The organism is Paenibacillus lactis (assembly GCF_017873605.1).
GTDB lineage: Bacteria > Bacillota > Bacilli > Paenibacillales > Paenibacillaceae > Paenibacillus_AQ > Paenibacillus_AQ lactis.
In genome coordinates, this window is the sequence record NZ_JAGGKI010000011.1 from 173,015 (window position 1) to 222,926 (window position 49,912).

At 52.0% G+C, this 49,912-nt stretch carries 39 protein-coding genes (1 of these 39 only partly in view); 13 read left to right on the top strand and 26 right to left on the bottom strand.

All coding sequences use genetic code 11. The annotated features are described in order from the left end of the window. The 5 genes from J2Z18_RS20070 to pxpB form a co-directional block, all read right to left on the bottom strand. Positions 1 to 76, bottom strand: partial view of an NIPSNAP family protein gene (locus J2Z18_RS20070; RefSeq protein WP_007130270.1) — the beginning only. 287 nt of this gene lie to the left of the window's left edge; 76 of the gene's 363 nt are visible here — the first part of the coding sequence; its start codon is at positions 74 to 76; its stop codon lies off the left edge, out of view. A 106-nt stretch (positions 77 to 182) separates the two neighbouring features. Beyond that, the gene (pcp, locus tag J2Z18_RS20075) at positions 183 to 815 is read right to left on the bottom strand and encodes a pyroglutamyl-peptidase I (RefSeq protein ID WP_028407148.1); all 633 of its coding nucleotides are present in this window, start codon (positions 813 to 815) and stop codon (positions 183 to 185) included. Positions 816 to 922: 107 nt separating this feature from the next. Further along, complete coding sequence (locus J2Z18_RS20080; protein ID WP_007130272.1) at positions 923 to 1,681, bottom strand: LamB/YcsF family protein; 759 nt, start codon at positions 1,679 to 1,681, stop codon at positions 923 to 925. Continuing rightward, entirely contained in the window at positions 1,678 to 2,682 is a 1,005-nt protein-coding gene (locus tag J2Z18_RS20085) for a 5-oxoprolinase subunit C family protein (protein ID WP_210095204.1), read from the bottom strand. Before J2Z18_RS20085 ends, J2Z18_RS20080 begins: the two co-directional genes overlap by 4 nt. Positions 2,683 to 2,695: 13 nt before the next feature. Then, complete coding sequence (gene pxpB / locus J2Z18_RS20090; RefSeq protein ID WP_210095205.1) at positions 2,696 to 3,400, bottom strand: 5-oxoprolinase subunit PxpB; 705 nt, start codon at positions 3,398 to 3,400, stop codon at positions 2,696 to 2,698. Between the two features lie 318 nt (positions 3,401 to 3,718). On the opposite strand from pxpB, the gene J2Z18_RS20095 reads away from it, so the two are divergent. After that, positions 3,719 to 3,898, top strand: a complete 180-nt coding sequence (locus J2Z18_RS20095) for a hypothetical protein (protein WP_007130275.1) — start codon at positions 3,719 to 3,721, stop codon at positions 3,896 to 3,898. 89 nt (positions 3,899 to 3,987) lie between these two features. Here the strand turns inward: J2Z18_RS20095 and J2Z18_RS20100 are convergent, their stop codons facing one another. After that, positions 3,988 to 4,719 (bottom strand): metallophosphoesterase family protein, encoded by a 732-nt coding sequence (locus J2Z18_RS20100; protein ID WP_007130276.1) that lies wholly within the window; start codon positions 4,717 to 4,719, stop codon positions 3,988 to 3,990. A gap of 380 nt (positions 4,720 to 5,099) precedes the next feature. On the opposite strand from J2Z18_RS20100, the gene J2Z18_RS20105 reads away from it, so the two are divergent. The 3 genes from J2Z18_RS20105 to J2Z18_RS20115 all read left to right on the top strand — a co-directional run bounded on the left by J2Z18_RS20105 (position 5,100) and on the right by J2Z18_RS20115 (position 8,237). After that, positions 5,100 to 6,356, top strand: a complete 1,257-nt coding sequence (locus J2Z18_RS20105; RefSeq protein WP_210095206.1) for an ABC transporter substrate-binding protein — start codon at positions 5,100 to 5,102, stop codon at positions 6,354 to 6,356. A gap of 79 nt (positions 6,357 to 6,435) precedes the next feature. Next, entirely contained in the window at positions 6,436 to 7,398 is a 963-nt protein-coding gene (locus tag J2Z18_RS20110) for a carbohydrate ABC transporter permease (protein WP_007130278.1), read from the top strand. A 17-nt stretch (positions 7,399 to 7,415) separates the two neighbouring features. Beyond that, complete coding sequence (locus J2Z18_RS20115; RefSeq protein WP_210095207.1) at positions 7,416 to 8,237, top strand: carbohydrate ABC transporter permease; 822 nt, start codon at positions 7,416 to 7,418, stop codon at positions 8,235 to 8,237. Between the two features lie 145 nt (positions 8,238 to 8,382). Here the strand turns inward: J2Z18_RS20115 and J2Z18_RS20120 are convergent, their stop codons facing one another. After that, positions 8,383 to 9,984 carry an MDR family MFS transporter gene (locus J2Z18_RS20120; protein ID WP_210095208.1) on the bottom strand — a complete coding sequence of 534 codons (1,602 nt, stop codon included), beginning with the start codon at positions 9,982 to 9,984 and terminating at the stop codon, positions 8,383 to 8,385. Between the two features lie 180 nt (positions 9,985 to 10,164). Between J2Z18_RS20120 and J2Z18_RS20125 the strand changes: the two genes are divergently transcribed. After that, positions 10,165 to 11,394, top strand: coding sequence for an aminopeptidase (locus tag J2Z18_RS20125; protein WP_210095209.1), 1,230 nt, complete (start codon positions 10,165 to 10,167; stop codon positions 11,392 to 11,394). Positions 11,395 to 11,695: 301 nt separating this feature from the next. Here J2Z18_RS20125 and J2Z18_RS20130 read toward each other — a convergent pair whose 3' ends face one another. The 16 genes from J2Z18_RS20130 to J2Z18_RS20205 all read right to left on the bottom strand — a co-directional run bounded on the left by J2Z18_RS20130 (position 11,696) and on the right by J2Z18_RS20205 (position 38,721). Next, a complete protein-coding gene (locus tag J2Z18_RS20130; RefSeq protein WP_210095210.1) occupies positions 11,696 to 15,595 on the bottom strand; it encodes a lamin tail domain-containing metallophosphoesterase family protein in 3,900 nt (1,299 codons plus the stop codon). A gap of 1,214 nt (positions 15,596 to 16,809) precedes the next feature. Beyond that, positions 16,810 to 17,370, bottom strand: coding sequence for a DUF1697 domain-containing protein (locus tag J2Z18_RS20135; protein ID WP_007128378.1), 561 nt, complete (start codon positions 17,368 to 17,370; stop codon positions 16,810 to 16,812). A gap of 343 nt (positions 17,371 to 17,713) precedes the next feature. Beyond that, the gene (locus tag J2Z18_RS20140; RefSeq protein WP_210095211.1) at positions 17,714 to 19,114 is read right to left on the bottom strand and encodes a protoporphyrinogen oxidase; all 1,401 of its coding nucleotides are present in this window, start codon (positions 19,112 to 19,114) and stop codon (positions 17,714 to 17,716) included. Between the two features lie 471 nt (positions 19,115 to 19,585). Further along, positions 19,586 to 21,025 (bottom strand): extracellular solute-binding protein, encoded by a 1,440-nt coding sequence (locus J2Z18_RS20145; protein WP_210095212.1) that lies wholly within the window; start codon positions 21,023 to 21,025, stop codon positions 19,586 to 19,588. Positions 21,026 to 21,115: 90 nt separating this feature from the next. Next, positions 21,116 to 22,171, bottom strand: a complete 1,056-nt coding sequence (locus tag J2Z18_RS20150; RefSeq protein ID WP_210095213.1) for an alpha/beta hydrolase family protein — start codon at positions 22,169 to 22,171, stop codon at positions 21,116 to 21,118. Between the two features lie 6 nt (positions 22,172 to 22,177). Continuing rightward, positions 22,178 to 24,079 (bottom strand): NHL repeat-containing protein, encoded by a 1,902-nt coding sequence (locus tag J2Z18_RS20155; RefSeq protein WP_210095214.1) that lies wholly within the window; start codon positions 24,077 to 24,079, stop codon positions 22,178 to 22,180. Then, positions 24,066 to 25,328, bottom strand: a complete 1,263-nt coding sequence (locus J2Z18_RS20160) for a DegT/DnrJ/EryC1/StrS family aminotransferase (RefSeq protein WP_210095215.1) — start codon at positions 25,326 to 25,328, stop codon at positions 24,066 to 24,068. Before J2Z18_RS20160 ends, J2Z18_RS20155 begins: the two co-directional genes overlap by 14 nt. 17 nt (positions 25,329 to 25,345) lie before the next feature. Beyond that, complete coding sequence (locus J2Z18_RS20165) at positions 25,346 to 27,064, bottom strand: polysaccharide deacetylase family protein (RefSeq protein ID WP_210095222.1); 1,719 nt, start codon at positions 27,062 to 27,064, stop codon at positions 25,346 to 25,348. Positions 27,065 to 27,188: 124 nt separating this feature from the next. Continuing rightward, positions 27,189 to 28,790 (bottom strand): extracellular solute-binding protein, encoded by a 1,602-nt coding sequence (locus tag J2Z18_RS20170; RefSeq protein WP_210095216.1) that lies wholly within the window; start codon positions 28,788 to 28,790, stop codon positions 27,189 to 27,191. Positions 28,791 to 28,884: 94 nt separating this feature from the next. Beyond that, positions 28,885 to 29,760 carry a carbohydrate ABC transporter permease gene (locus J2Z18_RS20175; RefSeq protein WP_007128386.1) on the bottom strand — a complete coding sequence of 292 codons (876 nt, stop codon included), beginning with the start codon at positions 29,758 to 29,760 and terminating at the stop codon, positions 28,885 to 28,887. A 35-nt stretch (positions 29,761 to 29,795) separates the two neighbouring features. Beyond that, positions 29,796 to 30,767: an ABC transporter permease gene (locus J2Z18_RS20180; protein ID WP_028407164.1), complete on the bottom strand. Its 972-nt coding sequence runs from the start codon at positions 30,765 to 30,767 to the stop codon at positions 29,796 to 29,798. Then, positions 30,715 to 33,348: a heparinase II/III domain-containing protein gene (locus J2Z18_RS20185; protein WP_210095217.1), complete on the bottom strand. Its 2,634-nt coding sequence runs from the start codon at positions 33,346 to 33,348 to the stop codon at positions 30,715 to 30,717. The genes J2Z18_RS20180 and J2Z18_RS20185 overlap by 53 nt, the downstream gene beginning before the upstream one ends. Before the next feature lie 298 nt (positions 33,349 to 33,646). Continuing rightward, on the bottom strand, positions 33,647 to 34,783 hold the full coding sequence (locus J2Z18_RS20190) for an NAD(P)/FAD-dependent oxidoreductase (protein WP_210095218.1): 1,137 nt from the start codon (positions 34,781 to 34,783) through the stop codon (positions 33,647 to 33,649). Between the two features lie 96 nt (positions 34,784 to 34,879). Beyond that, positions 34,880 to 35,629 carry a GTP pyrophosphokinase gene (locus J2Z18_RS20195; RefSeq protein WP_007128391.1) on the bottom strand — a complete coding sequence of 250 codons (750 nt, stop codon included), beginning with the start codon at positions 35,627 to 35,629 and terminating at the stop codon, positions 34,880 to 34,882. Between the two features lie 267 nt (positions 35,630 to 35,896). Then, positions 35,897 to 36,805, bottom strand: a complete 909-nt coding sequence (locus tag J2Z18_RS20200) for an EamA family transporter (protein WP_210095219.1) — start codon at positions 36,803 to 36,805, stop codon at positions 35,897 to 35,899. A 170-nt stretch (positions 36,806 to 36,975) separates the two neighbouring features. Then, positions 36,976 to 38,721 (bottom strand): RNA polymerase sigma factor, encoded by a 1,746-nt coding sequence (locus tag J2Z18_RS20205; protein WP_210095220.1) that lies wholly within the window; start codon positions 38,719 to 38,721, stop codon positions 36,976 to 36,978. Positions 38,722 to 39,079: 358 nt separating this feature from the next. Between J2Z18_RS20205 and J2Z18_RS20210 the strand changes: the two genes are divergently transcribed. The 6 genes from J2Z18_RS20210 (at position 39,080) to J2Z18_RS20235 (ending at position 44,719) form a co-directional block, all read left to right on the top strand. Next, on the top strand, positions 39,080 to 41,203 hold the full coding sequence (locus J2Z18_RS20210; protein ID WP_007128394.1) for an MMPL family transporter: 2,124 nt from the start codon (positions 39,080 to 39,082) through the stop codon (positions 41,201 to 41,203). A gap of 22 nt (positions 41,204 to 41,225) precedes the next feature. Next, positions 41,226 to 41,897 carry a response regulator transcription factor gene (locus tag J2Z18_RS20215; RefSeq protein WP_007128395.1) on the top strand — a complete coding sequence of 224 codons (672 nt, stop codon included), beginning with the start codon at positions 41,226 to 41,228 and terminating at the stop codon, positions 41,895 to 41,897. Beyond that, positions 41,894 to 43,282, top strand: a complete 1,389-nt coding sequence (locus tag J2Z18_RS20220) for a sensor histidine kinase (protein ID WP_007128396.1) — start codon at positions 41,894 to 41,896, stop codon at positions 43,280 to 43,282. Before J2Z18_RS20215 ends, J2Z18_RS20220 begins: the two co-directional genes overlap by 4 nt. Before the next feature lie 4 nt (positions 43,283 to 43,286). Continuing rightward, on the top strand, positions 43,287 to 43,682 hold the full coding sequence (locus J2Z18_RS20225) for a hypothetical protein (protein ID WP_007128397.1): 396 nt from the start codon (positions 43,287 to 43,289) through the stop codon (positions 43,680 to 43,682). A gap of 175 nt (positions 43,683 to 43,857) precedes the next feature. Continuing rightward, on the top strand, positions 43,858 to 44,436 hold the full coding sequence (locus J2Z18_RS20230; RefSeq protein ID WP_007128398.1) for a thymidine kinase: 579 nt from the start codon (positions 43,858 to 43,860) through the stop codon (positions 44,434 to 44,436). Positions 44,437 to 44,506: 70 nt separating this feature from the next. Then, positions 44,507 to 44,719 carry a hypothetical protein gene (locus J2Z18_RS20235; protein ID WP_007128399.1) on the top strand — a complete coding sequence of 71 codons (213 nt, stop codon included), beginning with the start codon at positions 44,507 to 44,509 and terminating at the stop codon, positions 44,717 to 44,719. Positions 44,720 to 44,786: 67 nt separating this feature from the next. Here the strand turns inward: J2Z18_RS20235 and J2Z18_RS20240 are convergent, their stop codons facing one another. Continuing rightward, positions 44,787 to 45,653: a YitT family protein gene (locus J2Z18_RS20240; protein ID WP_007128400.1), complete on the bottom strand. Its 867-nt coding sequence runs from the start codon at positions 45,651 to 45,653 to the stop codon at positions 44,787 to 44,789. Between the two features lie 357 nt (positions 45,654 to 46,010). Between J2Z18_RS20240 and J2Z18_RS20245 the strand changes: the two genes are divergently transcribed. Further along, the gene (locus J2Z18_RS20245; protein WP_007128401.1) at positions 46,011 to 46,988 is read left to right on the top strand and encodes a CPBP family intramembrane glutamic endopeptidase; all 978 of its coding nucleotides are present in this window, start codon (positions 46,011 to 46,013) and stop codon (positions 46,986 to 46,988) included. A gap of 335 nt (positions 46,989 to 47,323) precedes the next feature. Beyond that, a complete protein-coding gene (locus J2Z18_RS20250) occupies positions 47,324 to 47,941 on the top strand; it encodes a TVP38/TMEM64 family protein (RefSeq protein WP_007128402.1) in 618 nt (205 codons plus the stop codon). Between the two features lie 203 nt (positions 47,942 to 48,144). Here J2Z18_RS20250 and J2Z18_RS20255 read toward each other — a convergent pair whose 3' ends face one another. Together J2Z18_RS20255 and J2Z18_RS20260 are read right to left on the bottom strand one after the other, a co-directional pair. Beyond that, positions 48,145 to 48,672, bottom strand: a complete 528-nt coding sequence (locus J2Z18_RS20255; protein ID WP_007128403.1) for a ribonuclease FAU-1 family protein — start codon at positions 48,670 to 48,672, stop codon at positions 48,145 to 48,147. Between the two features lie 7 nt (positions 48,673 to 48,679). Continuing rightward, the gene (locus J2Z18_RS20260; RefSeq protein ID WP_007128404.1) at positions 48,680 to 49,639 is read right to left on the bottom strand and encodes a GNAT family N-acetyltransferase; all 960 of its coding nucleotides are present in this window, start codon (positions 49,637 to 49,639) and stop codon (positions 48,680 to 48,682) included. Between the last annotated feature and the right edge of the window lie 273 nt (positions 49,640 to 49,912).

The window sequence follows — 49,912 nt, forward strand, 5'->3', positions numbered from 1 at the left end:
GAGTGCTGTTAAAATGCTCATTAAACGCCACTGCGATACTTGCGTCAACCATGTACTTTTTTCTTCGGTAAATCATAAGTTTATAGCCTCCGCTTTAATTAATTTTACACACCAGGCAAATTTAATGCATCCATTTCCATCCCCCAAGACAACAACCCAAGCCGGTTCAGAAAAGCTTACGGTTATTCCGTCAGCTCATCGATCGTCGTTCGAACAATGACTTTAAGCGCTCGAAGCATCGTATCATGGGACAGCGTCGGCAGCCCCGGCTTCTCCAAGGCCATCTCCGTCGATGCCGGAAAATGAACGAAGCCGGCGAGGATTGGCAGCTGCCGCTTCCGGATCTCGTTCAGCACCGCATACATGGTGTTATTACAAATATAAGTGCCTGCCGTATTGGATACGGCTGCCGGAATTCCAGCTTCCTTCATCCGATTCACCATTGCACGGATCGGAAGGGTCGCGAACAGACCGTCCGGGCCCTCCGGATCGATCGGCTCATCCTGCGGCCTCGCCCCCCGGTTGTCCGCGATCACGGATTCGGGCGGCACATCCTTGGTATTTATCGCGATCCGTTCAGGGGTAACCGCGGTTCTTCCTCCCGCCACCCCGCAAGCGATAACTGCGTCCGGTTCAAATGTACGGACCTCCTTCAGCAGGAGCTCGGCGCACTCGTCATAATGAACCGGCAGCAGGACCGTTCGGATTTCCGCATCCGCGAAACTTTCGTTTTTGATATCGTTAATCAATCTTTCCGTCGGGTTAATGGCGCTTCCGCCAAAGGGCTCGAAGCCTGAAATCAGTATTTTTTTCATTGGTCATATACTCCTGTAATCCATAATGTATATTATCTCACGAGTTCTTCATGATTGAATGGCGTATGATCTACGGTATACCTGTATTGAGGTGTTGGAAGCCTTATTTAAAGGATCGACTGCACTCGCACCCCTTCCGATTCAAGCCGGGTACGCAGGGTACGTGCGAATACCGGCGCATGCGGACTGTCGCCGTGAATGCATATCGTATCGGCGACGATCGGAATGATCTTGCCGGACTGCGACATGACCACGCCCTCCTTGACCATCCGGAGGACTTGCCGGACCGATTGCTCCTCATCCGTAATGAGGGCGCCGGGAAGGCTCCGCGGCGTCAATGTTCCGTCATCCTGATAGGTGCGGTCGGCAAATACTTCGCTTGCCGTTCGAAGCCCCGTCCGCTTGCCGGCATCCACCAGCTCGCTGCCGGCGAGCCCGTATAGGATTAGCCCCGGATCGATTCGATGGACGGCGCAAGCTATAGCCTCGGCCAGGGGGCGTGAAACAGCCGCCATATTATACAAGGCACCATGGGGCTTCACATGATGAAGCTTTCCACCCTCTTGAAGCGTGATAGCCATCAAGGCCCCCATCTGATACGAAACCATATCGTATGCCTCATCCGGCGTAATGTCCATTCTTCTTCTTCCGAAGCCGACCAGATCTGGCAGGCCCGGATGCGCACCGATCGACGTTCCGTGCGCGATCGCTTGGCGTACGGTAAGACGCATGACCGAAGGATCGCCGGCATGAAATCCGCAGGCGATATTGGCCGAGGTGATGCATTTCAGCAGCTCGCTATCCGATCCAAGCCGGTAGGTGCCGAAGCTTTCTCCCATATCGCAGTTAAGATCCACTTGGATCATGGAACCACTCCCTCTATTTTTCGCTTGATCATCTCACGGACGATGGCTAGCTCGCGCTCCCGTTCGTCCCGGAGACGTTCTGCCTCACGGAGCGTAATCTCCCTGAAGCGCAAGGTTCCTCCTGGCTGGAGCTGCGCGACCAGCGGGATATCGACCGAAGCGATCTGCGCGATTTTCGGATAGCCTCCGAGCGTCTGCCGGTCCGCCATGAGGATAATCGGCTGGCCGTCTGCAGGCACCTGAATCGTGCCCAAAGCAACGGCTTCCGACACATATTCCTTAGCCTTAGTCAGCCGCAGATCGGGGCCTTTCAATCGGTACCCCATCCGGTCGGATTCGGGACGGATCCGGAACGGTTGATGGAAGAAGCCATGCCGGCTGACTTCGTCAAAATCCTCATATTGGCGCCCCGGCATGGCCCGGACAGTTACCTCCTGCCCGGTTGCCGGAATCTTCCCCGGCAGCGCAAACCATCGCGGCGCATAGAATGCGCCTGTTATTGTAGAACGGTCAACCGATCGGTTCGAAAGCCGTGACGGGTATGTGGACAAACGGTCGCCTGCATGAAGCGGTCGTCCCTCCCATCCGCCGATGCCGGCCCGCAAATAGGTGCTGCGGCTGTCCATAACCTTCGGGACGTTAAGCCCTCCCGACACGGCGAGATATGCGCGGCATCCGAAACGGACTTGTTGAAACGTGAGGACACTATCCCTCCGGACATAAACCGGTCGCCACATCGGTACAGGCGTATCCTCGATCCGCGGCGACAAATCCCCGCCCGTAACGGCAATCCATCCGTCCTCCTCCATCCGCAGCGAGAATCCGGACCACGTGATTTCGAGCGCAGCCGCTTCGTCCGGATTGCCTACGAGCCAGTTGGCGACACGATGGGACTCCTTGTCCATAGCACCGGACGTAATGACTCCGTACTTGCCATAGCCAAACCTTCCAAGATCTTGAACGGTAACCAGCAGCCCCGGCTTCAAGACGGTTAATCGCATAGCATCACTTCCCTTAGTCGATCATATTCCGCCGGTCAATCGGCCGAAAACGAATGTACTGCCCGCACTGCAGCAAAGTCGGAGGCTGCCGGTCTGGTCTGAACAGGGCGAGCGGGGTACGGCCGATAATTTGCCAGCCTCCCGGCGTTTCGATCGGGTAAATGCCCGTTTGCGTGCCCGCGATCCCAACAGAGCCAGCCGGGATACGCGGTCTGGGCGTCTGTTTTCGGGGAGCGGCAATACGCTCTGGAACACCGCCGATATAAGGAAAACCGGGCGCGAACCCGATCACATAAACCAAGTAATCCTGCCCCGAATGCAGACGGATGACCTCATCGGCCGTTATTCCGTTATGCTCCGCCACGATCTCCAGATCCGGTCCATAATCACCGCCATAACAGACTGGAATATCCACTACCTCCTGGATGGAACGTTGCTTCCCATTTTCTTCATCCGCTTTAAATCGTTCTTGCAGCAAGGAGCACACATAGTCGAATGTGGAACTCGAATCATCCGGTTTCTGAACCGTCAAGGGGTCGTAATAAATGCTTAAGGTGGTAAAGGAAGGCACGCACTCTATAAACCCCCGAAAAGGATTCCGTTCCACCCGCTGCGTAAAGTCAACGACCCGCTGATGGACCGCATCGGTGATCCCATCGCCTAACTGGACAAGAACGGCAGCATCCCCGAGCGGGTGCATCGAGTAGGACTTGCTCATCTTCTCATTACTCCATTCCATATGTACTGCCTTACGTACGCCTGCAAAAGCTAAGAATACTCCTATGATAGCAGATAAACCGCTGCCCGTTGAGCTTGAATTCTGCATCCAATATGAAATTACGAATGTTCTTCGCTACTTACGAAAAGAACAGCGCCTGAAATGATGATCAAAGCGGTTTCAACCTACCCCAAGTACATTTTTCGTTAATGTCCCCGGGTCGTGATTCGGTAAGGGTAAGAAACATGTGGTAATTTTGGTATAATTTCATCCCAGCATTGGAATCCTACATTTGTCCACGATAAAGGAGGTGCCACAATGAGCGAAACAAACCACAATGGCAATCAGCCGACTAAAGCCGAAGTACAGCGTACGGAGCTGAACAAAATGCCGGTTCCGGGTGATTTTGAAACCGGGATTTCCGAAGAGGAAGTTACCGAAGCATTCAATCAGCAGCAACAGCCAAGCGCCGGTCAGCAATCCGACAATCAATCATAATAGAAAAGCCTGAAACAGCCCCGCACCGGATTTTTGCATCATCGCGAAAATCGGTGCGGGGCTGCTTGTATTTTTTCGATTCGCTCGCCTTAAGATTTGCGGCCCTGATAACGACCGGTTCGAAGCTCAATAATATACCCTTCCGGGGAAGGCATGCCCGATTGCAGCGCATCCTGCACTGCCTGTTCTATATCATACGGAACACGTATGAACTGAATGTTTAACGGAGCACGGTCTTCGCTCCCAAGCTCTCCTTCCATAATACAATAGGAGGCTTCGCATAGCTCAAGTGGGTTGCCGACGCTGCCGGTATTAAACAGGATCTTCCCATCCAGGTGGTGAATAAACGCGTTGTGGATGTCACCATAACCGGCGACGTCGGACTCTTCCCGGGTTTCACACAAATCCGAGGCCTCAAACATCGATAACTGCTTCCCCTTATCGTCCCAGGGTTGTATCCGCTCATATACACTTCGAGGGGAGGCATGAAACAGCCGGATCCGTTTGCCGCTCATTTTGAATTCAATGGTGCACGCAAGTCTGCTTAAGTACTCGAGCCGCTCGGCCCCCAGCTTGTTCTGATGCCATTGCAGCACCGGATTGTCCGTTTCATTCCCGATAAAGTCGTCCCAGTTGCCCTTAATCACCCGATCGCAACGGCTCCGTATCAGATCGACCGCTATATCCCCGTCCGGGCCTTTGCCGACGAGGTCGCCGAGACAGAAGATCCGGTCCACTCCCCGCCGGTCCATATCGTTCAGAACGGCCCGAAGTGCAGGAATGTTGCCATGAATGTCGGATATAACCGCAATAGTCGCCATAGTTCTAGCCCCCTAGAAAAAGTAACTCGAAACACACAACCAGCAATCGCTCATGCGCTGTTGCTCTATGTAGAAGGAATATAACAAACTTGCCAAGCAGGAGCAATAGAAATGCAGTCTAATGAACCTTCGCCGCAGCAGCTCACCCTATAATCAAACGTTTAAGGGTTGCTGCGTCTTGCGGATTAGCATAACGTTTCACCTGCTTCATGGACTCCTTTATCTTCTCTAAATCAATTCGATTTATGTCTCCATATGGAATGTTTCAAGGGTTCGTCTACTATTTATATAAGTAATAACCTTACTTTTGCTCACATGAGCGAGGTAGCTGAATACTATTTAATCATCAACGACTTCACCGCGTTAGGAGGCCGACGATCGTGAACATTCGCAGGACGGTATGCTTAGGACTACTCATGCTGATCATGGTGATCAGCGGTTGCGCCGGTACGACACCGACGGAGAAAACGAAAACGCTTACGCTCTGGTACTGGAACCGAAGCCTGGACGACGACCTGATCAAAGCAGCAGAGCAGCAATTTCCCGGCATCCGAATCGATGCCCAAAAAATCGGAGGCGATTTCAAATCCAAGCTCAAAACAACGCTCGCTGCCGGTTCGGGAGGACCGGATATTGTCGCCTTTAATGACTGGGTTGCCGAGCTGTTTACAAGCTCCGACCGCTTCTATGACTTGTATGATCTGGGAGCGCAGCAAATCGAGCAGGACTTCCTGGAATGGAAGTGGAGGCTCGGCGTAACTCCAGGAGGAGAAATGATAGCGCTTCCGATTGACACGGGGCCGACAGCGCTATTCTATCGTGCGGATCTGTTCGAGGAGGCAGGCCTTCCATCCGATCCGGATGAGGTCCATGAGCAGCTGGCGACCTGGGATCAGTATTTCGAGGCCGGGCAGAAGCTGCAGGAGCATTTTGATAATAAAGTAAAAATGCTGGATAACATCAATAACATCTATAACCAAGTAAACGCCCAGTCGGACCGGATCTATTTTAATCCTGATGATACGTTTATCGGGGATACAGCCGATTCCTCCATGAAAACGGCATGGGATTTGGCGGTGAAAGCGGCTGAGATGAAGCTGAGCGCCAATGCCAGCACCCAGTCCTCCGAATGGAATGCCGCGATGAATAACGGGCGGATCGCTTCCTTTGTCGGGGCGGTATGGATGAAAGAAATCCTGATGCAGGCTGCTCCGGATACGTCGGGCAAATGGAGAGTTGCCCGGGGGCCGGGCGGCGACGGCAACAACGGGGGCTCCTTCCTGGCGATCATGAAGACGAGCAAATATCCGCAGGAAGCGTTTGATGTCATCCGCTGGATTCAAAATCCGGAGAACCAGATTCAATCCTTCGATAAGATGAATCTGTTCCCTTCCGCTACGAAGGCGCTGGACGCCCCTGTGATGAGCAAGCCGGAGGCGTTTTTCGGGAACCAGGCGACGGGTGAAATCTTCTCCGCCTCGGCGATGAACGTCAAGCCAGCCTATTTCGGCGGTAAACACGGCAATCTGAACGGCATTGTCAGCCGGGAGCTTTCCTCCGTCGCCTTGGAAGGCAAGAACCCGGATAAAGCCTGGAACGACGCGCTCGCGCGGGTCAAGAAGGAGCTTCTGCGCTGATGGCTCCGATACGTAAAGAATCGCCACGGCTGCACCGCGGACACGCATATCCCATCGGATTACGGGAGGTAAACACAAGATGAAGAATTCCATGCTGAATCACCCTGCTCCTCCGGAACAAAAAGCTGTTCCTAGTCATCCCCGGCCCAAGCATCGGTTGACGTCTGAGATATGGAAGCATCGTAAGGAGTACTTGGCCATCTCGCCCTTTTTCATCGTATTTGCCATCTTCGGTCTGTTCCCGATCGCCTTCTCGATGTTCCTGTCGTTTCAGAAATGGGACGGCATCGGAGAAATGACCTTTAACGGCCTGAATAACTATCAATTCATGCTGACCGATCCCGAGTTCTGGAAAGCAGTCGGAAACACCCTGCTGATCTGGGTCTACTCGACGATCCCGATGCTGTTCTTCGCGCTGATCATCGCTTTCCTGCTGAACGCAGCGTTTGTGCGCTTTCGGACTTTTTTTCGAATCGGCTATTTTCTTCCCAATGTCACCTCGCTCGTTGCCGTCGCCATCGTCTTCGGAACGCTGTTCTCCAACAATTATGGTCTGCTTAACTACGTGCTATCCCTGTTTGGCATTCCTTCCGTCGAGTGGCTGAACAAAACATGGGGCATCCAGCTTGCCGTCTCCGTTATGGTGATCTGGAGATGGGTAGGCTACAACGCCATCATCTATTTGGCAGGGCTGCAGAGCATCCCGTCCGTGCTGTATGAAGCCGCCAAAATCGACGGCGCTTCGGGAATCCAGGCCTTCTTCAAAATTACCATCCCGAACCTCAGGCCGATCATTCTGTTTACGGTTATCACTTCGACGATCGGCGGCATGCAGGTCTTTACCGAACCGCAGGTGCTTGTAGGCAATGACGGCGGTGTCAGCGGCGGCGGGCTCACCATCGTCCTGTATTTGTACCGGGAGGCATTCGTGCACAACTACTTCGGATATGGCGCTGCTGTCGGCTGGGGAATGTTCGTGCTGATTGCGCTCTTCTCGATCCTGAACTGGCGAATGGTTCAAGGCAAGCCTTCCAATGACTGATGATAGGGGTGAATCTCATGCTGAAATGGAAATCCATATTGCTGCATCTCGGGTTAATCGCCGGTTTGATCATGTCGATCTTCCCCTTCTATTGGCTTCTCGTCATGGCGACACGCACCACTTCGGAAATCTACAGCTTTCCGCCGAAACTGTGGTTCGGCCCTCATCTTTTCGATAATATCGCGAGAGTTCTGAGCAGCATCGACTTTTTCGGAGCCTTCTGGAATACCTTGTTCGTCGCTTCCGCTTGCACGCTGCTGGTGCTGTTCTTTGATTCACTCGCCGGCTTTACCTTCGCAAAATTTAATTTTCCCGGCAAAAAATGGCTGTTCGTCCTGCTCCTCGCAACCATGATGGTTCCGGCTCAGCTGTCGCTCGTGCCGTCCTTTGTCATCATGGCGGAATTCGGCTGGGTGGGAACTTATAAAGCGCTGATCATCCCGGGCATGGTCAATGCGTTCGGGATTTTCTGGATTCGCCAGTATGCCCAGGAGTCCGTGCCGTCCGAGCTGCTGGACGCCGGAAAAATCGACGGCTGCGGCTTTTTCCGCCTCTACTGGAATATTTCGCTCCCGATATTAAGGCCGGCATTGTCATTCTTGGCTGCCTTTACGTTCATCGGGGTTTGGAACGACTATCTGTGGCCGCTCATCATCCTGAACGATGAGAACAAGTTCACGCTTCAGGTGGCGCTCTCTTCCTTGAACGGCATCTATACCACCGACTATTCCATGGTGATCGCCGGTACGCTGCTCGCGGTCATCCCGCTCATCGTGATGTTCCTGTTCATCAGCAAGCAGTTTATATCCGATATTGCCGCCGGGGCAATTAAGAGCTGACCCTATATTAAAAAAAGACTGCCCGGCAGGATCACAGATCCGGCGGGCAGTCTTCGTTATAACTGAAAGACGTTTACATTCAGCTGTATTCGTTAAATATATAAGTTGAACAAATGGATGGATGTCAACTCATATCTTTGTTCCGTTAATGTGTGGCTTCAGGCACTGGGCCTCCTAACATTCGATCGGAATCCTCGGCAGCCCCCTTCTCCTTTCCAGGGTAAACCTCCGTCTCATCTTTAACCTCGGCTGTTGCATCCAGCTTCTTCGGTCCCATCAGCATCGCTGCAGTCAGCGCCAGCACGGCAGGAATGATCGCCCAGGCGAATGTGGCGGCGATGGAGGAAGCGAGCTGTTCCGAAATGGGCTTCAGCAGATCCGTCGGGATGAGGGTGCGGGTATCCGGCGAAAGGAGGACATGCGGGTCCGAGAGCGATAACCCTTCCTTCAGCAGATCCTTGGTTCCTTCCCCGGTTGTCAGCGACTGCTGAAACGTCCTGCTCTGGATCAGGCCAAATACCGTAATGCCAATCGTCATTCCGACGGAGCGCGTAAAATTAAAGGTTGAGCTTGCCATCCCGCGCTTGGTATAAGACAAACCGTGCATCACGGCCGTACTAAGCACCGAGAATGAGCCGCCGATGCCAAGACCGATCAGGATCATATACAAGGTAACGATGAATCTGTCGGATTCCGCCGTCAACGTGGAAGCCAGCACCATCCCGCCCGCAAACAACACAAGGGTCGGAATCATAATGTTGCGATAGGATACCTTGGTCATCAGAAAACCGCTAACGGTCGCGGTAATGACGGAGCCGAGCATCATCGGAAGCAGAACGAGTCCGGAGCTCGTGGCGCTTCCGCCGAGCACGCCTTGCACAAATATCGGGATATAAACCGATGCCACGATAAATGAGCCCCCGCTGAACAATCCGCATAGTACGCTGGTCGAATACAGTTTATTTTTGAACAAGCCGAATGAAATGATCGGTTCCTTCGCCCTTCTCTCCGCCAATATGAAGAGCACGAGCATTACCGCCGCTGCCGCAAACAAGCCTAGCAGCATCCACGAATCCCACGCCAGCTGCTTGCCTCCCAGCTCCAGCGCAAGCATGAAACAAATGACACCCGTCAGCAGGGTAACAGCGCCAGCCCAATCAATCGGCTGCTTGGAACGGGCATGCGATTCCCGGTAGAACCCGGTGACCATGAGGAACGCAAGAACGCCCAGGGGCAGATTAATATAAAAGACCCACTGCCAAGCGATGTGATCCGTGATATAAGCGCCTGCAAGCGGTCCGGAAATGCTGGATAAACCAAACACCGTACCGAACAGCCCCATCAGCTTGCCCCGCTTCTCAAGCGGAACCGTATCATACATGATCGCGAACGTAATCGGCACTAGCGCACCGCCGCCAATGCCTTGAACGGCCCGGTAAATCGCCAGCTCCGTGATCGAACCCGCCGTGCCGCAAAGGACCGAGCCCAGCATGAACACGATCATCCCGAAGATAAAAAACCTTTTGCGTCCATACATATCCGACAGCTTGCCGAAGATCGGCATGCCGGCCAGTTCTGCCACCATGTAAGCCGAGGTGACCCATACAAAATGATCCAGCCCGCCCAGCTCACCGACGATATTGCCCATCGCTGTAGCCACTATCGTATTGTCCATCGACGCCATCAAAATACTGAGGAGAAGACCGGCAAGCACCACGGATAGCCGGCTGGTTTGTTCTTTTTTCACTTCTCATACACTCCTTCTCGAATAAGCTTCAACTTTTACTAAGTACAGTGTACAGGGGGATATATGACAGGTGAGTGTCACACTTTATCAAGATGATTATAAGTTGCGATGTGAACGGTGCTAGCGTTCGCCGCATCGTGGTAGAATAAGAGTGCACATCAGAAATGGAGGCTTCTACATATGGACATTTTCGAGAAAAATTTGGAGAAGTACGCGGAACTGGTCGTGAAGGTCGGCGTTAACATACAGCCCGGCCAGGTTCTGATCGTCAACGCACCGATTGAAACGGCAGACTTGACCCGGCTTATCGTTGCCAAAGCCTATGATGCCGGCGCCAAGTACGTGCAGGTCGACTGGGACGACGAGAGGGTCACCCGAATCCGGTACGAGCATGCACCGGCCGATTCCTTCGGGTACTATCCGCAGTGGCAGGCTGACGCGATGGAGCAGCTCGCAGCAGGCGGCGGCGCGATTCTTCGCATCAAGGTGCCGGATCCTGAGCTGTTCCGGGGCATCGACTCCGTCAAAGTATCCACTGCCGTCAAAGCCGCAGCGGTGGCGAACGAGAAATACCAGGCCTACGTCCGGAATAACAAAATCAGCTGGTCCCTGATTAAAGCGCCGACCCGCGCCTGGGCCGATAAGGTATATGCCGATCTGCCGGAGGAAGAGCGCATCCCGGCGATGTGGGATGCCGTATTCCGGATGAACCGGGTATACAGCGACAATCCGGTTGCCGCATGGCGCGAGCATATCGCCCAGCTGAAGGAGAAGCAGAACCACATGAATGCCAAGCGCTATAAGAGCTTCCACTACCGCGCTCCGGGCACGGATCTTCATATCGATATGCCGGAAGGCTATCGCTGGCTCGGCGGCGGCGACGAGAATGAGTCCGGCGTCTATTTCGTTGCCAACATGCCGACCGAAGAGATCTATACGATGCCCCATCGCACCGGGGTCAATGGAACGGTCACCAGCACCATGCCGCTCAATCTGAACGGCCGTCTGGTGGAAGGCTTGAAGCTGACCTTCAAGGACGGCAAAGTGGTCGAGTATGATGCTGAAGCCGGCCGCGAACATCTGACCACCTTGCTCGAAACGGATGACGGGGCCTCCTATTTAGGCGAAATGGCGCTCGTCCCGCATGATTCTCCGATCTCTAAGCTGAACCGCGTGTTCTACAACACCGGAATCGATGAGAATGCTTCCTGCCACTTTGCGCTGGGCAGCGCCTATCCGGTTAACATCGAAGGCGGAACCAAGCTGAGCAAGGAGGAGCTTGTTGCGCACGGAGCCAATGTCAGCCTAACCCATGTGGACTTCATGGTCGGATCCGCGGAGCTCGATATTGACGGCGTGCTCGAAGACGGCACGATTGAGCCGGTCTTCCGCGGCGGCCGCTGGGTGTAAACTGCAATAACCAGAAATCGACAACATGTTTGAAGCGAATCTCAGTACTTCGCACAGTAAGCATTATGTGTTATGAATTCGTTCGATTGCATGAACAAAAATAAGGCCCTGTAATTTTAATATTACAGGGCCTTGATTTATGCCACGTTTTACAATCCGCCACCGGATTATCGGATATTAGGGGTTCCGGCGCTATGCTGTGCCGAACAGCGCATGAATCGCATTTAGTGCTGTACGATCCCTAGAATCGGTTGCACCTGCCGGGGAAGACATCTTTTTATTAAATAGACGAACTTCCTTCTCAAACAGCTGCTCCCTCTTCCAAGTGAGTTTCGGTTCCCTCCTCAAGCCCGGTTTCTGCTTCCGCTTCCGTTCCCTCTTCAGCCTCGGCTCCTGCCCCCGCTTCAGCTCCCTTTTCAGCCTCGGCACCTGCTTCAGCTGCTGTCTTAACGGTTAACGGCTCACTCGGCTGTGATTCGATATCCTCGGCATTCACTGCCGTGACGGTAAACTTATACGCCGTTTCCGGAGCAAGTCCGGTTATCTCATATACGCTGTCGGTAACAGTAGCCTTTCGTTCGCCGTCCATGTATACATGATATCGGATGGTCTCATCTTCCGCGCCTTTTACCGGCTCCCATTCAAGCTGAACCGAGGAAGTGGTCACCTTCTGCGCTTTAAGCTTGGATGGAGCGGCAAGCTTGGACGACTCACCGGTAGTTGTAAACGTCCAGACGTCGGAAACGGCTCTGCCGCCAAACTCGTCTTCGGCCACGACATACCAAGAGTACGTTCCATTCGCTTCAAGCCCTTCCCAGCTCTGTGCGACTTCCGCACCGCTTGCAGCCTTTTGAGGCGTGCCGATCGCAGTCCCCTTCAAATGATTCACTTGAATGGAGTCCGTAGCTACACGCTTCAGTTTCGGCTCAAGATCCAGATCAATCGTGAATTCGTCAATGCCCGGCTTCGTATAGTAGTTATACTTATCCAGGTATGGCGAATACGTGTTCACGATGATTCGATCGCCTTCGGTATCAAAGTGCAGCAATCGCAAGTAACCCATTCCGCCCTCGGCGTGTCCTTGATAATCCGCAAGCATTTGATAGACTGTACGATCCGGCGTGCCGTCGCCATTATCGTCCAATTCGCTTTTGAGCATATTCGCGCCCGTGTAGTGTCCGCTCAAGACGGCAACGACATTCGGGTTTGGTACAACGACTTCTTCATACAGCTTGTTGCCTACGGCCGAGCGTGTACCGTTCGACAGCAGGTAATCGTGGAAGTTGAGGAATGCGATGCGATCCGGATACTCGGCCAGCACCTCATTCATCCATGCAATATCCTCATCTTCGATGCCCCAGCCCATATGCATCATGATGAAGTCGTTGCCTTCAACGGAGATAAGATCATAATGACCGCGGTTGTCCTTATAGGAGCCGCCATAGTATGGCTGATCCTTATAGCGGTTCTCTCCGAAATATCGGCTGTATGTCGTATAATCCCAATCATAGCTGCCGACATCATGATTACCAGCCAGGACGCCGTGCGGCAGATCCGCCTGTTCCAGCATGCTCATGTATCCGTCGGCACGCTCCCATTGATACTGGGCAGCCGGATCATTCACGATATCGCCGGTGTGGAACAAATATTTCATATTCATCTCATCGATATTATTTACGATCCAATCGAACTGCTGCTGCTGAATATGCGGATACAGCTCGGTCAGGAATTGCGTGTCGGACACCCAGACGAAGGTATAGTCATAATCGCCGCGGGATGGGATTTCGTCCTGAACGATAATGTCCGCCTTATTATCCCTAATGTATTCCGAGGCCGCCAGTTCCCCGCGAAGGGTAAAGTCATCCTCCGAAGCCGCGATATGCTTCGTAATTTCCGTCCACTTGCCGGCAGCATGGTTCCAGGCATACATCGTCACCTTCCGGCCGGCAACCGTATGCCCTTCCCACACCACCTCTACCTGATCGCCAGGTTCAACCGCATGCTCCAGCTCTACATTAAATCTTAAGTATGGAAACTTGGACGTCGAATCCAACGTGACATACTCGTCATTGGATTTCGAAATCCGCTCAAGCTCTTCCTGGCTTAGCGCTTCCTCGCCTTCCGGATGCCGAACCTTCGGCGGCTCCTCATCGCTGGCATGCTTGGATACGGTAACCCGTCCTTCACTGAGCGAGTCGTAACGGTAAGCCTGGTGGAAAGATACTTTGAGCTCATCATCTGTCGGGTCACTTACCTGAACCTTTAACTCCGGCTGTAATCCGTCAACAGTCTCCCCATCTGCAGGAGACACGGGAACAGGCGCGTTAGGGTGCTCCTGCGGCGTATGGAAGGTGACGGTCTGTTCCGAACGATTGCCGGCCTTATCGGCTGCAGCAACGACCAGCTGATGTGCTCCCGGTTGTAATGCTGCGGAAGAGGTAGCATAAGGAACATCAATCGGTTGACCGTCCAGCTTGGCCTGCAGCGTATCAATGCCGGATACACTGTCACTCGCGGTCACATTGATGGTGAAGCTTCCTTTGTACTCCTTGCCTTCTTCAACACTCGGAAGAATGCTTGGCCCTGCATTGTCCACCAGCACTGTTGCTGTTGCGGTTTTCTTTTTGGCTTTCAGCATGACGTTGTGGGGTCCGTCCGCTGCCTGTGTCGTATCCCAAGCATACGATACTGCGGTTAATCGGTCTGCCGGAATATCGAAGGTGAAATCGACATAAGGCAGAAACCGGCCGTCATCACCCAGATCATGCACAAGAGCCGGGTCGCTGTAGTTCGGGTCACGAAGCTCCGTTCCATCGCTCAGCAGGAGCCGGACATTGCGGGCGTTAAAATCGTCCATGTTGCCTGTCGGCTTATCGTCCTCGAAATATGTCTTGTCATTATCCCCCGCTCTGAGGGTGATGGTTTGGAGGCCGCTGGACAGCCGCTCCGGCTCAATCGGTACAACGATCGTCTGATAGCCATCCATATCGGGCTCGGTCCGGTGCAGCACATCCTTGCCGATCGTTACCGTGTTGACGCCATCGTCGATACCGTCGCCCTCAAAGACAAAATATGCGGGGAACTCCATAGCCGGTGCGCCCTGCACCAGCTTCCCGTCAATATAGAGCTCGAGCTCTTGTGCCGGCACCCGATCCGACGATCCGCGGATATAGGCCGTTCCGCCAAGCAACTCATTATCTTTTACGTTCAGTCGCTCTTTTGCAGAGCTGCCTGTCAGATCAACCTTATACATCCTGCTGTTCTGTTCTTTATACGAGTCGGACACCGTAAAGAAATACTCCAGCTTGTGATGTCCCAGCAGCTCAAGGAACGGAATGGTATACCGGTAACCTTGTTCGCTTTCTTGAAGCTGCACGACCTTGACTTCCTCTTCCCCGTCTACCCGATACGAAAGCGCTAATGTAGTTATCGGGTAATCACTGCTAAGCTCCGCGGCAATGTCCACGTCTTCCCCCGGCGAAACGACGCTTGTCTCCGTACGATTCACGACGGAAGGAAGCTTGGAATTTTGAACATGCACCGGCTCCGAAGGAACGATGGAGTGCTGCAGACTGCCTGGCGTCGCTTTGTGCTCACGATAGGAGATGCGCTGCATCTTGATGCTGCCGTCCTCGGGGTATTTATAAAAGATGCCGAGGTCCTCTTCATTCTGAACTTCTCCGTCATTATAGAATGCAGACACCACCGGACGGCCGGTGTTCGTGACAACGACCAGCTCCCTCATACGGGAGTTGGACATGCCTCCGGAGAATATTTTAACGATATCGGTATTTTCCGTCAGATTTGTGCCGTAATTTCGATTAAAATCGTCGACCGTTGCTTGATTGTTCTGACCGTTGATGATCCAGAAGACGAGCGTGCCTCCAGGCTCAATCATTACCTCATCGGGAACATGGGCCCAAAGGGTATCACTCTCTAAGTAGCGGTACCGAAGCTTGTAATGACTGAAATCGATCACTTGATCCGTGTTGTTGTATACTTCGATAAACTCGTAGCCGTCCGCCGTTCCTACATTCGTCGAATCCGGCACGAGCTCCGTGATTAACAGCACCGGCATCCCGCTTGATGGTTGGCCCGGTCTGGCCGAAGCTTGTCCGTAGCCTGAAGCAAACCATCCTGACATCACCAAACTTACGATCAAGAGACATGACAACCAACGATTCCTAACGATCTTTGACATGGAAAACCTCCTAAAATGATGTAGTGAACAATCAATTCAGTTTCCCAATTCTCCAGGTCTCCATGGGATCTCCAAATTTTTAAAGCGCTTACACAATGATTCCCTCGCTTATCACGTGGATTGGATTTGACCGGTTGTTCGCCCGCTTATCAAATCCTAGGCATATCTGAAATTCATCACCTCCCAGATTCATAATTGCATATTTCAGCGTCTATTTAAACAACTTTATGTAAATTTTGATAAATGATCAGAAAGTCTCAGTAACCAACGAAATTACTAGTCCTTTTGAACAGGACATCTTCGGATTTCTTCCGGTGATTCCGTGTATAAAAGTCTACTTGATGTGCGTAGCGTATTTGCTTTCGTATTATTACATTTATAGTTTTTCCGACTACTGTTAAGGGAGTGTTAAAGTATTTCTCGCGTTATATCGAAATTGTCTCATGCTAAATACATAAATTTCCCAACGCTGCCTAACTATTGATCTGGTTTAGGTGTTTATATTTATAACTTAATTCCAAAACTACTTATTTTTTTGGAATAAGCCCCGTTCAATAAATACTAGGAGGGTGAATCCATGAAAAAATCCATTCTGCTTTCCATAGGAATAGCAGCTGCTCTATAAAGAACCGACAGAAGTTACCGATATCAATGGTCATACCGTTGTATATGTGGATGGTGAACATAGAAAAGCCGCACATTTATTGATGAACGATCATCTGTTCAATGTCTCAGCTACTATTGGAGATCTTGATGATCTAATGAATGTGCTCAAACAAATTCAAGAGTTTCAATAGTGAACCACCAGCCATCAATTTCGATTCCTTCAACCGTTCAACCCGTTCCGTATACTCGCAAAAAAAGATCCTGCGACAATATGTGCAGGATCTTTATGTGGGAAGCGGTCAATATTCCTTAATTACTATGCAGCTACTTTCCAACTGCTAGGGTGCCTTGCCTGAGAAGTAACGAAGAAATCTCGCTCTTCTTCTCCTTTTACGAGTGTTCATGGCGAATCAACTTCCTTTCGGAATGACATTTCTGTTCTTCCGTCCGTCGATTGACATTTCCACTTCCCACTTGTTATAAATGTACCCGCTCCACCAGGAATGAATCAGGTCTATTCAATTTTTTTGACAATGCGACATGCCTAAATAAGAGATATTCAGTGCATCTGGTCACGCAAAGCGATCATCTCAAACTCCGGACATCCATTAAGGCTTCATCGCTGCCGCCAGCTGTGCCAGCTTGTTCGTTGTCTTCCAATTGCGCATCGTAACCGGCACGCTCAGCTTCTGCAGCTGATTGGTCAGCTTCGAATCTCTGGCGCTTTTCTTAAGCAGCAAATAAATATTGCTGCCTATACAACGGATCGTTTCTTCCTCGTTCGCAGCTGCAACGAGCTTGTCCACTTCTTCCTGCGAAGGGGCATCCGGCAGCATTCCTACATAAAAGCTGACGAAAGCCGAAGCTTCATCCGCTTCCTGTATCATCGCTTCCGAGAAAGGACAGCTCCGAATGATGTCCTCCATTTCCTCCCCTGTTCGAAATATGACCGAAATGGAGTAACCGAAGGCCTCGCGGATTCCATTCTCAAATAATTCCTTCAGCTCGGTCTTAGATTTGGGCGATTCAAACAATACATTACCGCTCTGTATATACGTCTGGACACGGGACAGACCGAGGCCCTCGAGCAGCGTTTTTAAATCGGCCATTTTGATTTTATGGTGTCCGCCGACGTTGATACCCCTCAGCAGTGCAATATAGATCGTCACTTGAAGCACTTCCTTTCGTGCAAGGCTGCAAAACTAGTTCGTATCGATGCTATTTTCCAGACTTCATTTGGTTTAAACATATTATAGATTTTATCCGTTCGATGTACACGCTTTTCGGGATCTGCTAATGTGATGTCCGACCGAGCCAATTCACTGATTATGGTAATAAACGTATCTAGCAGCCAAAAGGTTAGCTATGAGGGGAAAATTAGTCTGACGATAAATTTGAAGTTGATGCTCAAGCCTTCTTACTAACCAAGCTCAACCTGTACTTACATAAAAAAAGCCCCAGCGAACGATTTCTCACTGGGGTGTAAGAGCATGATGCTTGGGTCTAAAACGATTAACCTCGAAACGAGTCCTCCACCCGTTCCATAATTAGACCAGCCGTGCGCTCCCCGTTCGCAATGCAATCCGGGATGCCGACGCCGTAGTACGAACATCCGGCCAGCAGCACGTTAGGGTAATGCCTTGCCATTGCTTCCTCCAGCGACTTAACCACATGGCGGTGCTTCAAGTGATAGTTCGGCATATTACCCTGCCATTTGGTGACCTCGCATGTAACCGGGCTCGCATCAATCCCTAGGCTCCGCTTGATATCGTCTAATGCGACCTGCTTCAACTCGTCCTCGGACATGCGGATCAGTTCGTCGTAATGGAGACTGGAGCTCTTGTAGAACAGCCGCATCAGCAGGCGCTTTTGGCTTGAGGTATGCTCCCATTTCCGGCTCGTCCACGTGCAGGCATCGCATTTCAGATCCGTATCCTTAGCCGTAATAAAACCCGTCCCGTCATAAGGAAGCTCATTGTCTTCAATATCAAATCCGAGGTAAACGCTAATCAGCGACTTAGTAAGCAGCTGATCAAATTCTTCAGCCAGCTTCGGCTCCGGCAGCAGTTCTTTTGCCGACGAGCCCAGCGTGGCAAGTACAACGTAATCCGCCTCCAGATTCTGACCGTCCGCCAGAGAAACGGTATAGCCGCTCCCTTTCTTCTCCAGCTTCGATGCCTGAACGCCTTTAAGGATTTGCGCATCGGAAAGATGCGTTTCCAGTGCATCTATGATTTCGGAAGCTCCATTCTTAAAGGAAAGGAACTTCTTGCCGGAGCCTAAGTATTTGTGGCGATTTTCAGCCAGTCCTCCCATGATGCTTCCATAGGTATTTTTGTATTCCAGCAAATACGGGAAGGTTGAAGCGATCGTCAAGTCATGCAGCTCCCCGGAGTACACACCCGATATCACGGGAGCAATCTGGTTACGAACAAGCTCCTTGCCAAGAAACGCCTCCAAAAACTGTCCGAGCGAATCGTCCTTGCTGAAGGTCTCGTTCGGCATATAATAGTCCTTAAGAGCCTCTACCTTTCCCTCGGCGGACACAAGCTCGCTCTCGGCCAAGGACTTCAGGCTAAGCGGTATACCGAACACACTTTCATCCGGGATCTTCTTCAATCCCTTATTCGTATAAATAAACGACGTTCCCGTGGCATTGTATACCACTCGATCCGTCAAGCCGAGCTCTTCGAGGAGCGGAGCTACATTGGTTTTGCGGGCTACGATGGAATCCGCGCCGGTCTCCATAATAAATTCACCGTCATGGACCGTACGGATTTTGCCCCCCAGCGTATCGCCGGCCTCGACCAGCACCAGCTTCATGTCACGGCCGGCATGCTGCAGCTTTTTCTTCAAATAATATAATGTGGACAGACCGGTAATACCTCCGCCTATAACTACGGTAGTTGTCACTGAAATACACCTCGAAATATGTAAAGTTGAAATCGTTACCCCTGTCTCGCTTTGCTTCCACTTTCCCATTGTATCCAATTCACTAGTATATCATAGGAAATACCGGACGGACCTCGTGTATTCCCTCAATTGTGTGAACAGTTTGCCGGTCCCCATGCCCCTTATATCCCAGAAAAATACAAAAACTCCGCGAGGTCTCTCGCAGAGCTTTGTAAAGCGGGAAGCGGTTTTCCATCTCACGCAATATTAAAATTGCTACTCAAGGTGTTCCTTGGGAACGATTCAGGCGTGGCCTTCCTCATTCCCTACTCTGTTGTCCATGGGTATCAACATCCTTTCGGTTAGCTGACAATACGTCATGTTATCCGTCTGGTGATGATCAATTCCACTCCCCACTTAGGATATATATACCCGCGTGATCTATAATGAAACATTCACAGCGAATTCATAGTATGCCCGTAATTAGGTCATTCATGGTTTAACGGCGGATGCCTCAAGCCGCTCATTAAACAGGGACTCCATTCGGCTGCAGGTATCCGCAGGTGTCTCCATTCCCGCCCACAGCAGATTCAGCTCATCAAATAGCAATTCGATTTCGGACTGCGTCAAATTGAGCGTATGCAGCGGATAGGCATGTGGCAGCACATCCAGGTAGCAGTTGTAATGCTCGGGATGAATGGCCGGGTCAAGCAGTGCATCGTCCTCCGCAGCGGACCGAAGGACAGGAATCGTGCATCCGTATTGCTTGATCAGCCGCTGCCCCTCATCGCCTGTCATATAATCGACCAGCTTCTCGGCTACCTGCCGATGGCTGCTGCGCGCATTGATCGCAAGCCCCCCGCCGAGCAGAAGCGTAGCCGGCTGCTTGCCTCGCGGAAGCTCCATCACGTCCCAAGCGATGGAATGATCGCGGAACTCGTTCATGAAGTAATACGTCGACATGATCATGGCCACCCGTTCCTTCATGAAGAGTCCCTCCGCCAAATGACTGCTGCCATGCGCGTAGATCGGCGAAACATGCTCCTTATACATCAGGGACAGGCAATACTCCAATGCTTGAATGTTATTCTCATTCGCCATCGTGCTGCGGCTGCGGTCGCTCTTCATGATTTGTCCATTATTCTGGAGCAGGAAGACGGGCCAGCGGTTGGACGAGGCGGAGAAGCAGAAGCCGTAATGCTCCACCATCCCGTCCTCATCCGGTGCCTTCGTGCACAGCTTCGCCACGCGGAGCAGGTCGTCCCAGCTCTCGAGCGGCTGGTATTCCTTGATCCCGTATTTCTCGAAAATCGACCGGTTAAAGCAGATGACGACAGGCGAGAAGATGAATGGCGCCGCCAGCATCTGCTCCCCTTGCTGGAACAGCGGGAAAACTTCCGGATAGCTGACTCCTTCCTCAAGCAGATGAGGGGGAATATAGCCGGTCAGAAGGTCGGTACGGCGGCTCTCTACCCATTCTCTGGAGTGCATTTCGGACATGACGAATACGTCCGGTCCCTGCTCCTCATCCATCGAATGAATAAGCGTGCGGGTATAGTTCTCCTCCGAATACAGCATCAGCTCCACCTTAACGAACGGGTATTTCTTCTCGAAGGATGCAATGATTCGTTTCACGATTTCAATCTCATAGGAAGTGGAGAACCAGGCCAGCTTAATAACGACCGACGTTCGGTCCTCGTCCGGAAGCTTGACGCGATTGCCCTTGCCGGCAATCTTCTCGATTAGCCCCTCATGGACAAGCTCATCAAGCGCCTTACGGATGGAGACCCTGCTCATTTCGTATTTCTGGCTCAATGTGTTCTCCGGTAAAATAAACTCTCCCGGCGCAAGTGTCCCGCTTACGATCTCATTCCTGAGATCCTGCAAGAAACGCTCATAGCGTTCATGAAATTCATTTCTTCTACGTAACAATATATACCGCTCCTATACATGTCTATGAATATCAGTATAACATGCATGACATAAGGATTCCAATCATTGTCATTTCAGACTTGCAGCTCCTTAAATCAGCAAATGAGCGTCAAGAAAACGGTATGCTCTTTCACGTAGATCCGGCGGGAAATCATGTCCTTCCGTCCCCAGCCAGCATTCGAAATCAGCCTCGCGGCCCAAACCGCGGTATAGCTTCATGAGCTCGGCAAGCCCGAGCGTGTTGTCCAGCCAATGCGGGAAAATGGCATCTCTCATGCCGCACCACATAAACATCGGCACCGGAGCAGCCAGTGCTGCGATCTCATGCCATTCAAACGGCGGGTCCCCTTGCTTCATCACCTCGGTGAGGCCGGCAAAATGCGAGAACCAATCCCGCTGCCCCCATCGGTTCGGTTCCGGATCTCCTTGAAACATGGAGAAGCCGCAGCTGGAGGCAACCGCCCGGATCCGCGAATCCATGCCTGCCAGAAACCAGCCGTTATATCCGCCGAGGGAATGGCCAATAACACCGATCCGGTCGGGACGAACAAGCTTCATGGATGCGAGCACATCCACGCCCCGGATATGATCGGCCAGCATTTTGCCGACAACCGACCACGATGGAAACTGTCTATAGAACGGAGCCGTTTGAAAAGGTCCTTCGCCCTCGTAGATTCTCTCGCCGAATGTTATGGAATCGGGAGCTAGCACGATATAGCCTCGAGACGCAAGCTCTAATCCGTACCTGCGATTGTCCCTTCCCGACGCAAGGGCAACATCCGACTTCCCGACTTCGGTCGTCGGATGCAGCGCCAGCACAGCCGGCCGCGGGGCGGAAGCGGTCACACTGCGGGGTAGCAGAAGGTACGCATGCACCAGATCCCGGTCCTTGGTTTCATACCGGATATACTGACAATAATGATCCTCTTCTTCCTTCTCGCTTAGTACCGTATATGCGCTCTCATTTAACACTTCGCTATCATACATATTCTCAAGCGGCGCATCGCCGAGCGTGCGCATCCAGACGGACTGAATTTGCTTCCGCTTAGCCTCCCAATCCGATTTTGTCGCCCCGCCGTCCAGCAGTGGAGCGACCTTGCTTACATCATGAAGCCCTTTATTTGATAATCGCTGAATCTCATTCATGGCAGCTTACACCTCCTCCTTCCAATGGAATCGCCACAGCTCGGCTCCGGCGCCGTAATAAATATCGTTTCCGATACGGGCAAGCCCACAGGTTGCCGGCTCGGGCAAAGCCGCAATGCGAACAGGCTCGTCGGACCCGGCCGTAATCATGAATAGGGTGCGGCTAAGCAGTCCTATAACAATCGGCATGCCGTTGCGGGAAGACTCCATCATGCCGTTTCGGACGACGGACCCCCACGGGGATAGATCATACAGGCTTACAACCTTACCTTGCTTAACATCGAAACGGAACAAGATACTGTCCGAGGTGATCCCGTACACATCTCCTCCCTGACCGGAGCACAATCCCGAAATTTCTCGGGCGCCGGCTATCGGCACCCAGGTTCCGGTAACGGAACGGGACGCCCAGTCCCAGGCATACAGGACCGCTTCCTTGGCCGAGGTCTGCCCCCCGCCCGGTGTCTCGATGCTGGTCCCCCCGATGACGCCCCCTCCAGGGAGTACCGTTAGCGACACCGTGCTCTGCCCGGGGATCACTTGCTCATGCCCCAGCATCGTGACGCTTTCTTCCTCCACGTTCACGATGCCCAGACCCCCGCCGACCGCTCCATAACCAGGAAACCCGCCGTACAAGACGTGCATGCCATCGTTCAAGGAAACCGCGCAGCGCGGACGATGAACTCGGTTGTCAGCATAGATCAGCCTGGGATTTCTCAAGCTTGGCGAAACCATATCGGTTCCTAGTGAAGCTGGCTGTCTAACCCCCTCCCAATCGCGGGACGTGTCTATTACATGGATCAGCCCGCCGGCATAAGCGGCTCCGATGATTTTGGAGCCTTGGGAAGCGTAAGCGGCAATATTGCCTCCGCCCCCCTTTTGAATCATGTCCGGGCCATAGTTCATGGTTCGGCGGCGGCCCGGTTCAAATCGATAGAAATGCAGCGGATGATTGGAGGTGCCGTACAGATTGCCATCCGGCCCGGCGAAGATCGGCGACAGCTCCGCGGCATTGCCTTCATGATGCAGCGGGATCTCCGATCGCGTGCCATCCGCGTGCTGAATGGAGATTCGCATCTCAGACAGCTCCCAGGACAGCAGGCTCCGGCCATTTCTCAGGTCCTGATGCACCTTTCGGTAACCTTCCCCGCGATACAGCGAAGGAGATACCGAAGCTTCAGGAATTGGACGTTCTTGGCCGTCCTCGATGATGTACCAATTCTCTGCGAGGGCAGCCGACGGATGTGAAGAATTCGGAATCCGGGCATACACCCTTCCGTCTTGCCCCCGGTGTACCTGTGCACTGCCCGGGGCCGCGTTCCCGTTCACCGTAATCGTCTTCACTTCGCCGCTGTCCGCATGAACGGCGGCAACCGCTGGAGAGGATGTGCCCAGTCCCGCATAGATCCATCCATCGCTTCCGGCAGCCAGCGTCATCGCATATGTCCGGTCGGAATCAAGCCGGGCAATGACCCGGCATTCTTGCATTGCAGCATCCATGCCCAGCAAATAGCTGCCCGGATACGTCGTGGCGTAGACCGTCCCGCGCTCATCTTCCGCGAATGCAAAACCCGCGTGTTCCTCACCTGACGGCGCTTCAAACCGGGCTATGTATTCAGATTTGAAGGGGTCAAGCACATACAAGCACATTCCGGCTCCCGTACAAAACAAGCCGCTCCTCGTGCTCATTGCCGCAAAAGGATACTCCCTGCACAAATCCGGAAACGGCAGCTGGCGGCAGCTGCCGTTATCCGGATCCACGATGAGCAAATAACCTCTTGCGGCAATGACGACGCGCTCTTCCCCGTTTTCGTTTCGGCATACCGCCGCCGACCGTGTTTCGTCGGCACGGACCGGATAGCCGAGGGACTCAAAGGGCTTCGTATCCGAATGCTCACTACTCTTCAACATGGCTGACCCGCCCCTTACTCTGCGTGCTGTATGCGCTCGCGACCTTTAAGACGGCCAGCCCGATGTCGCGGATATCCTCATCCGAATAAAACTCGCTGATCGGAATTTGCACCGCTGTCTCCAGAATGCTCTCCGCAACGGGGCACAGGCCCTGTTCATAGGAAGTTTCCGTTAGATCAAACGGGAAGCTGCTCCCCAGATAAGCTTGCCGATTCTGAAAGAGCGGCTGCATATAGCACACCTGCGGAATATAGCCTGCCCGGTTCGGAATGCCTTCCGCTTCCAGCGCCATGCAAAATTGCTCTCTCGTGCAAGACAGCTCGTTCAGCTCCAGTCGAAACATATAAAACCAATACGTGCATTCGTCATCCGGCCGAACCTCGGGAATACGTATTCCCGGCGCGGTGGCCAGCATTTGATTCAAGCGGTCTCCAATCACCTTCCGCCTTTCGCAAATCCACGGAAGCTTGCGGACTTGGGCGATCCCGACAGCCCCTTGAAGCTCGGTCATCCGGTAATTCGGTGCAATGTACTTCGTTCCCCGGTCAAGCTGAGTGCCGAGTCGGCGATAGTTCTTGTCCGCAAAGGCATGCGTGGTCTCATAATCCGCTTCATTCTCTGAATTTACAACCACAATGCCTCCATCGCCGGTTGAAATATGCTTGAAGTCATTGGTGCTGAAACAGCCGTAATCGCCGATGGTTCCCGTTAGCCGTCCTTTATATTTTGTCAAATAGGCTTGGGCGCAGTCTTCAATCACCTTCAGACCGTATCGCTCGGCAATCTCCATGATCGGGTCCATATCGCACGGATTGCCCGCTAGATGAACGACAAGGATCGCCTTCGTCCTCGGCGTGATCCGCGACTCCACCGATTTCGGATCCAGATTGTAGGTGTGCGGCTCCAAATCGGCAAACACCGGGATCGCGTTCTGATACAGGATGCCGATCAAGCTGCCTTGATCCGTGATCGGGCTTGTGATCACTTCATCGCCTACCGAGATGCCGGCCGCTCCAAGCGCAACATGCAGTGCCGCCGTTCCGGATGAAGTCGCAACGCTGTACTTGACTCCATACAATTGATTGAAATCCGCCAGAAACTGTTTGACCTTTTGGCCGAAATGATAAAATAACGTATTTTGCTCAAGAGCCTCAAGCAGCTGCTCTGCTTCCTCCGCACCGAACCGCTTGCCCGAGGCAAACGGCGTGGATTTGGTTTTCGGCCCCCCGTCCAGCGCCAGTGGTTCCATGCTGTCCATCCCTCCTTTTACCGCGTCCGCTTGGCAGCGCCCTTGATCATTCCGCTCCATTCCGGGCAAGGGAGCCCATAGCGATCGCGCTTCGAATCTTCTTCTACATCCGAATATGAATGTCGGTAATATCGGATGACCGCTCCTTCCGGCAGATTGCCGGCCTCCAAGGCTCCGCTTGCATCCACGGAAAATCTCGCGTTCCGTCTGGCTTGCTCCCAGCTTGTTATTTCGGCACAGGTCCAGAACGTGTATCCCAGGTTCTTCGCTTGACCGACAACAGCCCGAAAGGCTTCCCGCACACCCTCGATGCGATGAATATGCTGCTGGTGAAACAGAAAGTGCGCAACGCCGCGCACGCCCTTGACAGCTTGAAGGAACGGCTCAATAACCGACATGTCCGGAAGCATTGGATGCTCCAGGTCCTGCGTCAAAAATCCGATTTGCAGCACATCATACAGCCGGTTGCGTTCATCCGCCCATGCGATCGGATAGTACGGCTGCGCCGTGCCGAACGGAAAGCCGACATTTCCTTTTTTGCTAGGACCCCGGGTTTGATCGGCCTGAATCCCCTCGGCCTCGCACCAACGGAACAATTCCCCCCAGCCCTCAAAGCGGGTGTAATGGTTCTTATTCGATACGATATCCGCTCCGCTTGCCTGTCGCAAATGCTGAAGCTGACGGGAGAATTCCTCCTGGGACCATATGCCGCCCTCCGCTTCAAGGGCATTGAAGTGAAATGCCAGCTCATGCCCAGCAACGGCGATCATGTCGTACATTTCCCTGGAATATCCGGGTTCGATCATGCACCAAGTGGAACGGACGCCGCATTCCCTCAAAAGCTCCAGCGTCGTTCTTGCAGCCTCTTCGGAATTGAAGTCGCTGTCATGCGAGATCATCGCAACCTGCTTGATCCCGCGCGGCCAATAATCTAGAAACGGCAGGGTGAGCCCGAGACCCGCTGCTTCCCTCATCAGCTCGTGAACGATCACCTCGCGCCATAGGTCTCCATAAGGAATCGGAAAGTAAGGAATATTCGAATCGGTCTTGACCCGATCCTCCTTCCAGTCGACTTCCATGCCGTCATCCGCCTTCAAGATTCCCTCGTCTATGCCCCCGGTTCCATCCTCGGCAGGAATGCCGTCTTGATACACAGGCCCTCTTCCTTGCTGAAGATAAACGATCGTGCTCGGGATATCCACATTCCAGCGAATGAGCTTGCCGGTACCGACCCGAAAGGCCAAACAGGCTGCACCCAGCTCGCTCCCGGCTTTCCCCAAGCGGAGTTTTCCTTGAGCTTCTGCAAGAGGCGATGCAGTCTGCTCATGCCCGGCTAACGGCTTCCAAGGCTGGCTGCATAGTGCCCGCAGGAGCTTTCCTTGAAGGACCGCTTCCATCCCTTCGACCTCCGCATACACCGCTTCGCGGCAGCTGACTTCGACGCACCCCATCCTCGAAGCCAAACGGTTCAAGCCCCCGTAGGCGATCACGACGGCTCCCTCTTCCACCCACTTCAGCAGACGGTCCAAATCCTCTTCTTGCTCGCCAGCAAGCACGTTCACGATAATATCAGGGCGGTATGCGCTCAATTGCTCCGCTTGATCGAATAACCGATACGGTATGCCGGCATGTGACAGAATTTCTTCGATATAGAGCTGAAATATATTTTGACCATGCTTCCAATGATATTCTGCTGCATTACGGTTACACCACAACCCGATTTTTACTGCCTGCATGCTCAATGCTGCCTACTCCCTTCTCAGCCGCCCTGGCGATTGAATACGTCTGCTCTCGCCAGCCTTCTTCGCGTGAGGACAGACGTATTCTGCAGGGACAAACTCTTAACGTTTCTCCTGGGCTTTATTTAAAAAGCGCCTTCGGGTCTTTCTCCGTAATGCCTGCATTATACTCGGCGATGATATCGGCTCCGCCTTTGCTCAGATATTCCTGAACAAGCTGATCCCATTCGGATACCGGACGCGTGCCGGCAATCATCTTCACCTGCTCATCCATGACGTATTTTTTAAGCTCCGCGCCTTTGGCATTGTCCGTAGCGGATTCCAGGCCGGTGATCGGGTTCGCATACAGCTTGATTTCCTTATACATCGCTTCGATGGACTCAACCAGATCGGACAATTGCTTCGTCTGATAGGTGATCGAGTAGTCGTTGTCGAAATCCTGGGGCGCCCATGCCGTATTGTCCACAAAATAAGTGGATGGCGCGAGTCCGTCGGATGCGAAGTTTTCCTTGTTTACCGGCACGCCGTCTTTCATCTCGTAGCCGACGCCGATTTTTCCGGACCACCAGTCGAAGTCTGCATTGCTCTCGTTCCGGCTGTCCTCTGGGTAGAAGGTGCGGCCGAAATCAATCATCGTAAGAATCCGCTTCAGCTTCTCCGGCTTGGACGCCAGCTTGGCGCTTAGCAGAGTAATGCCGTTAAATCCTGCACCCGAGGTAAGTCCTTGATTACCGTATGCATCTTTGAACGGTCCAAGGCTTACAAACTGTGCGTCCGGATGGATGGCCAGCAGTCCGTCCATATACTCCTGGGACATGCCGCGCGGCGTTCCGATGAAGATGCCCGCCTTGCCGGAATAGAACTCTTTATTCGTATCTGCCCAGTTCAGAATGGCGTAATCTTTGGTCATCGCACCCGCTTTATACAGCTCGGACAGCATCGTGATAAATTCCTTCCGGCCGTTGCCGATCATTCCCGGAATATAATTGCCCGCTTCATCCTGATGATACCAGGCGTCCGGGTCCCAATACGGTCCTTGGTTGAAGTTCGGGTTAATATCCTGACCGATGGCCAAACCGTACGTATCCTTCTTGCCGTTGCCGTCCGGATCGTTATTCGTGAATGCGATCGCGACCTCCTTCAATTGCTCGTAGTTGGTTGGAACCTCAAGGCCCAGCTTATCGAGCCAATCCTTGCGGATGACCGTAACGACCTGGTATTTCGGGGCATATTGCGGGATCGCGTAGATTTTCCCGTCGACCCTCACCGCATCCCATATAAAATCCGGAACCAGCTTCAGCGTCGGATATTCCTGGATATACGGTTCGATGTCAAGAAATGCGCCCTGCTTGGCAAATTTGTTGTAGCGGTTCTTCACATCCGCCGTCATCAATCCGATCATATCCGGTATTTTGCCTGAGGCGAAGGTGGCGTTGATCTTCTCGTCAAACGCGGTATTCGGCACAAACGTCGGCTCATACTTGACATTGAATCTTTCGTTGATCATCGTCAGCCCCGGGCTGGATGACGGCGGCGGATCCCCATAGCGGTAATCGATTGCCGTAACGGTATAGGTCTGTTTCGCTTCGCCCTCGGTTGGTGCCTTTCCTCCTTCCTGCGGCTGTTCTGCACTCTTCGGGCCCGGACTGCTCTGACCGCAGGCGGCCAGGCTGACCGAGAGAAGTGCAGCCATCATCATGGTAATCATGCGCTTTTTCGACATTTACGTTCCCCCATTTTGGTTATGATTTTGGAGCTTGCGCCCCAGTTATGATGATCTCAGCGACAGCCCAGCTTCTTGCAGCAGCCCTGAGTTCTCACCCTTTAACAGCACCAAGCATGACACCCTTGGCAAAATGCTTCTGCAAGAATGGATACACGATGAGAATAGGCAGCGTAGCCATTAGAATCGCCGCCATCTGGATCGTCTCCGGAGGCGGAGGCTGGGCGGCAAACATGTTATCTCCGCCAAGCGTGCCGGTCGTCTCTCCCACCACCACGATCTGCCGAAGCACGACCTGAATGGTCCACTTCGAGGAATCATTGATGTACAGAATCGGAGCAAAGTAGTTGTTCCAATGGGTCACCGCGTAGAACAAGCTGAAGGCGGCCAGCGCCGGCTTGGACAGCGGAAGGATGATTTTATAGAAAATCTGCAGATCATTGGCACCGTCTACAATCCCGGCCTCAATCATTTCGCCCGGTATGTTAAGGAAAAATTGCCGGATGACGATCAGATTGAACGGAGCGATCGCGACAGGCAGAATTAAGGACCAGATCGAATCCAGCAGTCCCGTTGCCTGCACAACCAAATAAGTAGGGATCATCCCCGCCGAGAACAAGAGCGAGAACACCACCATAAACATGACGCTCCGCTGGCCGATGATCGGTCTTGACAAGGCGTAGGCCATCGTGCTGGTAAAGAACAAATTGACCAGCGTGCCAAGCACGGTTACAAGCGAGGTGGTCCATAGCGCCTGACGAAACGTGCGGGAGCTCCAGATGTACTCATACGCATCGGTCGTCCAGTTCGACGGCCATAACAGCAGCCGGCTTCCTAGGAAATCCTCATAGGATGAGAAGGAAACCGAGAATAAATATAAGAACGGAAACAGCATCAGCGCTGAAATCAGAAGCAGCAAACCGATATTCACCGAGTTGAATAAGCGTTCGGCGATGGATTTTTGATTCAAGGATGTTTCTCCTTTCTGTGGGCTTTCACAACGGATCAATAGACGCCCTGCTCGCCAAATCGCTTGGATAATTTGTTCGCGCCCATGACCAGGATCAGCCCGACCAGCCCTTTAAACACGCCGACGGCGGTTGAGAAGCTGTAATCGGATTGTTGAATTCCCTTAAAGTACACATAGGTATCCAGCGTATTTCCGATATGCATATTGAATGCGTTCAGCTGGAGGAAGACCTGCTCGAACCCTACTTCTAGGACGTCCCCGAGCCGGATAATCAGCATGATGATGATCGTGCTTCGGATCGCCGGCAGCGTAATATGCCAGATTTGGCGGAACCGGCTTGCGCCGTCCATTACGGCAGCTTCATACAACGCCGGATTTACGCCGCTTAGTGCGGCAAGGAAGATGATCGTTCCCCATCCCGCTTCCTTCCAGATCACCTCTAAAATCAGAAACGGACGGAAATACTGCGGCTCGGTCAGAAAGCCGATCGTCTGCTGGGCGCCGAATGCTTCCCGCAGCAGGTCGTTAACCAGGCCCTCATTTCGGAAAAAGATCGTCACGATCCCAACCACAACGACCCACGAGAGGAAATGAGGCATGTATACCACCGACTGCATCACCCGTTTCAACAGCGGGTTCGCCACCTCGTTCAGCATGATTGCCAGGATGATCGGCGCAGGGAAAGCGAAGATAATTTGCAGAAATGAAATGATCAGCGTATTCCAGATCACCTGAACGACTTCCGAGCTTTCGAATATGCGGCGGAAGTTATCGAGGCCAGTCCAAGGACTGTCGACGATGCCCATGAAGGGGCTGTAATCTTTAAATGCAATGGTGATGCCCAGCATCGGAACATACCGATAGACGATAAAATACAACAATCCCGGGAGCAGAAGCAGGTAGAGATAGCGGTCCTTCCACATCCGTGCACGAATCCGCTTGCCTCGGCTTGCCTTAGTCGCGGTCGGTTTTTTTCCGGGCTCCGTGCCCTGTACGAGCGTTTCCATGAGTCCCCCTCCTTTCCTCGGCGGGAATGATCCATCCCTGGAGTAAATCCAGATCATGCTTCCCTGGAGGAACGATCAGGTTTAGCCGAATACCGGACCAATCCAGGCACAATTCGCAGGACGCATCTCGCGACTTCCCGTTATAAACCGCCCCTCTCAAACTTCCGGTATCCAAATATAGGCTTAAAGGTTCTTCGGAACGGTAGCGGATTCCCGGGCCTGCAAAGCGTGTCGCACAGGACAGATCAAGTCTGCCGGAATTGCCGGAATCTAGAGGATCCTGCCCCACCATGCTCGAACTCAATCGTACGGCAGAACCACTGAATGAATAGCCTTCGTAATCCATCGTTTCTGTTGTATCGCAAAACATCATGTAATCCCTTCGCTCCCCTTCTTCTAGTACGGTAAAGCCGATTCCGCTAATACCGCTTGTTGTCACATGGTCTACGGTGATGTTCCTTGCATCGCCGGACTGCGGGATCAGCAACGTAACGAAACGAATGCTGCTCCCTGATGATGCTTTAACGCTGATAAAAGGTCCGTAGCTTTCCGCCCCCGGATAGTCCCGGACGGAAACCCGATGTTGATCCGGCGCTAGGAACAGCAACTGAACCGAAGCCTCTTCTCCGCGAATCATCAGGTGGGACTTCTCCACTGAATCTCCCGGACTGATCAGGGCATGATCTGGCCCGCAAATGGATGAAGTTGTGTGGAATAGCAGTTCCGCCTCATCCCCTTCACGGTTCAGCTCAGCATAGTCGACGATGACGTAATAAGACGCGTCGATATGATACAGCGTCCGGCGATACGACCTTAGGCTTTCCCCATAACTTGCCGAAGCGTCCCCGCTTACGACTTCGAAGCAAGGGAACAGCGAGCTGTCGCAAATGTACCCGCCGCCGAGCGACTGCTGCCCCTGTCCATTGACAAGCAGCGAATTATGCCCGATCGTGCCTGTTGTATAATCCGCTCTCGGGCCCGGCACATAGTCCTGATAGCCCGGACCCGTCAGAAGCCATTCGCCGCCGACATTCAGCATGATCTGGTTCTGATCCCTATGATTGTGATCCTTGGCCGACGGGCTTGAGGTAAAGCATAAGAGGTGATCTCCTCTCCCCCAACCCGATCGCAGCGCAGCCCAGCCGACCGGCTGGAACACGGCGGAGACGGCTCCTTGGTAATAACCATCCGGATCGATTGAAAGCGTTTCCTCATTAAGATATAAAAGTGCAGCCGGATGCTCCGCCTCATACCTTCGCATATACCAGCCCGCTGCAGGATGGGCATGATGCGAGGCCGTCATAGCCATGACATATGCGATATCCAGCTTGTAGAACGAATCCGAGAAGTTTGGAAACGTATTCACAACCGGGGATAAAAAATGCAGCAAACGCTCCGGCAGCTCTTCCGCCAAATAAGGGTGATTGACCAGATCGGCATTCCCCGTCATTCTACGATACAGGTCTGCCGCCATCCATACGTGCCGTGCAGCTACTTGATCATATAAAAATCCTTCGGTCTCCCCGGAAATCAGCTTGAAATCCAAGTAATCCGTCAAATATTCAAGGGAAGCCTGCAAATATTTGACCGCATACGGAACTTCATCCGCGATCGCTGCCGCTCCGAACATCATGGCAACATGCTTGGCGGCCACGATGTTATGCCGGTCCCGGTTTCCGATATCAATGGCTAACGGCTGCAATCCTTTACTTAGGATGGATTCCCTTATATGGAGCCTATCCTCTTCCGTAAGCATGCCGCGGATGGCGTCATAAGCAGCTGATACGCCGATCAGAAAGTGGGCATTGCTGAGATTGCCCTCGGCGCCCCGATGATCGAACTCATACCATTTTCCGTAAGAAGCCAATGCGAGCAAATAACGTCTTGCCTTCTCGGCATATTCGGTCATGCCCGTGATGATATAAACGGTTGATAACACGACAAGCCGTTCCTCGATTGCCCGAGCGTACATCGTCCAGTAAGGAAAGTCGGTGTAGCCCTCCGGATCTGCTGTCGGCTCCGGTTCCTTCAGCGGCAGCGATACATGCCACTCTTGGGAGATAGAAGGATAATGGACCGTAAAACCCGTCTCGTTCAAATAACCGGCTGCCCGCTCTAAGTAGCTGTGCCACAGCTTCGGGTATTGGATGGCTGACGCCGAATCGGGCTTAGCACCATCCCCTGCTGTTTCCTCCTTACCTCTAATCTGCCGACGGAATGCTTCAGCCTCTTCCGGAAGGAATAAAATTCGCGGGCTCCGGATTGTTATTCTATGTATGGGCTCGGAAGGCGGTATAACCGTAACACGCCAGCAGACGGCAGGGAATCGTTTATCACCAAAGTCCACCTTAACCTCTGCATCGCCTGGCTCCATCGCGCTCAGCGTCAACCCGTCCGCCTGAAGCACCTGTGACGGCTCACAGGTAACGATGCCCGCCGGGGTGCAGCCTTGCATGACGCTGCCGGAAGGATCGATGAACCTGAACGCCAGCGTATGGGTCTCGCCGGTCTCGAGGAGCGGAACTCTAATCATCTCTACCCGGTACAAATCAATAACGCCCCTCTCTTGATTCTTCACCATGTTCATCGCTTTATGGATCGGTTCGGTGATAGGGCTTCATGCTGTCTTGATAAAGCTTGATATGGCTATCGCTAAATATACATGTATTTTACTTGTATTTATTAAATGCTGTCAATTTAAATTTTTCTTTTTCGTTAAACCTATTTGCTTAATCCTCAGCCAAGTTGAAGGTGCCGGTGTATGAACGCATGAAAAAGGGACTGTCCACAGTAGAAATCCAATCCATTTCTACTTCGGGACAGCCCCTATCAGAGCTGACAGACACGCCAGTATTTATGGAATCATCATCGTTTCATCGCTATCCATCTTCGGTCTCATCCATCGCCTTCCGCACATCATAATCCTGAATATCGATATCGATCGGCAGCCCCAGCGCCAGCTTTGCCAATTGGCTCCCGATAAAAGGCCCCATCGTCAAACCGGATGCTCCAAGCCCATTGGCGGTTAATAGACCCTCCCAGCCGGGAACAGCTCCGATCACCGGAAGAAAGCCCGGCGTGAATGGGCGAAAACCGACTCTTACCTCTTGGAAGGTGCTGTCGGCCAAGCCAGGCGCCAGCTCCAGCCCTTTATTCAGAATTTCCTGCATTCCGGCGGCGGTCACCCTGGTATCGTATCCCTCTACATCATTCTCGTGAGTCGCTCCGATGACGATCTTCTGCTGATCGAAAGCGAGCAAATATTGGTCAGAAGGCGGCATGACTACTGGCCAATGGCTTGTATCTTGCTGATTATGAAGCTGCAGATGCATGATTTGCGCTTTTTGATAATGTACCTTAAAGCGAATGCCTAAAGGCTTCAGCAGCTGATCCGCCCATGCGCCTGCACATACCACGACTTTGTCGGCAAGGAAGCTTCGCCCATTGACAACAGCCCCGGTGACGCGTCCCGATTGATATTGCAGCCTCGCATCCCCGTTAATCAAAACCGCGCCGTTTCGCTGCGCCGATCGGAGCAGCGCATCTCGGAGTGCACGGCCATCTACCCGTGCGGCGCCGCTGATATGTACAGATTGATAGCCTTCTGCCAGCAGAGGAAATGAATCACGGGTTTGCCTTTCGTTTAGGCGGGTAATTTCGCCAATCTCCGGTGCATCCGCTTTACGGCGTTGTGCCCGCTCCTCCATCGCGGTAATTTTCTCTTGGCTATGATGGATGCTAATCGCACCAACTTGGGCATAGCCCGTCTCGGTCTCCCCCTCCCCGGTAAGCTCTTTGATCAAACCGGGGTAGAAGCGCGCGCCGGCCTTGGCCAGCCGGTACCATGCCTGATTGCGCCTTTGCGACAGCCAGGGGCAGATAATGCCTGCAGCTGCGTCGGTGGCTTGTCCTACATCTTTACGGTCAATGACAAGCACCTCTGCTCCTTGCTTGGCTAACGCGTAGGCTGTCGAGGCTCCGACGATTCCCGATCCAATGACGATGACTTTCTTCATGGTTACATCCTTTCAGAATCAGTCTATTAAAAAGCCGCGAACTTCGCGGCTTATCTTTGCATGTATTCGATTATACACGGTGAAGATTCACCTAGATCAAGCTTCTTCACCCTCCGAGAAAATCTCCAGCAGCCCGGCCGGCAGCTGATACTTGTGGTTGTTGATCTGAATGCTCTTTAGCTCCTCCAGCAAGGAGTCCTCATCGTGCATATCCTTGATGGCCTGAACCTCACGATTCAGCCGCTCCATCTGATGGTCCAGCGCATTAGCTGTATCCGCCGCGGCTTTCAGCTCCTCAAGCAGCCGCTGTGGAACCGACTTATTATATTTATAGAAGATTTTATGCTCCAGGCTTGCCCAGAAATCCATCGCGATGGTCCGGATTTGCACTTCTACGCATACCTTCTCCACCCGATCGGAGAAAAACACCGGCACCTCTACGAGCAGATGCAAGCTCTGATATCCGTTCGGCTTCGGATGCTTGATGTAATCCTTGACGTTCAAGACGGTCAGATCGCTTTGCTTCTGCAGCATCTCGCTGATTTTATAAATATCGGAAATGAAGGAGCACGTGATCCGCAGTCCCGCAATATCCTTGATGTTCTCCTCGATCGAGGCCAAGGAGATTTCTCCTCCCTTGCGGAGCAGCTTCTTCATCATGCTTTCCGGCGATTTCAGGCGGGATTTCGTATGCTCGATCGGGCTGTAGTCATGCAGAGCCTGAAACTCTTCCTTCAGAATCTCGATTTTGGTTTCGATTTCGTCCAGCGCGAATTTATATTTCAGCATAAACCTGGTGATTTCCGTACGGATCAGCTTCAATTGTTCCATTTGCATTACATTCATGAATAACTTCCTTTCGGCCGAATGGACATAAAGCTAGGCGCTCACGGCTTGCCGCCCCTTCCATTCTCGAGTGGTTAATATTTAGAAACAGGGATTCGTTTTCGCCCTCTCTAAATTTTAGTTGATCTTCGGGTACCACTGCAACTTCATCACGTTGACGTAAAAAAGAACCGATCGTTTGACTGCCGGATTCTCACGCGACTATGCGCTCCCCTGCCGATATGTAAGTGCACCAAGCCGGGACATCAGCCCCGGCCAAAGAATCGCTTAATCCTTGGCCAATTGAATGCCCGGGCTTCGCTGCGCCGCCCATTGCGGATAGGCGATGCCAAGCAGGATGAGAGATACGCCCATCCACTGAACGGCAGTTACCTGTTCGTTCAACCCCATCACCGATGCGATGACGGCCACCGGAAGCTCCCCCGCTCCTAGAATCGTAGCCAGGCCGGTGCTGATTTTCGGTGCACCAAGCGCAAACAGGAGCACCGGAAGCACGACCCCGAACGTTCCCAGGATCAAGCCGTAGATCCATAAGCCGTTACCGCTATCCATTTGGACATTCCCCGTAAATACGTTGGGCGCAAACAGAACCGTCAGCAGGACAAGACCGCCGGACGATGTATAGAAGCTGCGGGTGATCGCCGGCATGCCGGTCTCAACCCGCCCGCTGAAGAAGACGAATAATGCCATCATGACGGCAGCCGCAAGAGCAAGCAGCGTTCCTTTCAGGTTAAGCTGAAGCTCGCCCGTACCGAGAATGCCTCCAGCCATCAGCGTCCCGAGAAACAGAATGGCGATCGAAATGACGGTCGCTTTGTCCGGGAGCCTGCGGTATACGATCGCTTCGATGATCACCCCGATCCAGGTAAATTGAAACAGCAGCACAACGGCGATGGAGGCCGGAATGCTCTGCAGCGAAAGATAATATGTAACGCCGGTCAGACAGGTGCATAAGCCGACGCCGGCAAGACGAACCGCCTGCTTCCAGGTCACCCTTCGTCTCGCGAACAGCAGCATGAGGACCAGCAAAATAAGCCACCCGGTTCCGAATTGGCTCAGCATCACTTGTTCAAACTGGAATCCGTCCCGGTATGCCAACTTCACGACCGTAGATAAAATCCCGAAGCAGCACGCCCCTAAAAACACATACAACGAGTTCTTCAGCAATTGATACAATGTTTCGTTCCTCCTCCACACGTCAAAAACCCCATTTCTCATTGTTTTGGATCCAGAAAACAATAAAAAATGGGGTTCATCTTATAAGATTCTATCTAATTATGCTTCCATTCTAAAATAGAATTCGTGGAATGTAAACAACCGGTTTGTCCGCTAGGATGCCTACGTTCTTAGTCTCCGATCAGCGCCAGGATCTCCTTCATGCACTCAAGTGCTTGGGATTCAAGCGGCTTAATCCCTTCAACCAAGCCTCTTGCCTCTCTAGCGGCGAGAGGGTCGTTCGGCTGGCCACCTTGCGGAAACGGGAACATCCGGTGCAGATCATCGAGCTTCTCATACATCCCTTCGTACAATGCCGACGCTTTATCAAAATGCCGGGCCAGCTCTTCCGACTTCTCCTCAAGCGGCCAAGCCTGCTTCAGCTCTTTAAAGAACTCCGCCCCATAATAACGCGCGTCCCTCAGCACTGCAATGTTATAGGCATGGCCGTTCGGCTCGACTACGCCGCCCTCCAGCGCTTCGAGCCACGCATCATAGGCCGCCAATCCTTTGACGCAGTTAGCCGGAATTGCACTCTCCCGGCCTTCGTAATGCTCAATCGCCGATTCCAACGCCAGCTGGAGCTGCTGCCTCAGCGTCAGATCCACTTTGCCGTCAATGGCAAGAACAAAAATCTCCTCGAGCACGCTTCTGCCCAGATGATCGAATGGCAGCGTCTCCACTTTTCCGCATTCCTCGGCATATAACAGCCGGGTCTCATCATCATAGCCATACACGGTGCCGAATTCCGGGAAGAACAGATCCCATGCCAGGACCGGGATCCCCTGATCCAGTGAGCGGTGGATCAAATCCAGCGCTCGCGGGAGCTCACGATGAATGCTGCGTTTGCCCATCGCATCCTTCCCCGTCAATGAAGGGTCAAGCAGATTGCTGTTTTCGCCGATATTCGGAGACATCCCGTCAATTACCTTAGCGTGAAAACCAATATTGTGCAGCCCCCTAGGAAGCACTTCACTGAAATTATAGCCGGTCGGTCCCGCAATATGGACGCTCTTCGGTACGATATTGATGCGGAAGGCATGACCGGTCAGTCCCATCACCATCGGCAGCGAGAGCTTGCGGTCCGTATATCGCAGCATTTTGTAAATCACATCCGCTGCTGTCGTCCATGTGCCTGTTTCGTGAAACTCCTTGCCGTAGTCCAAAATCCGTTTGCTCATAATTCCCATATCCCTTCTTGTTTTCATATAGGAGTCAACGGTAACGCGGATTTTTTCCTGGATCACCTTTTTGCGAGATCTGGAAATAATCTGGTATACATTGGCCGAAGAGAGCTGAAACAGCTTGGCGATTTCCTGCGGCGACAGCTGGTCGAAGAAATGGGACTCGAAGATCATCCGCTCTCGCGGCTTCAGGCAATGAATGATGTCGGTTAACGAATGCAGCGTTTCCTTCTGAAGCAGCTTCTCCTCGGGAGCATTGGCAGAAGCAGCCGCTTCATTCGCGGTCCGGTTCAGCCTGAACAGAATGCGGTCCAGATCGTTCCATTCGCCGTCCTCCTGGGCGCTCAAGCGACCTCCCCCTTCCAGCTCCGTGAACGTTTGCTCCTGAAGCGTGGGTCTCGACTTGAGCCTGGTGTACGCCTGGTTCCGTACGATCCGCTGCATCCAGGGGAGGAACCGCCCCGCATCGACCAGCTTGCTGAGGTGCAGGAAAGCGCGCATCAGCGCATCCTGAACGATGTCCTCTGCCAGATAGGACTCCTGGGTAATGGCTCTGGCATAGCCGTATACCTTTGCTCGGTGTCTGCGTACCAGCTCGCCGAAAGCCTCCCGTTCCCCTGCCTGGGCGCGAATGACCAACTCACTGTCTTCCATTTCATCCCAATCTGTCCGTTTGTCTGCTGTCGCTTCCAATGTCTATACCCTCTTTCATTTCGTTGACTGCTTATATGACTCGGGGATTGAGGCATTTCTGACAATTTCGCAAAAAAACTTTTAAAATGCATCCTCTTTACCGCAAATTTGTTTCAGGCTCCGGTGATCTTTGCTTTTGACTATATTACCATAGGTTCTTGTCAGTCAGATCTACCGGCTCCTTAGCTCAGCATCTTCCGAAGATATTTGTCCACTTCGGTTGCCGGCATCCATCTGTCCCTCTTGCTTATAGCCATTCCGCGGATTTGCCCCAAGCCCATGGTGAGGGACGAGTTTATATTAAATTTATTGAGCTGTGCTAGAGTAAGTGCGACAAAACAAGGAGGGGGAATAACCTTTGAGAAGGGGATTAAGACCCATAACCGATTGGGTCTCAACCAAAAGAGGCATGTGGATATCGATCCTGATCTGGCTGATCGTTATGATCGGGTTAAGCGCCGGTCCGAGGCTTGGTGATTACAAAGCGACCAGTTTCCAATCACTCCCGGATGAAGCGCAATCCATCATTGCCGAGAACAAATTGGAGAAGACGTTTCCGAGCGACCAGGGAACGCCAGGGATTCTGGTTTTTCATAATGCATTAGGAGATATTAATCTGGATGAAGTCAAGCGCATCACGAATGGAATCATCTCAGCCGATATTCAGGGGGTTAAATCCATTGTAAATATCGGCACTTTGCCGCCTCATGCCCTAAAAGGGTTCATTTCGGCGGATAACTCTACCATCATGGTTCCCATGAGCCTGGAACCGGGTCTTGGCAACCATGAGTACGCGGAAATCAATGATGAAGCCTTCAGGCTTGGCAATGATATTGCTAAGGGGCTGAACACTGACTTCTATATTACTGGCCCGGCGGGGATCGCTGGCGACACGGTCAAACTTTTCGAGCAGGCGGACTTCGTTCTGCTTCTTGCCACCGTTATCATCATTCTCGTATTATTGATCGTTATTTACCGTTCGCCGCTGCTTGCCCTCATACCGCTGCTTGCCACGGTCATCGTATATCAGGTGGTCAATCAATCCGTTGCCTTGATGGGCGCAGCCGGACTTGAAATCAACAATTCGACCACCTCAATCATGAGCATCCTGCTGTTTGCCGCCGTGATCGATTATTCATTGTTCGTGTTCTCGCGATACCGCGAGGAATTGAATAAACACGAAAGCAAATATGCGGCGATGCAGCACGCTATGCGCGCTACCGGTGAGCCGGTGTTTTTTGCTGGCGGCACCGTGCTTGCTGCTATGCTTATTTTGTTCTTTACGGATTTCCGTGATTATCAAAACTTCGCTCCGGTCTTCGGCGTGGCCATGCTAATCATTATGCTGGCTTCCGTCACCCTTGTCCCTGCCCTGTTCACTCTGTTTGGACGGAGAGCATTCTGGCCTAAGGTTCCCAATTTCGGCCAGAAACAACAAATCAAACACGGTTTCTGGGGAACAGTCGCTAAAGTTGTGGTGAATCAGCCGCTATTGACCGGCGGAATCGTGGCCTTCTTCATGGTCGTTTCCGCCTTGAACGTCTTTAACCTGAAATACGAATTCGACACCGTCAAGAAATTTCCGGAGGATCTGCCTTCCCGCGTTGGTTATGAAATCATAGAGTCCAAATATAACAAAGGCGAGCTTGCGCCTTCCACGATTCTTCTGGAATCCGAGAATGCGCTAACCGAGGAGCAGACCGATCAGTTTCTGATGAAGCTGGAAAGTTACGAAGAGATCGAGTCCGTCCGCCTGACTGGCATTACTGAAGATTCCAAAGCGGCAAAATTCAGTGCAGCCTTGACGCTGAATCCATATTCAACCGAGGCGATCGACTTTGTGGAAGAGCTCCAAAAGGAGTCCGACGCCATCCTTCACGAGTTGTCTCCTCAGGGCGATGTTTACTATAGCGGCGTGACAGCCAAACTAGTCGATGAACGGACGACAAACAACAATGACATCGTCAAAGTAGTTGTCTTGGAAACGGTTCTGATTCTCATTCTTCTTATCTTCTTGACTCGTTCGTTAAAAATGCCGGTGTACATGATGGCCACGATCCTGATTTCTTATGTATCGGCTCTAGGTCTTGGATTATTCCTGGTAGATGTTCTGTTCGGTTATGAGTCCATCAGCACGCGGGTTCCTGTCTATGCGTTTATATTCCTGGTGGCTCTTGGAATTGATTATAATATTATTCTAATCTCCCGCTTTCTTGAGGAGAGAGCAGCATTAAAAGTAAAGGACGCGCTTGAAGTGGCTATCCTCAATACGGGTGGGATCATCTCCTCGGCAGGCGTTATTTTGGCTGCAACCTTTGCAGCGCTGACCACCATGCCGATTGCCGACCTCTTTGTGTTCGGCTTTATGGTTGCCATTGGCATATTGATCGATACATTCCTGGTGAGAGGCGTCCTGCTTCCTTCCTTAATTTTATTATTTGAAAAGGATCCGGAGCAGAAAAAGCACACAGCCCAGGCTTAATGCAAGGTAGGAGGGGACTTTCATGAAGATTTTAGTTGTGGACGATGACTACGATATTCTGCAGCTTGTGACAATCCATTTATTACGGGAAGGCTATGAGGTTTTACAGGCCAATAACGGACAGCATGCGCTTGAGCTTCTGGAGGAGACAGAGGTGAGTCTAGCCATAGTGGATGTCATGATGCCCGGAATGGACGGCTTCTCCCTGACTAGAATATTAACGAAAGAGCTGGACATCCCCGTCATTCTGTTGACAGCAAAGGGGCAAATATCCGACAAGGAGCAGGGATTCAAATCAGGCTCCGAGGATTATCTCGTGAAGCCCTTCGAGCCGAAGGAATTACTCTTTAGGGTTGCCGTAGTCCTTCGCCGCTATGGCCGCGCGATGGAAAGTGTCGTAAAGGTCGGCAATGTGAAAATTAACCGAAACGATTTTGAAGTGATCATCAATGATGAAACCATTCTCTTTCCTCTAAAAGAGTTTGAGCTGCTGACGTTGCTGGCTGCCAGAGCCAACAAGGTCACTCCCCGTTCCGTTCTTCTGGAGCAGGCATGGGGCGAGGATTACGATGGCAGCGAGCTAACGTTAAATACGCATATGAACCGGATTCGCGACCGCCTCAAACGTTACAACGCTTCAATCGAAATCCAAACCGTCCGGGGTATTGGTTACAAGCTAGAGGCTTCCGAATGAGAACTTTATACCGGGAGTTTATATCAGCTACACTGCTCATTCTGGGGATCAGCGTCCTGATCGGATTTGTTCTGGTCAACGTCGTCTATCTGGCGTTTACCAAAGACGAAATCGCCCAGCAAAACGTGGAGGTCGCCAAGCAAATCGTCCATGTCCTAGAGGAAATGCATGTATCAAGCCATTCCCTGCAGCCCTTCCTGGAGTCAGTCGGACGATTAGGATATCAGATGTATTTGGCCAACGGTTCCGGGGATGAGTATTTCTTCGGCGAGCCCTTTGAGCACGGCCGGCTGCCGGCACGCACGTTGGACCAGGTATTAAACGGCACTCCGTATATGGGCAAAGACAACAAATGGGATCAATTCTGGATGATGGGTCATTTCTCCAATGATATAAGAAATACCGTCGGGATCCCCCTGCAAATCGGTCAAGAGTCATATGCACTGTTTGTTAAACCGGACAGCAAAACCCTATTTTCCGATATTCATATGATGCTCGCGGGATTTATTCTGGCAGTTGCCGTGGTGAGCCTGCTGGGCGTAATCAAAATGACCAAGCGGCTCATCTATCCCATTTCCGAGCTTTCTGAGGCAACCAAAGCGATTACCAATGATGATTTTACGTATTCGCTGGAAATCCGACGCAAGGATGAGCTGGGTCAGCTGGCCCAAAACTTCCTGCAGATGCAGCAGCAGCTGCGACACAACGACGTCGCGCGTAAGTCCTTCATCAGCAATGTATCCCACGACTTCCAGTCACCATTGATGAATATCCAGGGCTATGCAGACCTCCTCATCAACCCGGATCTGCCAGCGAAGGAGCGGATTCAGTATGCCGGCATCGTCAACGACGAGGCCAAGAGATTGTCCAATTTGACCAAGCAGCTGCTGTTGATTACGTCTCTCGACCAATCCGGTTATCCGGTTAGAAAAAGCCTGGTCCGCCTGGATTTACAGATCAAGGAGTCCGTCAAAAAGCATCTCTGGAGCCTGCAGGATCGGAACCTGACCATCTCTTACAAAATGGATGAAGCCAAGCTATTCTCCGACCGCGAGCTGCTCGGGATCGTCTGGGATAACCTGATTACAAATGCCATTAAGTATAATCGGCCGAACGGCCACATCTATATATCATGCAGCAACAAAAAAGACAAAATCATCCTCGCATTCGAGGACACCGGGATCGGCCTATCGGAAGCTTCGGCTGAGCAAGTCTTCGATCGCTTCTACCGGGTAGACGCGACCCGCAAGAAAGATGGGACAGGGCTTGGCCTGTCCATTGTAAAGGAAATCGTTACTTTATTAAACGGAACCATAACGCTCGACAGCGAGCTCGGAAAAGGAACAACCTTTACCGTCACGTTTCCGAAGGAAGGAAAGGATTAAATTGATGGAACAAAAATGGAGTTTGCGATTAATAAGATATGCGGCGCTATTCGGCATCCTCGGAACTTACGTCGGATCCAAAATGTCAGGCGAAATCGATTATTCCCTGCGTCCGATCCATGCCCACATATTACTGGTTGGCTGGCTGTCGGTATTTGCTTGGGGCATTTTTTACAGAGCTTTTAAGGTAAAATATAAAAAGCTGGTAGCCGTCCATGGCTGGATGGCCATATTGGGCTCCTTCGGACTAACCTTCGGGATGTGGATGTACAATCTGAATCCGTTTGAGTTGAACGAAACTTTGGTCATGATTTTATTTATTGTTGGCGGTTCGGTGCTGCTGCTTGCTTTTCTGCTGTTTGTTTTCATTACATTTTTTACAGAAAAGGAACCAACGTAAGCCATAAAACCTTCTATATTGCAAAACAGAAACAGCCAAGCACTCCCGCGTGGAGACTTGGCTTTGTTCGTGAGAAGGTCATGGACAACGCGCCTCTATAATGCGACAATAGACACTGCGCGTCATACTTTAGGGATGAACGACATCAAGCGTAAACGGGGAAAGGAACGAAGGCATGGCTCAATTATTTTTCAAATACGGATCAATGAACAGCGGCAAATCCATCGAGATTTTGAAGGTCGCCCATAACTATGAGGAGCAGAATAAGCCTGTCCTCCTCTTTACTTCAGCCATAGACGACCGGGATGCGATCGGATACGTATCCTCGCGGATCGGCCTGCGCCGGGAGGCGATTCCTATATTCGAGGACACCGATATTTACAGCATCGTGAAGAATCACGAACCAAAGCCTTATTGTGTTCTGGTGGATGAATGCCAGTTCCTGAGTAAAGGGAGCATTCTGCAGCTTGTCAAAATCGTGGATGAGCTGAACGTGCCGGTTATGGGCTTTGGGCTCAAGAACGATTTCCGGAACGAGCTGTTTGAAGGCAGCCGCTGGATGCTGATCTATGCGGATAAAATCGAGGAAATGAAGACGATCTGCTGGTTCTGCGAGCGCAAGGCAACGATGAATCTTAGGGTAATAGACGGTAAGCCGGTCTATACCGGCGAACAGATATTGATCGGGGGAAATGACACGTATTTTCCCGTCTGCCGGAAATGCCACGCGAATCCGCCGCTGCCTCAGCCGTAATGGATCCATTGCATTTAGCATTTAATCACCCGTCAGCTACTGAGTTCTAACCGAAAGGAGTAGAATGGTTATGCCGATTGTCAGGCCGTTGGTGACCGATGCGGATTTCAAGGAAGTATTGGAGAAGCAGATCCCCATTCGCATCTTCAAGGATAACCACCTCGTCGAATCGGGAGGCATCGTGATCCGGTTTACCGAAGACACAATCATCACGCAGTCCGGCGTGAGCTCACTCGGTTACCACGGGAGAGACCACTGCGAGTTTTTCGAAGTGAAGGGTTAGTGCGGCTGCCGCCAAAAACAGGGTGTTTCAAGGACCGATGGCATGAGTCCGTGAAACACCCTGTTTTTTAGTGAATATTGTTCTTCGCCATGCTTCCGCCGAGCACGTCGGCCACATTCTGGATCGATATGAAGGCATTCTTGTCGATCTCCTGAACCACGGTCTTCAGCTTGGCGATTTCCAATCGGGTGATCACGCAATAAATCATCTGCGTGTCCTCTTGGGAATACCCGCCCTTCGCATAAATCATGGTCGTGCTGCGGCCCAGCCGCTGCATAATGGCACTGGAGATTTCCTCATACTCGTTCGAGATTATCGTGACAGACTTGGATTCATCCAGTCCTTCTACGACGATATCCATGACCTTGGCAGCGATGTAGTACGAGAAGATCGAATACATGGCCGAGTCCGCTCCAAACACAAAGCCCGCCGTGATAAAGATGAATACATTAATGATCATGATGATCTGCCCGACAGGGAGACGAAGCTTCTTCGATAGAAGAATTGCCACGATTTCGGTTCCGTCCAGGGCTCCGCCGTAACGGATCACGAGCCCGACCCCAAGACCCAGGATCAAGCCGCCGAAGAGCACGGCCAAAATTTTCTCGTTAGTGAACGGTTCGAAATGATGCAGAAATGTAGTCGCCACCGACAGCATCACGATTCCGTACAAGGTCGAAAAAGCGAATGTCTTGCCGATCTGCTTATACCCGATAAACAGGAACGGCAGGTTAATGACGAAGAGATACAGACCGAGCTTAATTGGCGTAATTTCGGATAATACGATGGAAATACCCGTAATGCCCCCGTCGATAATTTCATTCGGCACCAGGAATATCTCAAGCGCCACCGCCATCAGGATGGCACCGATCGTAATGAAGATAAACCTCTTGACGATCTCGCCCATCGTCAGCTTCTTATGATTTTTGACCATATCCAACTCCTTTTGTCTCTTTTTTCACACGTAAAGCCTGTCGAAATAACATTTTATTAAAAGTTTCAAGGTCATGTCAATGCTGATGCTGCTAGAAACCCAAGCTGATCAAGCATTTACTAAGAGCTTAGGGTGGCCGAAAATATTCGTGGCCATCGAAAATCTATCACGTAAATGCTCTATTTTTATCTATCCAATAGTGTACTCGTCCGCTTCGTTTTACAGCATACCGGCAGCCCCTGTGAGAAAAATAGGTTCTCTTGAAAGGAACACAATACTAGAGTCATCACTATACATATAAAGATCGGTTTGGAAGTTTTACAAACCGGCAATTCATAGATGAAAGGAGAATCCGCCATGTCATTAGCAGCGGAAAACAACGATCAGCAGCTCGGCAATCCTCGGTCCTCGCGTCGCGATGACGGACGGCTCCATTTGTTCTGGCGCATCCTGTTTGGCTGGCTCGCGTTCGTTGCCGGACTAGGGCTGGCCGTTGTGGCGGCTACCGTGGGCGGCTCCTACGGCTTGTCGACGCTCGGGCAGCAGATTCTGCTTGCCGTGGTTACGACATCCGTATCGGTTCCGCTGATCTACCTGCTCAGACGTTATGCTGACCGGCAGCCATGGCGCGGGATCGGACTCGCTTCCCCGCCGTCCGGATTCCCTTATTTCTTGCTCGGGATCGGCTTTATCGTGTTAGTCATGGCCGCCTCCCTGCTGCTCGGCAGCACGCTTGGCTGGCTGCGGGTCGTCGATGTTCATCTCCCAGTACCTACGCTCCTCGTGATTCTGATCAATTCGATGATCGCCTTTTTCTATGAAGCCTTCCCCGAGGAGATAACCTTCAGGGGATATTTGTACCGCAATCTGAACACCCGGTTTCCCCGCTGGCTCGCGCTGCTCTTTCAAATTGTATTGTTCGTTATGGCCCCGATTGCGATAACCGCTTGGATGGTTGCCATCGGTATCGGCACTTGGGATCTCATCACCACAGAATATATCATCAGCTTGATAGTCTTCAGTGCAGCGCTTCAGCTGTCCCGCATCGTAACAAACCATCTATGGATGAGCATCGGCTTCCATCTTGCTTGGCTGGAAATGGTCCGTTATGTAATCGTACCCTCCAGCTCCGCCATCGTAGAGGTAGAATACCTGTCTCCACTCGGCAGCTACCTCATCTCCATCGGCTCGGTCATTATCGGGGTGATCTTCCTGCTGATCTGGTCGATTCGAAAAGGCATCGATTGGAGTGCCATTGATCCGGATCCGGACCCTGATCAAATAGCCGCCCTGCCTGTGGAAGCCTCGCACAGAGGCAATGAACGGACGAGATAAAACTACAACAAAGCTCCCATCCGACCAGCGGGTGGGAGCTTTACGTTTTAGTTCCTTAAAGATATCGGTCCACTGTCAGGACAGACGAACATGTCAAATTTTAATATATCCGAATCCGTATGATATAATATGGAACAACCGCCAGTGCTCACTGGTTACATAAGGAAACTGCCTTTATTACAATGCTGACAATTACATACTTCAGGGATGCCGCTTGGCCGGATGCTTCGTAAGACATTGCCGTTTGTGCGCTTATCAACGTAAATCCGTCAGCTCCCTACGAACCGTATGTTAGTTTGTCTTAGTTTGGATGCAGGGAGAGGATTGTACTCAACATGGATTGGCTTCAACACATATGGACCTATTTAAAAGATTTGGACATGGAGCAGGTGCAGCGTTGGCTTAAGGAATACTCCGAGCTGGGACCGCTGCCCGGAATCCTGCTGCCCTTCTTCGAGGCGTTCCTTCCGTTTCTTCCTTTGATCGTGCTGGTTATGGGGAACGCCGCGGCGTATGGATTATGGTGGGGGTTCTTGTTATCGTGGATCGGGGTTTGCCTCGGATCCATCACGGTGTTTTGGATTGCGCGCAAGCTTGGCGGTAAGCTGGGACTGCTTATTCAGAAGCGGATGCCGGGAACACAGCGCTTCTTTCATTGGATTGAGGAAAAGGGCTTTACCCCGATCTTCATTCTGTACTGCTTCCCGTTCACCCCGTCCTCGCTGATTAATATTGCCTCAGGGATCAGCACCGTATCGGCAAGCACCTTTACCATCGCCGTCATGGCCGGGAAGTCCGTCATGATCTTCATGGTCGCCTTTATCGGGCACGACTGGCAGGGATTCGTCCAGCAGCCTTGGCGGATTCTGGTCGCAGCTATTGTGCTGTGGCTGCTGTGGCTGGCAGGCAAGAAGATGGAGAACCGGTATCACCACTCGGACGAGCAGACTTAAGCCCGGTCCGAGATTCTAACCATGAGATCGATACTCAAATGACCTATCAAGGCAGAAACTCCCGTCAGGGATGTTTAAAAGCCCGTCATGTCCCTGCATGGGATGACGGGCTTTTAAACATATCAAAGTACAACCAACGAGATACGGATCGTTTCCTGTACTCACCTATTCCTACAACGAGGCTGCCATCCACCTGCATGCTTCTAGCTTAGCCCCTTCATTTCCTGCCACAGCCGCTCGGTTTCCACGGCTGCTTCCCGAAGGATGTGCTCTTTACGGTCGAGCAGCATTTGCAGGGCTTTCTGTACGAACCCGTCCTCAAATTGATGCAGCGGTTCAGGCAGCTCGTCTTCATCCAAAATATAATAATCCCCGCCAGGAAGCACCAGCAGATCGATAATCAAATCCTCAAAGGATACCGCCTCTTCGGATACATGCGTATTTCTGACGATGTTGAAATACGCGCCAAGCTCGTTCCCGTTCAAATCCTTCCAATAATACAGGTTATAGGGCTGATCTATCCAATAGTAGGCAAAGGTGAGCACCCCTTTGGATATCGTAAGCTCCCTCACGCCGGCTTTCATCGAGAACGATCGCTCGTTTTGATGCGCTAGGATGACGGTACTACCCTCAGCTTTCAAGAGCTTGCAGTGGTGATCAACAACGGTGGCATCATAGCGAATTTTTCGCTCAAGGATGCTGCTTCCTTGAGCCATTGACCCTATCGGCATGATTTCTTCAACTCCTCTCGGACGGTGGACCAAACCGGCCCTGTTCCTGAACCAGGGGTGTTCCTGCCACCCTAAGGACAAATGCCGCAAGCTGATGCTCCGTTTCGAAGCCCATGCTTTCGTATAACCGGATGGCACCGATATTGTCCCGGCTTACGCACAGCGAAATCTCCTCCGCGCCTACGTTCTCGAACAAATAACGGAGCGCCTTCGCCAGCAGCTTTTTACCATACCCTCTTCGCTGGAAATCACCCGAAACGGCGATGTATTCAATACTGCCTTCCCTAAACTCAGGTTCCGCTTCCACATAGACGTATCCTGCAAGCTCCCCATGATCCACCGCTGCGAACAGCCTTCGGTCACCGTCCAACCGTTCCAAGATCTGCTTCGCTCCATAATAGGTGTTTGGAAAGGTCATCTCATGCAGTTCAAGGAAAGCAGCCTCATATTCCGGCGTGATGTCCTGCACCCCGGTTGATTCGGCTAAGGTCGAATCCGAAATCCAAATCTCGCGCGAATTACCTCTTGATTTCAGGATGGTGTGAATCCCTGAACGTTCAGCGCCCAATTCCGCCATAAACTGCGCACAATAAGTATTCTCCATATTATAAAAACCGTACATCGTATCCACGGCTGCATCCAGCTTGGATAATCCCTCGCGCCATAACTGATTCGCGAGTGGAGCCCATTCGGCCTCTCCAGCATCGATGAAGGGTCCCCATATCTCTGCAGACCGGCCCTCTTCATCCACTTGGAAACCGAGCGCTCCAATCATCCGGCTTTCGCGCGCAATAACCGTAAATCTCCGTACGCGGTTGGCTTCCTCAGCAAAGTCCTCCATCAACGTACCGTAAATTTCCTCTTCTTGTTCGCCGCAATAGCCGACGTGATGCTGTTCGAGTCGATTCATCCGGGCAAGAAATTCCGATAACTGCCTCCAATCGATCTTTTCGTGTATGACGCTCATCTTTCCAACTCCCTCCTTCGCGAGCGAATGTAACCCTGCTATCAATCGCGCCTGCAGGCGGCCTCCTAATCCGATTGCAGCACGCTGGATTAAACTCCGCACACCTTTGGTTTATTCTACCATATCACGAAGCTTCTATAGATAATCGGATATGGAATCAAGAAACAAGCCGCCAGGGTTGATATTATCCCCTTTAAGTAGACAGTGTGTAAAAAGCGCATTAAAGTCTACTTTGGAGGGGATTTTTTCCATGGGCGAAATAAGAAAGACATA

Bases quoted from the DNA above. Each gene is read 5' to 3' on its own strand.
- J2Z18_RS20225 (WP_007128397.1), top strand. From the start codon at position 43,287: ATGGAACAAAAATGGAGTTTGCGATTAATAAGATATGCGGCGCTATTC.
- J2Z18_RS20240 (WP_007128400.1), bottom strand. From the start codon at position 45,653: ATGGTCAAAAATCATAAGAAGCTGACGATGGGCGAGATCGTCAAGAGG.
- J2Z18_RS20165 (WP_210095222.1), bottom strand. From the start codon at position 27,064: ATGCAGGCAGTAAAAATCGGGTTGTGGTGTAACCGTAATGCAGCAGAA.
- J2Z18_RS20115 (WP_210095207.1), top strand. From the start codon at position 7,416: ATGCTGAAATGGAAATCCATATTGCTGCATCTCGGGTTAATCGCCGGT.
- pxpB (WP_210095205.1), bottom strand. From the start codon at position 3,400: ATGAGCAAGTCCTACTCGATGCACCCGCTCGGGGATGCTGCCGTTCTT.
- J2Z18_RS20245 (WP_007128401.1), top strand. From the start codon at position 46,011: ATGTCATTAGCAGCGGAAAACAACGATCAGCAGCTCGGCAATCCTCGG.
- J2Z18_RS20250 (WP_007128402.1), top strand. From the start codon at position 47,324: ATGGATTGGCTTCAACACATATGGACCTATTTAAAAGATTTGGACATG.
- pcp (WP_028407148.1), bottom strand. From the start codon at position 815: ATGAAAAAAATACTGATTTCAGGCTTCGAGCCCTTTGGCGGAAGCGCC.
- J2Z18_RS20130 (WP_210095210.1), bottom strand. From the start codon at position 15,595: ATGTCAAAGATCGTTAGGAATCGTTGGTTGTCATGTCTCTTGATCGTA.
- J2Z18_RS20260 (WP_007128404.1), bottom strand. From the start codon at position 49,639: ATGAGCGTCATACACGAAAAGATCGATTGGAGGCAGTTATCGGAATTT.
- J2Z18_RS20085 (WP_210095204.1), bottom strand. From the start codon at position 2,682: ATGCGATTAACCGTCTTGAAGCCGGGGCTGCTGGTTACCGTTCAAGAT.
- J2Z18_RS20150 (WP_210095213.1), bottom strand. From the start codon at position 22,171: ATGAATGAGATTCAGCGATTATCAAATAAAGGGCTTCATGATGTAAGC.
- J2Z18_RS20195 (WP_007128391.1), bottom strand. From the start codon at position 35,629: ATGAATGTAATGCAAATGGAACAATTGAAGCTGATCCGTACGGAAATC.
- J2Z18_RS20190 (WP_210095218.1), bottom strand. From the start codon at position 34,783: ATGAAGAAAGTCATCGTCATTGGATCGGGAATCGTCGGAGCCTCGACA.
- J2Z18_RS20230 (WP_007128398.1), top strand. From the start codon at position 43,858: ATGGCTCAATTATTTTTCAAATACGGATCAATGAACAGCGGCAAATCC.
- J2Z18_RS20220 (WP_007128396.1), top strand. From the start codon at position 41,894: ATGAGAACTTTATACCGGGAGTTTATATCAGCTACACTGCTCATTCTG.
- J2Z18_RS20125 (WP_210095209.1), top strand. From the start codon at position 10,165: ATGGACATTTTCGAGAAAAATTTGGAGAAGTACGCGGAACTGGTCGTG.
- J2Z18_RS20170 (WP_210095216.1), bottom strand. From the start codon at position 28,790: ATGTCGAAAAAGCGCATGATTACCATGATGATGGCTGCACTTCTCTCG.
- J2Z18_RS20080 (WP_007130272.1), bottom strand. From the start codon at position 1,681: ATGATCCAAGTGGATCTTAACTGCGATATGGGAGAAAGCTTCGGCACC.
- J2Z18_RS20185 (WP_210095217.1), bottom strand. From the start codon at position 33,348: ATGGTGAAGAATCAAGAGAGGGGCGTTATTGATTTGTACCGGGTAGAG.
- J2Z18_RS20095 (WP_007130275.1), top strand. From the start codon at position 3,719: ATGAGCGAAACAAACCACAATGGCAATCAGCCGACTAAAGCCGAAGTA.
- J2Z18_RS20215 (WP_007128395.1), top strand. From the start codon at position 41,226: ATGAAGATTTTAGTTGTGGACGATGACTACGATATTCTGCAGCTTGTG.
- J2Z18_RS20155 (WP_210095214.1), bottom strand. From the start codon at position 24,079: ATGTTGAAGAGTAGTGAGCATTCGGATACGAAGCCCTTTGAGTCCCTC.
- J2Z18_RS20235 (WP_007128399.1), top strand. From the start codon at position 44,507: ATGCCGATTGTCAGGCCGTTGGTGACCGATGCGGATTTCAAGGAAGTA.
- J2Z18_RS20180 (WP_028407164.1), bottom strand. From the start codon at position 30,767: ATGGAAACGCTCGTACAGGGCACGGAGCCCGGAAAAAAACCGACCGCG.
- J2Z18_RS20160 (WP_210095215.1), bottom strand. From the start codon at position 25,328: ATGGAACCACTGGCGCTGGACGGGGGGCCGAAAACCAAATCCACGCCG.
- J2Z18_RS20110 (WP_007130278.1), top strand. From the start codon at position 6,436: ATGAAGAATTCCATGCTGAATCACCCTGCTCCTCCGGAACAAAAAGCT.
- J2Z18_RS20100 (WP_007130276.1), bottom strand. From the start codon at position 4,719: ATGGCGACTATTGCGGTTATATCCGACATTCATGGCAACATTCCTGCA.
- J2Z18_RS20255 (WP_007128403.1), bottom strand. From the start codon at position 48,672: ATGCCGATAGGGTCAATGGCTCAAGGAAGCAGCATCCTTGAGCGAAAA.